Source organism: Gammaproteobacteria bacterium, assembly GCA_009845905.1.
Classification (GTDB): domain Bacteria; phylum Pseudomonadota; class Gammaproteobacteria; order Steroidobacterales; family Foliamicaceae; genus Foliamicus.
On the sequence record VXYS01000003.1, the window covers coordinates 217,788 to 275,458 of the forward strand.

The following is a 57,671-nucleotide window of genomic DNA, read 5'->3' on the forward strand; positions in this document are numbered from 1 at the left end:
TCGATGGGTTCCTCCGGCGGCTCGCAGGGTTCCATGGGTGGTTCGATGGGTTCTTCAGGGGGTTCTATGGGCTCCTCCAGAGGCTCCATGGGCGGTTCGATGGGCTCCATGGGCGGCTCCATGGGAACACCGGGCGGTTCTCGTGGTTCGATGGGATCGCAAGGCGGCGCACAGGGTTCGATGGGTTCCGTGGGTGGCGCCAGCGGTTCGGCTGGCGGAACCTCAGGCCGGCCGGGTGGTTCCGGAGGTCAACAGGCCGGTTCCACGGGAGTCGGCGGTGGTTTCGGAGGCGGGCAGGGCAGCGAGCCCGGCGGCAGAGGTGGTGCGGGCGGCACACAGGGCACGGGCGACCTTGAGGGCGTCCTGCGTGAATCCATGGAGGGCTACGACCGCGAAATTGCCCGTGAGCGCGGCGCCATGGCGTCGGCCGGACAGGGTTCCGCCGCCGGTTCCGGAGGGGCGGGCGGAATGATCGGCGAGCCCGGCGGCTCCGGCGGTGCAATGGTGACCATTCCCAACGCGACCGGCGGGGGGCTTGGCGGTGACGGCCAGGGGCCGGGCGGCCAACCGGCCGGCGGCAGCTCAGGCGACAGCAGCGCCGGAAGCAGTGCCGGAAACGGCGGCGGCTCGGGTGGAGGCTCAGGCGAAGGCGGGCCGCTTGAAGACGGGGCGCCGGGCGAGCAACCGGACACGAAGATTGAAATTCCGGAAGACATTGCGGAGGCTACCGGCAATGAAGACCAGGTGGCGCGGCAGATTCGCGAAGCGGCGGAGCAGGAAGAAGACCCCCGCATACGCGAGGCATTGTGGGACGAATATCGCAGGCACATGGGGCTGAAAACAAGATGAACCGGTTGATCAAGACTTTCGGCCTGGCTGCCTGCGTCATTGTGCTGGGCGCCTGCACGTCCGCGCGCGAGGTCCAGTACACACAGGTGGGGCTGCAGCGGGCGGAAGCCGAAATAGCACCGGAATCCCTGCTGAACGTCGGCATCCTGGTTTTTGATCCGGGGCTGCCCGAAGGCGCGAGCGACCAGGAACTCAACGACCGGTTCATCTTTCCGGAGATTCGCCGCGCCGAGGCGCGTTACATGCCCTACCACCTCAAGAACACGCTTGAGACCACCGGCTATTGGGGGGCCGTAAGCGTGCTGCCCGAATACAGCCCGGTGGCGGATGTCGTGATTTCGGGCAGGATCGATCAATCGGACGGTTACAGCGCGCAACTTCGTGTCGGCGCCTGGGACTCTGCCGGCCGCCAGTGGTTCGAAAAGAACTATGAGATGCTGGTTGCTGAGCAGGCATACATTCGCAACACCGGTCCCGGCCAGGACCCTTACCAGAATCTCTATAACCAGATCGCCAATGACCTGCTGCAGGCGCGCGCGCAGTTGAGCTCCGGCGAACTGCAGCGCGTGCGCGAGATCAGCGACCTGCGCTACGGACAGAGCCTGGTTCCGCAGGCTTTCAGCGGTTACCTGGAAGAGACCGGCAAGGGGCAGTACGAGGTCAGGCGCCTGCCGGCCGCGGACGAGCCCATGGTCAGCCGCATGCGCGAGGTGCGCGAGCGGGAGTACGCGCTGATCGACGCCGTCAACGAGCATTACGCCAACCTCTATTACGGTCTGGACCGGCCCTACACGGACTGGCGGCGGATGGCCCGTGAAGGCCGCCTGAGTTACGAAGAGATGCGCAGGTCGGCGAACACGCGCATGCTGCTCGGTGTTCTCGGGATCCTCGGCGCGGTTGCGTACGAAGCCAGCGGCGGCGATAACATGGGCGTTACCGGCACGATGATCCAGGGCGGCTTCATGGGAATACAGGGAAGCCTGAGCCGGCGCGAGGAGGCCAGGATGCACGCGGAGGCGTTGCGCGAGGTGGGCGAGTCCTTCGATGCCGAAGCCGAGCCCATGGTGGTGGAACTCGAAGGCCAGACGCGCCGCCTGACCGGCTCCGCCGAGGAGAGGTTTCGTGAATGGCGCCGCCTGTTGCGGGAAATCTACGCCCGTGAGACCGGCGACCTTGCAACACCGGGTGTGCAGGAGCCTGAGGTCACGTCCCAGCCGCGCTCCTGAACCGGACTCGAGAACGCCCCGTGTCCGGCGACTCGATGACCCAAAGAAGACAAGGCGAGATGCTGGCAGCGCGGTTCCGCCTGCTGCGCCCCCTGGGTTCCGGCGGACTGGGTGAGGTCTGGCTTGCGGAAGATGCGCGGGAGGGCCGTGAACGGGCCCTGAAGTTGCTGGCGGATGACCTTGCGCGGCATCCGGCCCATGTCGATCGCTTCCGGCGCGAATTTTCGGTCGCCCAGTCGCTGGTCCATCCGGCCATCGTGCGCCCGGAGGAGTTCGTTTCCGACGGCAACAGCCATTTTTTCACGATGCCCGTCCTGCCGGGCGGTCATGTCGGAGAACGGTCCGGCGAATCCTGGAGCGCCGTCGCAAGGCGCCTGCTGCCGGTATGCGACGCGCTGGCGTATGCGCACCGCAAGGGCGTGGTACACGGCGATATCAAACCGCAGAACATCCTGCTGGACGAGTCGGGCGCGGCCTGCCTGACGGACTTCGGCGCCGCCGTGCTGCCGGATGCAGCCGAAGACGGACGGGTCCGGCGCCCGGGAGGCTCGCTGGCCTATATGAGTCCGCAACGGCTCGAGGGCCGCTCCGCCCGGACCAGCGATGACGTGTATGGGCTGGGCTGCGTCATCCATGAGTTGCTGTGCGGCTTTCCGCCGTTCTCGCCGGACATAAGCGAAGAAGCCATACGCGGCGGCAAACTGGCTGCCCCCGCTGCTCCCGAAGGGCGCCCGCAACTTCCCGATGAGCTGGCCGAACTGGTTACCGCGATGCTCGCGCGCGACGAGGACTCAAGGCCGGTAACCATCCAGGCCGTACGGGCCGCACTGGACGAAATTCTGGCGGAATCCGCCACCACCGAAACGCCGTCAGAGGCCGCCGCCATCGTCGCGAGGGCTCGCGCCGGCGCCCACACCGATGCCGCCGACGGGCCGCCGGCGCCGGCGCTGCAACGCAGCTCCGGAGTGCCCATATGGGTGGCTTACGCGTTGGGAGGTGTCCTGCTGGCGGGGGCAGCGGTCCTGTTCTTCGTGTTGCCGAGGTTCGCCGAGGAACGCGCAAGCCGGCGCCCACCGCCGGAGCGCATTATTCAGGAGACCGAGGCGCCCCGCCAGGACATGCAGCTGTTGAGAATCCAGCGCGAAGCGGCCGACGCCGCCATGGGCGACATGTTGCAGGACCGGAACTATCTCGCGACACTGCAGCCTTCCCTGTGGTCGGGCGGCGCCTGGGAACAGGCCATTGCCGAGGAAGAGAAAGGGGACGGCTTCTATCGCCGACGCGAGTATCCGGACGCGCAGGGCGCATACGGTACAGCGGGTGCGATGCTGAGCGAGCTGCGCGAACAGGCGCCGGATATTGGCCGCGCGGCCCTGGAAGAAGCGCTGCAGGCTATCGAATCAGGCGATCAGGCCACCGCCCTGGCGGAACTCGAAAAGGCCGGAATTCTTCTCGGGGCAACCGATCCGGAAGTGCAGTCCGCATCCCGGCGGGCGGCCCGGGTGCCGGAAACCATGCAGGCCGTGGCCGAAGCGCGGGCCAGCGGGCGTGAAGGCAGCCTGGAGGAGCAGCGGACCGCCTGGCAGGCGGTGCTCGGGATCGACCCCGAGCGGCAGTCGGCCCGCAGGGAGCTGTCGGCGGTGAACGCGCGGATCAATCAGCAACTGTTCAACTCGCGAATGTCGCGCGGCCATGCGGCGCTGGGAGAGGGCGATGTCGAAGCGGCCCGGACCGCGTTCGAGGCCGCCGCGAAACAGCGCCCGAACGACCCGGGGCCGGTCGAAGCCCTTGCCGCGCTGGAGCTTGAGGAACGCGGTCAGCGGCTGGCTCAACTCCAGGCGGCCGCAATGGCGGGCAGATTCGCGGAAGACTGGCCCAGGGCGGCTGAAAATTACCGCGGCATGCTCGAGATCGACTCGAATATCGTCGCAGCGCAGCGCGGACTGGCCGAGGCCGAGAGGCGCGCGCGCCTGGACGAGGCACTGGAAAACACCATCGCCAATGCCCGGTTGCTGAACCGGGACGACTCCTGGCAACGCGGCAAGCGCCTGCTGGACGAAGCCGCGGCGATTCCCGCTCCCGGCTCGCGCCTTGACGGGCAGCTCAACCGCCTGGAGCAGGCCTTGGCCGTGGCGGCCACCCCGGCGCCGGTGTGGCTGCGTTCGGACGGCCTTACCGAGGTGACCATTTTTCACGTCGGCCGCCTGGGAAGTTTCGACAGCCGCATGCTTGAACTTCGCCCCGGTGCATACACCGCTGTCGGAACCCGTGACGGCTTTCGTGACGTGCGCCGCGAGTTCATCGTGGCGCCGGAAGGACTGCCGGAACCGCTGGTTCTGATCTGCACGGATCCCATCTGACGCCGGGGGCGTGAAACATGGGGCGTGACGTGATTCTCGTGCTGCCCGAAGGGGAGCGCAGACTGGCTCTGGAGGAGCTGCCTGTTCTGCTGGGCAGCGGCGAGGGCGCGCACATCCGCCTCCCCGGCCCGGTCGGCGCGCCTCCGGCGGCCAGCATCAATCTCCTCGACGACCGTGCCCTGGTGCAGTGCTATCCGGGCATTTCCGGCCTTCTGCTGAACGGCGGGCCGATCAGCGGCGCGCAGTGGCTGGAGGAAGGCGACCGTCTCGCCATTGCCGGAGTCGAGGTAAGGCTGGATTCGGTTTCTCCGGAAACAATGCGCCTGAACGTCAGCTATCTGGCAAGGGCCTGGGACACCAGGCCGCCCGAATTGGTGGGCGAAGACGACGCCCCGGCGGCAATAGCGGCTCGCAGGCCCGCCGGGGAATCGCGTTCCGCGCCTGCGCACAAGGGCCGCCTGTGGCTGCGCCTGGCGGCAGGCGTGCTTCTGGCGCTCCTGGGCGGCAGCGCCGTGTTCGTGTTCACCGCCGAAGGCGTGCTGATCGAAGTCGAGCCCGCCGACGTCGCCGTTGAGGTTGAGGCGCTGCTTCCCGCTCCGCACGTGGGATCCCGCTATCTTCTCTGGCAAGGCAGGTACCGGGTCCGGGCGGAACGGGAACGATATTTCCCGCTGAACGAAGAGATCGAGGTGCGGGGCGAGGGCGGTCAGGAATTTCGCTTCGCGATGCGGCTGTTGCCCGGACGGGTGGTCGTGAATACCGTCGCCGGCGCGGAGATCCGCATCGAGGGAATGGACGGGGTGTTTTCGCCCGGCGAGGAAATTTCTCTGGATTCGGGCACCTACGCCCTCACCGTAAGCGCGCCCCGCTACAAGGACCTGGAGGTTCCGTTGGCCGTGGCGGGCGGCGGCGGCCTGGAGCCGTTTACGGCCGAACTGGAGCCGGATTGGGCGGAGATCACGGCGAACAGCGATCCGCCCGGGGCCGAGTTGCGTTCGGAAGGGCAGGCCCTGGGGACAACCCCGGCAACGGTGGAATTGCTGTCGGGCGAGCGCGTGCTGTCGTTCTCCCGTCCGGGATTCGCCACGCATCGCGAAAGGCTGACCGTGGTTGCGGGCTCGCCGCAGGCCCTGCCGACCATCCGCCTGCAGCCTGCCGCCGGCGTCCTTCGGGTGCTGACCGACCCGCCCGGCGCGAGCATTACCGTGGATGGGGATTTTCGCGGAGGATCGCCCGCAACCGTGGAGGTGAGCCCGGACCGGGCGCATCGGGTAGTGGTGTCGCGGGCGGGCTACGAGTCGCAGGAACGCACGGTAACGCTGGGGCGGGGCGCGGAGCGGGCCCTGAACATTCGCCTCGAGCCGCGACTGGGAACGGTCCGCGTACTGAGCCGCCCGGCCGGTGCGCAGGTGAGCGTCAACGGGCGGCCCGCGGGCCGGACCCCGCTGGACCTGCAGTTGCCTTCCACCGAACAGCAACTCGAATTCAGCCTTGAAGGCTACGTGGCGCAGGCGCGCGAGGTGGTGCCGCAGCCCGCCTATCCCCAGGAGGTGGAAGTCGAACTCCTGACGCCCCGGCAGCAGATGCTGGCCGCTCAGCCTACGGAAATCGAAACCTCGCAGGGCGCGACGATGGTCATGCTGTTCCCGGGCGAGTTCGAGATGGGGTCGCAGCGCGGGTCGCAGGGGTGGCGCAACAACGAAGTGCGCCGCAGGGTGAGACTCACGAAACGCTACTACCTTGGTGTGAAGGAAGTCACCAACCGGGAATTTCGCGCCTTCATTCCCAACCACACCTCCGGCGCGGAGCGCTTCCGGTCGCTGGCGGCCGACAGCAGCCCCGCGGTGAACGTCGACTGGCAGGCCGCCGCGGCCTTCTGCAACTGGCTGAGTTCGCAGGAAAACCTGCCGCTTCAGTATCAGAGCCGCTCCGGCCGGCTGATTCCGGTGGCCGATCCGGGGAGCGGCTACCGCCTGCCGACCGAGGCGGAGTGGGTCTGGGCGGCCCGCTATCGCGGCGGCGCGGGAAATTCGCGTTATCCCTGGGGCGAGCGTATGCCCCCCCCGGTGCGCTCGGGTAACTACGCCGACCAGTCGGCGAGCGGCCTCATACCCATCGTGCTGAACGCCTACAACGACAATTTCCCCTTTACGGCCCCGGTCGGTACGTTTCCAGCCAACCCGCTGGGCTTCTACGATCTCGGCGGCAATGCGGCCGAGTGGACGGCCGACTACTACGGCGCGGATACGCTATATCCCGACTTCGAGGTGGACCCGCGCGGTCCGCAGGAAGGGCGTTTTTACGTGATCCGCGGTTCGAGTTGGCAGCATGGCACGCTCCGCGAACTTCGCTGGGCATATCGCGATCGTGGCGATGAAGCAAGGCTCGATGTAGGATTTCGACTGGCGCGCTACGCCGAATTGCAGGAACCGGAATGAAGAAGGTCATCGCAGTCGCCGCCGTCATCGGCCTGGCCGTGGGCCTGACCTGGGCCGCCGAGCAGGTGGGCGGCTGGCTGGGTTTCGCTCAGCAGGACAGGACCGTCGAGGACGCCGCTCCCGGCAGCGAGAGCGCCGCCGGGAGCGAGGCCGTCCCGCCTGGGAGGGAGGGCGTCTCGCCCTCTACTGAAACTTCCGCCGGTGCGCCGGCCCAGGGAGATGACGACACTGCCGCACAGACGGAATTGTCCACAGAGGTCACCTCGATCGAAGAGGACCTGGCCCGCATCGAGGAAGCGCTGGGCAGCGATGAGGTGCTTGAGGAGTTCACGCCGTCGGAGCCCCTTTCGGCGGACAACCCGGTAGTCTGGCCCACCGACATCTGAGCGGGCGATTGCCCGGTCAGGCTCGCAGACGGATCCGGTAGTCCAGGTCCAGCTTTTCCGCCAGGACGCGCAGGCGCCGCTGGACGGTGTTCCCGACCAGGATATGTGCGCCTTCGGGCGCCGTCAGCACGAGTTCTTCCGGTTCCCGCTGCAGTCGGAATTGCTCGAGAACGCTGACGGCTCCGCCGGAAATCGTGTAGGCAAGCCGCATGGCCAGGCCGATGCAGACTGCCTGGCGTTTCTCCTTCTTGTCGACGAGTTCGCCGAGACCCAGGCGTTTCAAGGACGGGGTAATGGCGGCGTGACGCGAAGCGACGGCCAGGCCGAGCATGATCCGCTCGCGGTGATCGGCGCCGGTCAGCGGCATGCGCAGTATCCGCAGGAATACCTGCTCGGCCCGGTAGTCGGGATGTTCGGACCATCCGATGTCGGACAGGTGGCAGGCGGCCAGTCTGAGCTTGTCCGGCACGAGCCCTTCCAGCGCCGGCGCGATCCAGCCGGCCAGCAAGTCGCCGCCGGAACCCCCGCGGCCCATGCGCCGGGCGGCGCTTTCGCACAGCCACAGCAGGGGGTCTATCTGCTGCTCAAGCGGCGTAAGGGCTTCGTACAGACAGCCTTCCCGCAGGCCGTTGGCGGAAAACACGGCGTGCTCGGCCCCGCTTTGCCGCAACAGGCATTCCAGAGCGACCGCAGCAAAAGGCAGGGACTCCAGCCGGTCGGTCCGCAGTCCCTTGGCCGTTTCCAGGCGCGGGCGCGGCCAGCCGGCCAGCCTCGCACAGAATTCCGAAGTGTCGCCGGCCTCCAGCGCGTAGTGATGGATGACATGCAGGGGATAGCCGGATTCGTCCATGTGGATACGAGCCAGTGCCCGCCAGGAGCCTCCTACCAGGTACAGGGACTGTCCGCGCGCCCGCGGCAGCCATTCCAGTCCGTCAAGCTGGGCCCGAATGGCCGCCCGGCTCTCCCCGATGGACTCCTCTCCGTTTCTGCGCACCGTGCCCAGCGGCAGCGAAACGCGCTCCACCACGCTCCCCTTGTCCAGAAGCGTCAGTTCCAGGCTGGCGCCGCCGAGATCGGCCGCGATGCCGCTCGCCCTCGGCATTGCGCTCAGGACTCCGCCGGCCGAGACTTCGGCTTCCCGGTCGCCGGTAAGCAAGCGGACATCGAGGCCGCACTCGCTGCGCACGGTCTCAAGGAACTCCTGACCGTTACTCGCCTCCCGGACCGCCGCGGTCGCCACCGCCTGCACTTCCAGAACGCCCATTTGCGGGCACAGGCGGGCGAATCGATGCAGGCTCTCCAGAGCCATGCGGACCCCGTCTTCGGGCATTTTTCCGGTCCGGTCCAGTCCGCGGCCCAGCCCGCAAAGGACCTTTTCGTTGAATATCGGCAAGGGCGCCCGTCCGCCGTTCTCATAGACGACCAGGCGCACGGAGTTCGAGCCTATGTCGATCACGGCTACCGGCGCCTCGCTTGGGGTCGCGGGGCTGGTTCGCAATACGCCCGGCACTAGTGTGCTGTCCCGCGAATACGTTAGACGGCGGCTTTGACCAGCTTCGGGCGGGGTTTGTCTTCCGCGTCGGCGGCGTCCCCGGTCTCGGGAAACAGTTCGCCGGGCATGGCCGGCCGCGACTCCCGCAGGGCGCTGCCCCGGCCGGAAAGGCTGGGGTTGGTCATGAACCAGGTGTGGGCGCTGAAATCGCCGGTTTGATGGTCAAGGCGGCGGTACGCGCCGTCGGGTCCAAGTTGCCAGCTCTGCATCACGTCGAAGCGGTTCGCCATCAGGACCTGCTCCACGAGCTGCCGCTTGACCGTCTCGTTCTCGATCGGCACCAGCGTTTCCACGCGATGGTGCAGGTTGCGGGGCATCCAGTCGGCGGACGACACGAAAACCTTGCTTTCGGTTGAAGGAAGCTGGTGGCCGGCGCCGAAACACATGACGCGGGAGTGCTCCAGGAACCTGCCGACCATGCTGCGCACCTGGATGTTCTCCGACATGCCGGGCACGCCGGGGCGCAGGCAGCAGATGCCCCGGACGTAGAGTTCGATCCGCACGCCGGCCTGGCTCGCGCGGTAGAGACAGTCGATGATCTCGGGATCCACGAGCGAGTTGAGTTTGGCCCAGATTTCCGCTGGACGCCCGGCGCGGGCATGGCCGAATTCGTCCTCGATCAGTTCCACCAGCGTGTTCTTCAGCTGGGCGGGCGCGTACACAAGCTTTTCCATGTCCTCGGGCGTCGCGTAGCCGGTCATGTAGTTGAACAGACGCGCGGTATCGCGCCCCAGGGCCGCGTCGCAGGTGAAGAAGCTCAGGTCCGAATACACGCGCGCGTTGACGGGATGGTAGTTGCCGGTGCCGAAATGGGTGTAGGTCCGCAGCTCTCCCGCTTCCCTGCGCACCACCAGCGAGACCTTGGCGTGGGTCTTGAGTTCCATGAAGCCGTATACGACCTGCACGCCGGCGCGCTCCATCTCGCGCGCCCAGCGGATGTTCGCCGCTTCGTCGAAACGCGCCCGGAGCTCGACCATGGCGGTGACCAGCTTGCCGGCCTCGGCGGCGGCGATCAGCGCCTCGACGATCGGCGAGTCCTCGGAAGTGCGGTACAGCGTCTGCTTGATCGCCACGACCGCCGGGTCTTCGGTGGCGCGGCGCAGGAACTGCACCACCACGTCGAAACTCTCGTACGGATGCTGCACGACGAAGTCCTTGGCGCGTATGGCGGCGAGGATGTCACCGCCGTATTCGCGGACCCGTTCGGGGAAGCGCACGTTGAGCGGTTCGTGCTGCAGGTCGCGGCGCTGGGCGGTGATGATCTGATTAATGTCCGCCAGCCCCAGCATGCCGTCGATATTGAAGACATGCGCGTGCGAGGCATCGAACGCCCTGAGCACGAACCGGCGGAAGTTCTTCGGCATGCCGGCCGCCACTTCCACCCGGATGACGTTGCCCCTGCGCCGGCGCAGCAGGGCGGTCTCGAAAGTCCGCACCAGGTCCTCGGCTTCCTCGTCGATTTCAAGGTCGCTGTCACGGCTGATGCGGAAGATGCCGTGGTCCAGGATCTTCATCCCGGGGAACAGCAACCTGAAGTTCTCGGCAATGATTTCCTCGACGGCGACGAAACGCAGGGCCTTGCCGGGGACCCGCACAAACCGCTCGATCTGGGGCGGGACCAGCACCAGGCCGTTGATCTCGTGCTTGTCCGTGGGCCGCATCAGCCGCAGCACGTAAACCAGGCAGCCGGTCTGTATGAAGGGGAAGGGGTGCGCCGTGTCGACTGCCTGGGGCGTCAGTACCGGAAACAACTGGTTTTCGAACCAGCGCGACAGCCACTCGCGGGCCCGCTCGCCCAGTTCCTCCGGTTTTACGACCGCCACTCCGGCTTCGCGGCATTCGGTCAGCAATTGCGCGCTGCGCCTGGATTGGGCCTTGAGGAGCTTCTTTACCTGTTCGCGTATGGCCTCGAGCTGTTCGCCGGGGGTCAGTCCGTCGTCGCTGGTCTTTGCGACTCCCGCCGCTTCCTGGGCCATGAGGCCGGCCGCCCGCACCATGTAGAACTCGTCCAGGTTGCTGGCCGAAATGGACAGAAACCGCACGCGCTCCAGCAGCGGGTGGTTCCCGTTGCCTGCTTCCTCCAGTACCCGCGTGTTGAATTCCAGCCAGGACAGTTCGCGGTTGATCAGGCGGCCTGCGGCGCGCTCAGCCTCGCTCAGCGCCCGTGGTTTGCCGGACGCAGGCGTCATTCGGGCGTTCCGGGATGGCGTGGAATGTGTCCCATGATGGGGTTAGCATACAGGAGTCATGAGCAATTCCCGGGAGCGAGGTGGTCCGGCATGAAGCGCCTGTGGCTGCTGCGGCATGCCAAGGCCGGGCCGTATTCCGCCGACGATTTCGGTCGGACTCTGGCCCCCAGAGGCCGGAAAAACGCGCCCGCGATGGGCGAGAAACTGGCGGCCGTGGGATGCGCTCCGGGAAGGATTCTCTGTTCCGCCGGACGCCGGGCGGTGGAGACGATGTGCGGTGTCCTGCCCAATCTTCCCGCCGATCTCCACATCGACGTGATGCGGAGGCTCTACACATTCAGTCCGGGGACCGTGCTGCAGTGCCTGCAAGCGCTGCCGGAGGACGCCGGCGACGTCATGGTGGTCGGACATAATCCTGCCTTGCAGGAACTGGCGCTGTATCTGGCCGGCCGGGGCGAAGAGGAGGCTTTCGACGTGCTCCACGGAAAGTTTCCCACCTGCGCGGTGGCCGAGCTGGAATTTCCGGAGTCGCCGCACGCGACGGACTGGGACGAGGGCAGCGCGTTTCTCCGGCGTGTCCTGACGCCCCGCCCCCCGCGACACTTGCGGGCTCCCCTGGTCGACTAGTGAGCAATCGATGAGAAGACAATTACCGGTCGAATTCGTTTTTCAGCTTTTCTCGCTGTTCCTGTCGGTCATCCTGGTGCATGCCATGTACGTGGCCTGGATCCGCCCGCAGGCGAACGCGGTCATGGAAGAGCAACGGATAATGCTGGAGCAGGACGCCGACTACGTGCCCGAACGCTCGCTGTACGTGATCGTGCGCGATTTCGAGCAGGAGGCCTGCCTGATCCTGGCGCTATGGGCGCTTGCGATCATGGGCTACAAGGCCCGGGGGGCGCTGCGCGAGCGCTCGCTGCTGCAGCGCGACCTGCTGCCGCTGGCGGAAGGAGTGCGCATCCTGCCCGAGGACACGCGCGAACACGCGCGCCAATTGCGTGCGCTGCCCGAATCGCAACAGCGCCTGCTGCTGCCGCGGGTATTGCTCAGCGCACTGCAGCGGTTCGGCGCAACGGGCAATGTTCAGGACGTCTCTTCGGCCACCCAGACGCTGGTCAACGCCGAGGCCGAGCGGCTGGAATCGGAACTGTCCATGATCCGGTATATCGCCTGGGCGATTCCCTCGATCGGTTTCATCGGAACCGTGCGCGGGATCGGCCAGGCCCTGACGCTGGCCTACCGCGCGGTGGAAGGCGACATCAGCGGCGTGACCGAGAGCCTTGGCGTGGCCTTCAATTCCACCTTCTTTGCACTGCTGGTCAGCATTTTCATCATGTTCCTGGTCCACCAGCTTCAATTGTTGCAGGAGCGGCTGGTTTTCGAGACCTCGGATTACTGCGACGAACGGCTGATCCGCCGCCTGCAGGGCGACTGAGCCGAGGCTAGCCGGCATGGCGCTGGTCGCCCTGGAAGTCAATGGAGCGGCGCTGGCAGGCGCTACCGCCGCCGGAGTGCTGTTCAACGAGCCCGGTGTGGCGCTGGTGCAAGGGCGCCGGGTGGCGTTTGGACGCGAAGCGGCCGAAGAGGCGCGACGTGACCCCGCAAGCAGTTACCGGAATTACTGGGAATTGCTGTCGGACGAGCCCCTGCCGAGGCCGGCGCGGGGATTTCGCAGCTATGCCGACCTTGCTCATGGACAAATGCAGGGGTTGTGGAAGCGCTTCCGGGATTCGGTGGGAGACATAAGCGGTGTGGTTTTGGTCATTCCTGCCGGCGTTGCGGAAGACCGCCTTGCGCTGCTGCTGGGGATCGCCGAGGAAGCCGGGCTGCCCGTGGCCGGGTTGGTGGAAAGCGGAGTGGCAGCGGTGCGGAGCGTTCCGGAAGGCCGCGCCTGCCTGCACATTGAAGCAACCGCCGAACGTTTGGCGGTTTCCCGGCTCATCGCGGGCGACGGGCGAGTCCGGCGCGAGGAAATTCTGTTCGACGGCCGTCCGGGCTTGCGCCACCTGCGGGCCGCCATGACCGGCTACGTTGCCGGTCGGTTCGTGGCGGGTTCCCGCTTTGATCCGCTGGATCTGCCCGCAACCGAACATGAGCTGTCCGGGCAACTGGATACGTGGCTGCAGGCGGTCCTGTCCGGCGGTGACCTCAGGATCGAACTTGAGGCGGCGCCTGTGACCGCTACCGCGGTCCTGGGCCGCGATGAATTCCTTGCTTCGATCGAGCGGTTGCTGGGGGCCGCGGGGAATCGTTTGCGATCCTGGTGCACGGGCCCCGGGGCCGCGGACATATACCTGTCAGGCGCCCTTGCGGATGTCCCCGGCTGCGCCGAGGCGTTTGCCCGCCTGCTCGCCACCGGGGTCCAGGTGCTGCCGGCGGGCGCCGCGGCGCTGGGCGCGCTGGAGCGTTTCAGTCCGGTGGCGGGCGCGAGGGACCGATACGTGCTGCTCAAGTCCCTGCCGGCCGTGGACACGGCGGGCGGGCCGGATACGGCGAGCACTGCCGGGCCCGATGCCGGCGCTCCGTCGACCATCGGAGGCGGGGAAAGGGGCGAACGGACACCGACGCATGTCGTGTTCGGTGGCCGGGCCTGGCGCATCGGCGCCGAAGGCCTGCATCTCGGCTCGGCGCCGCAAGCCGGGGGCCTGTCGATCGTGCTGTCGCCGGAAGGCGGGGTTTCGCGAAACCACTGCACCGTGGTGCTGGAGAATGGACAGGTGGTGTTGCATGACCACAGCCGTTACGGAACCAGCCTGAACGGCGCGCCGGTGGCCGATTCGGCGCCGTTGCGCGGGGGCGACGTGGTGGGCGTGGGACCGCTGGAGTTCCTGATCGCGCGCGAGGTGGGGGACGATGGCTCGTAGGCGTTTCCACGTATTCAGCATGTCGTTTCTGGACATCATTTCCTGCGGTTTCGGCGCGGTCGTGCTGTTCTTCGTGATCATCAATGCCCAGGTGCGCCTGCGGGCCGACGCCGAGCGGATCGATCTGCTCAGCGAATCCACACGGCTGGAAGAGGAGGTCCTGGAAGGCCGAAAGGACCTGCTGCAGTTGCGCGGAGAGCGCGAAACGCTCGACGAGCGCCGCGCAACGGCAATAGAGGAGCTGAGAAAGCTGCGCGAACGGCTGGCCGCGCTGCTGGCGGAGCTGGCCGAATACGAACGCCTGGGGACGCAGAGCCAGGAGTCGGTCGAGAGGCTGCGGGCCGATGTGGACCGGCTCAGGGAAATGCAGTCGGAACTGGAGGCGCGGGTCGCCGAGGCGGAGGAAGGAACGGGGCAGCGAGTGCGTGGCTTTGAAGGCGAGGGCGCGCGGCAATACCTAACGGGCATGCAGATGGGCGGCGACCGCGTAATGATCCTGGTGGACGCGTCCGCCAGCATGCTGGGGCGCACCTATATCGACGTCTTGCGTTTTCGCCTGATGGACGAGGAACTCAAACCCCGCGCGCCCAAGTGGGTCCAGGTCGTGAATTCGGTCGACTGGATCACCACGCGGCTGGAGCCGCAGCAGAGATTTCAGGTCTACGTCTTCGGGGTGGAACACAGGAGCATCCTCGAAGGCACGGACGGAGAGTGGCTGAGCGTGGCCGACGGGGCGCGGGTCAGCGAAGCGATCGAGGCCCTGCGCAAGTTTGCGCCCAAGGGCGGGACCAGCCTGCATGCCGCGATGCGCGCGATACGCGCCATGCAGCCGTTACCGGACAACGTCTACCTGCTGACCGACGGGCTGCCGACGCAGGGCGCGAGTCCTCCGTCGCGCGTCGGATGGGTGGATACGCGGGCGCGGGAACGGTTCTTTACCCGCGCGGTGCGCGACCTTCCCTCGGGGATTCCGGTCAATGTGCTGTTTTACCCGATGGACGGGGACCCGGCCGCGACCGGCTACTACTGGCTGATGGCTTCGCAGTCCCGTGGATCGTTCGTCAGTGTTTCCCGCGACTGGCCCTGAATCCCAACTGGCGCGCTGGCGCTGCTGTACGGCCCTTCCGGGAGACGCATGAATCCATCCATGGAGCTTGGTTCCGCCATCCCTGGCTCACACACTCCCAGAAGGGCCGTACAGCAGCGCCAGCGAACATTGCATGTTGTTCCATGCCGGACCGGCGTAGCGAAAACTGCGGGATAATGCGGGCCGGTATGGACTTGCAGTTGAACGGTAAGGTTGCGCTGATTACCGGGGCCACCGGCGGCCTGGGCGCGGCCTGCGCGCATGAACTGGCTCGCGAGGGCGCCACATTGTTTCTCTGCGCCCGCACGGAGAGCGATCTTGCGGAACTGGCGGCGGAGCTGGTCAAGTCCGATTGCGAAAACGTGCGCTGCCAGGCAGTGGACCTGACGTCCCCCGAGGCGGCAATCCACGTTGCGGCTTCTGCGGAAAAGGCCTTCGGCAGGGTGGATGTGCTGGTGAACTGCGCCGGAGCGTCGGCCGGCGGTCTTTTCTGGGAAATACCGGATTCGGTCTGGGAAGACAGCCTGGGGCTCAAGTTCATGGCCACCATCCGGATGATCCGCGCGGTCCTGCCCGGCATGATCGAGCGGCGCTACGGACGGATCGTGACCCTGGTGGGCAATTCGGGCCGCGAACCGGACTCGCGGATGCTGCCCGGCGCCGCGGCCAATGCGGGTTTGCTCGCGGTCACCGCCGGACTGGCGCGCGAAGTGGCCGAACACGGCGTGGTCATCAATGCCGTCAATCCCGGCCCCACGCGGACGGGCCGCTGGGAAGGCATGATGGAATCCTTCGCCGCCCGCAGCGGGAAAACGCCCGAACAGGAGGAACAGGGTTTTCTGGACGCAATCCCACAGAAGAGGTTGGGAACGACCGGCGAAATCGCCCGGCTGGTTGCATTTCTGGCGAGCGATGCCGCCCCGCACGTTACCGGCCGATCGATTACGGCCGACGGCGGCGCATCCCGCGCAATTCTTTGACTTCCAGCGGAATCGAAGCTCGTGGACAAGGAACAGCTGAACGACATCCGGGAGGCGGTGCAAGCGGTGTGCGCCGACTTTCCGGGGGAGTACTGGCGCGAGCTGGACCGGGAGCGGGCCTATCCCACGGAGTTCACGAAGGCCATGACGGAGAGCGGCTTTCTGGGCGCGCTGATCCCCGAGGAGTATGGCGGCAGCGGCCTGGGCCTGGTGGCGGCCACGGCGATTCTGGAGGAAATTCACCGTTCCGGCTGCAACGCCGGCGCCTGCCACGCGCAGATGTACACGATGGGCACGGTGCTTCGTTACGGCAGCAGGGAACAGAAGCAGCGCTGGCTTCCGGGCATAGCCTCGGGCGACCTGCGCCTGCAGGCCTTCGGCGTCACGGAACCGGGCAGCGGCACCGACACGCTGGCATTGCGCACAAGCGCCCGTCTGGAGAACGGCGAGTATGTCGTGAACGGCCAGAAGATCTGGACGTCGCGGGCGGAACACTCCGACCTGATGATCCTGCTCGCCAGGACCACCCCGCGTGAAGAGGTAAAGCGCCGAACGGAGGGCCTTTCCGTTCTGATGGTGGACATGCGCGAGGCGCCGGGCCTGAGCATCACCCCGATCCGCACGATGATGAATCACGCCACCACGCAGGTTTTCATGGATGACGTGCGCGTGTCGGCGGAGAACCTGATCGGCGAGGAGGGGAAGGGCTTTCGCTACATCCTGGACGGAATGAATGCCGAACGCACGCTGATCGCGGCGGAATGCATCGGCGACGGACGCTGGTTCATCGACAGGGCCGCCGCGTACGCCGGCGAGCGGGAAGTGTTCGGCCGGCCGATCGGCCGCAATCAGGGGGTGCAGTTTCCGATCGCCCGGGCCTACGCCTCGGTTGAAGCGGCGGCGCTGATGGTCACTGACGCGGCGGAGAAATTCGACCAGGGACTGTCCGCCGGCAAGGAAGCCAACATGGCCAAGCTTCTGGCTTCCGAAGCCGCCTGGGAAGCGGCGGAGGCCTGCGTTCAGACCTTCGGCGGATTCGGATTCGCGGAGGAATACGACGTGGAACGCAAGTTCCGCGAGACGCGCCTCTACCAGGTCGCGCCGGTGTCCACCAACATGATCCTGAGCTACATCGGCCAGCACGTCCTCGGCATGCCGCGCTCCTATTAGCGGCAGGCCCCTGATGGTAGAATTGACCCTGTAGAAGCCGTACTGCGCCGCGTCTGAAGCGGCGCGTTTTGTGCATGGCCGGGCCAGCCCCTGAAATCGTACCGGTAAAGCTCGAAGAGGAGATGCGCCGGTCCTATCTGGACTATGCGATGTCCGTCATCGTGGGCCGGGCCCTCCCCGACGTTCGCGACGGCCTCAAGCCCGTTCATCGGCGCATCCTGCACGCCATGCGCGAGCTGGGGAACCTGCATGACCGGCCGTACAAGAAGTCGGCCAGGATCGTCGGCGACGTCATAGGCCGCTACCATCCGCACGGAGACACCGCCGTGTACGACGCGATCGTTCGCATGGCGCAGGATTTCTCGCTGCGCTACCCGCTGGTGGACGGCCAGGGCAACTTCGGTTCCATGGACGGCGACGCGCCTGCGGCGATGCGCTACACCGAGATCCGGATGGCGCCGATCGCCGCGCTGATGCTCACCGACATCGACCGCGAGACGGTGGACTTCGCCGACAACTACGACGGGGCGGAACAGGAGCCCACGGTGCTGCCGGCACGGCTTCCCAACCTGCTGGTCAACGGCGCGTCGGGGATTGCCGTGGGCATGGCCACCAATATCCCACCCCACAACCTGCGGGAAGTAATCGACGCCGCTTTGGCCTTGAGCCGCGAACCCGATATCGGCATTGCCGAATTGATGGAACACGTGCCGGGACCGGATTTTCCGACCGCGGCCCAGATCGTGGGAGAAACCGGCATGGCCATGGCCTACCGGACCGGCCGCGGGACGATTCAGCTCCGGGCCCGGGCGGAGATCGAGGAGGGGAAGACGCGCGATTCGATCGTGATCACGGAGCTTCCGTATCGCGTGAACAAGGCCCGCTGTGTGGAGAAAATCGCGCTGCTGGCCCGCAAGAAGGAGATCGCCGGTATCCAGGAAGTCCGGGACGAGTCCGACAAGGACGGAACCCGGGTGGTTGTGGAGTTGCGCCGCGACGTCAGCGCCGAGATCGTCCTCAACAACCTGTATCGCCGCACGCCGCTGGAGTCAAGCTTTGGCATCAACATGGTGGCGCTGTGCGGAGGACGCCCGCAGCTGCTGAACCTCAAGCAGATGCTCGAGCATTTTCTCGACCATCGCCGCGATGTGGTCACGCGGCGCAGCGTCCACGATCTGCGCCGGGCCAAGGCGCGCGCGCATGTCCTGGAAGGCCTGACGGTGGCGCTGGCCAACATCGACGAGGTCGTCGCGCTGATCAGGGCTTCGAGCAACGCGCAGGAGGCGCGCGAAGCGCTCACCGCGAGAATCTGGGCGCCTGGGGCGGTGCGGGGACTGCTGGAGAGGGCGCAGGCTGCGCTGACGGAACTTCCCAATCTCAGCGACCGGGGTTACCGCCTCAGCAACCGCCAGGCGCGCGCGATACTGGAACTTCGCCTGCAGCGTCTGACCGGACTTGAGCAGGAAGCGATCCTCGACGAATACGCCGAACTGTTGCGGAAGATGGAGAAGCTGACGGATATCCTGCGCGATCCGGATCGGCTGCTCGAAGTGGTGCGCAACGAACTCATCGAATTGCGCGGCGAGTACGGTGACGAACGCCGCACCGAAATCATCGCCGACTACACGCGCACGGCGGATGAAGACCTGATTCCACGGCGCGAGGTGCTCGTCACCCTGTCCTGGCGCGGCTATGTGAAGACGCAGGAACTGGAGACTTTCCGTACCCAGGGACGGGGCGGACGAGGCAAGCGCGGCGCCTCGGTCGGTCAGGAGGACTTCATCGACCAGTTGTTCGTGACCAATTCGCACTCGACGCTGCTTTGCTTTACCGACCGCGCGCGGGTGTTTCAGCTTCGGCCCTTCCAGATACCCACGCAAAGCCGCGCAACGCGGGGGCTGCCGATCGCCAACCTGCTGCCGGGGCTCGAGGAAGGCGAGCAGGTAAATTCGGTCCTGCCCGTCGATTCCTTCGATCCCGGTCGCTTCGTGTTCATGGCTACCCGCAAGGGTCGGGTGAAAAAGACCCGGCTGGACGCGTTTGCGAAGATCCGCCGCACCGGTATCTATGGGTTGAGCCTGAAGAAGAAGGACCGCCTGGTGGAGGCGGCGATCACCGATGGCGACAGTGATGTCATCCTGCTGGCCAGCAACGGGCGCGCCGCGCGCTTCTCCGAGTCCACGGTGCGGCCGATGGGGCGTACCGCAGCGGGCGTGATCGGCCAGCGGCTCAAGAAGAAGCAGCGGGTCGTGGCGGCCCTTATCGTGAACGGCGAGGCCGACGATGCCTGGGTACTGCAGGCCACGACCAAGGGTTTCGGCAAGCGAACGGCCGTGAGCGAGTTCCCGCGCAAGGGCAGGGCGGCGCAGGGCGTGATTTCGATCCGCACCGAAGGGCGCAACGGCAAGCTGATCGGCGCCGCCCTGGTTCGCGAGGGCGACGAGGCCATGCTGATGACCGCCGGAGGCACCCTGCTGCGCACGGCGGTCGGCGACGTTTCCGTACAGGGGCGCTATTCGCACGGCGTGCGGCTGATGCGGCCCGACAAGGACGACCGCGTCGCCGGGTTCTGCACCCTGACGGGGGATCAGGAAGAACCTGTCTCAACGCAATAGGCATGGACCGGATCTTCAACTTCAGCGCCGGGCCGGCGAATCTTCCGCTTGCCGTGCTGGAGCAGGCCCGCGAGGAGTTGCTGAGCTGGCAGGGCCGCGGACTGTCGGTGATGGAGGACAGCCACCGGGGGCGTCAGTTCATCGAACTCGCCGAGCAGTCCGAACGGGACCTGCGCGAACTGCTGGGGATTCCGGATGAATATGCCGTGCTGTTCATGCAGGGCGGCGCCACGCTTCAGTTCGCAACGGTCCCGATGACACTGGCCGGTGAAGGGCAGGGCGTCGACTACCTGATAACCGGGCACTGGGGCCGCAAGGCCTCGTCCGAGGCGGCCAAACTCCGGCCGCTTCGCGTCGTTGCCGATGGGGAAGCGCTGCAGTATCGCTCGGTCCCGGCGCGCGACGATTGGGCGACGGGGGGAGACGCAGCCTATTTCCATTACACCGCGAACGAAACGCTGCATGGACTGGAAATCGACCCGCCGCCGGACGTGGACCATGCCCCGCTGGTTTGCGACATGTCCTCCACCCTGCTATCGCGGCCAATACCGGTGGAGCGCTTCGGACTGATCTATGCCTGTGCGCAGAAGAACCTCGGTCCGGCCGGCGTGACCGTGGTCATCGTTCGCCGCGACCTGCTGGAGCGCGTGCCCGAGAACACGCCGCTGGCCTTCAATTACCGGAAAATCGCCGCCGCCGGGTCCATGCTGAACACGCCGGCGACGTTTTCCTGGTACGTGGCCTCGCTGGTGTTTCGCTGGGTTGCCGGACAGGGCGGAGTGGCCGGGATGGCGCAGCGCAACCGGCGCAAGGCAATGCGCTTGTACGACTATATCGACGGCTCCGATTTCTACGCCAATCACGTCGCTCGGGACTGGCGCTCGTGGATGAACGTGCCGTTTACGCTCGCCGAACCGGAGTTGAACGGATCCTTCCTGAAAGACTCGGAGGCCGAGGGCCTGTATGGACTGAAGGGCCACCGCGCGGTGGGAGGCATGCGCGCCTCGATCTACAACGCCATGCCGGAAGAAGGCGTCGAGGCGCTGGTCGGCTTCATGGAGGAGTTCGAACGCAGGGCCTGAGGCGGACCCCCATGGGCCTCGCCTCCACTGGAAAAAAGCAATGTTCAACATCCGGATTTACAACAACATCGCCAACGAGGGGCTCGCGCGCCTGCCCGGGGACCGCTTCAAGGCCCCGTCCGGGGACGATTCCCCCGACGGAATCCTGCTGCGCTCGCACGACCTGCACTCGGAAACGATCCCCGACAGCGTCGAGGTCGTGGCGCGCGCGGGCGCCGGCGTCAACAATATCCCGGTGGACGCCCTGGCAAAGCGGGGCATTCCGGTGCTGAACGCGCCCGGCGCCAACGCCAACGCCGTCAAGGAACTGGTCGTGGCCGGCATGCTGATGGCGGCCCGCAACCTGTTGTCGGCCTGGGACCACCTGCGGGCCATGGACCTGCCCGCAGAGGATCTGCACAAGACCGTGGAGGCGCACAAGAAACGATTCGCGGGCCGCGAACTGGCCGGACGGGTCATGGGCGTGGTCGGCCTGGGCGCGGTAGGCGTGAAAGTGGCCAACGCCGCAATCGGGATGGGGATGAAGGTGTTCGGCTATGACCGCGCCCTGGCGCTGGACCGGGCCTGGGAACTGTCCTCGCAGGTCGGCAAGGGGCAGAGCCTGGAACACGTGTTTGCCGGTGCGGATTTCGTCAGCGTCCACGTTCCGCTGATGGACGAGACCCGCGGGCTGGTGGGAGAAAAGCTGATCAGCAGCATGCGCAAGGGAGGAGTCCTGCTGAATTTCGCCCGCGGCGGCATCGTGAACAGCGGCGCCGTTCTCGAGGCCCTGAATTCGGGCTGGCTGTCATGCTATGTCTGCGATTTTCCCGAGCCCGAACTGATGGGTCATCCGGGCGCGATCCTGCTCCCGCACCTGGGCGCTTCCACTTCCGAAGCGGAGGTAAACTGCGCCGTGATTGCCGCGGAGAACCTCCGGGCCTACCTGGAAGACGGCAATGTTCGCGGATCGGTGAACTTCCCGGTGATCGATCAGCCGCGCGGGGGCGGCTTCCGGCTGACGATCGCCAATGAAAACGTGCCGTGGATCGTGGCAAGAGTCTCCGCCGTGCTGGCGCAGGAGAATCTCAACATCGAGTCGATGATGAACATGTCGCGCGGCCGGCTTGCCTACACGATGCTGGACCTCAACGACCAAGCCCCCGACCCGGTCCTCAATCGCCTGCGCGGCATGGAGGGAATCCTGCGGGTACGGGACCTGGGGATGAATTCGTGAAAGGAGTACGCTTCTGAGGTCCTGGCGCGTCAGCCGCACTCCCGCCGCGCCGTCGCCCGAACCGTTAACGGTACCGGGAGACAAGTCGATCTCCCACCGCGCCGTAATGCTCGCGGCGCTCGCGGAGGGCGAGAGCGAGATCGTCAATTTCCTTCCGGGGCATGACTGCGTCGCAACGGCAGAGGCACTGGCGGCGCTGGGTGTGCGGATTTCCCGGCTGGCCCCGGACCGCTTGCTCGTGCGCGGCGGAGCGAGCCTGAAGCCGACCGGACGACCGCTGGATTGCGGCAACTCCGGGACTTCGATGCGGTTGCTCGCCGGCCTGCTGGCCGGTCAGGGCGTGGCCGCCGAATTGCACGGCGACGCCTCGCTCAGCCGCCGGCCCATGCGCCGGATCATCGAACCGCTGGCGCGGATGGGCGCGCGCATCGAAGCGTTGGGCAAGGACGGACGCCCACCGCTGCGCATCGCGGAGAACTCCGGGATCACGGGTGTTTCCTACACGCTCCCGGTAGCAAGCGCGCAGGTGAAGTCCGCGATATTGCTGGCGGGTCTGGGCGCGCGGGGCGAGACCTGTGTGGGCGAGGCCGTGCCGACGCGCGACCACACGGAACGGATGCTTCCCAGCTTCGGGGTGTCGATCGAGCGGACCAACGGCCGTGCCTGCCTGACCGGAAGGCAGCCGCTACGGGCTGCGCGGATCGACGTTCCGGGAGATTTTTCCTCGGCGGCGTTCCTGTTGTTGGCGGGACTGATCGGCCCGCGGGAGATTGAGGTCGCCACCGTGGGCGTGAACTCCACCCGCACGGGCTTTCTTCGGATGGTGGACGCCATGGGAGGCACACTGCAGATCGCTGCGCGGCGCACTTCGGGGTCCGAACCGGTGGCGGACGTCATGGCCAGGCCCGGGATGCTACAGGGCGCGCTGCTTCCCGCTTCTCTGGTTCCTTCGGCGATCGATGAGATGCCGGTGGTGTTTGCGGCTGCGGCCTGCGCGATGGGGGAAACCGTGATCGAGGGCGCCGGGGAACTGCGGCTCAAGGAAAGTGATCGGATCGCGGCCATGGTGGCTGGGCTGAGGAAACTGGGAGTGGATTGCGAGGAGGCTGCGGACGGTGCGCGGATACGCGGCGGTCGCGTTCAGGGCGGGGAAATCGACTGCGAGGGCGACCATCGCGTGGCGATGGCCTTTGCGGTCCTGGGGCTGGTGGCGAAGGGCCCGATCGTCATTCGTGACGTGGATTGCGTTGATACCTCGTTTCCGGGATTCGCCGATACCGCATTGCAGTTGGGCCTGAATCTTGAGCCGATCGACTGATTCCAGGGCGGGACGCCCTCCCACCCAGGCGCCGGTCGTTGCCATTGACGGACCTGCCGCTGCGGGAAAGGGAGTGATCGCACGTTATCTTGCGAAGAGACTGGGTTGGCGGAGGCTGGACAGCGGCGCCCTGTACCGGGCCGTATCGCTGTCCCTGCTGCGCGCCGGGCTGGTCCACGCGGGGGAGGCCAGGATCGCCGCGCACCTGGCGGATTCGCCTCCCGAGCTGGAAGCCGCCCGCGACGGTGAGGTGATCTACCTCAACGGCGAAGACGTCAGCAGCGCCATCCGTGAAGAGGAAACGGGCGTGGCGGCGTCGGTCGTCGCCCCGTTGCCGGCGGTTCGGAACTTTCTGCTCAAGCGGCAGCGCGCCTTTCGCAGGGAGCCCGGACTGGTGGCCGAGGGCCGCGATATGGCGTCGGTGGTTTTTCCGGATGCCGAGCTGCGGATCTACCTCACGGCGACCCCCGAAGAACGCGCCAGGCGTCGCCATAACCAATTGAAGCAAAAGGGAATCAATGCTAATATGCGCGACTTGATCCGCGATCTGACCGATCGTGATCATCGCGATTCGGCCCGTACGCTGGCGCCACTGAAGGTAGTGCCTCATGCGGTGGTGCTGGACACAACGAAGCTGGATATCCGGCAGACCAGGAAAGCGGCTTGGCGTCTTGTAACGGAAGTCTGGCCGGAGAAGGCGGTCCGATAGCGGAATTGGCGCCGGCCAGGACGGCAGGCGCGTGGAATGGCAACCGCGAGCGTAGCTGGATTGCACGCCCGCACTGAATTGAGGCCCTTAATGGCAGAAAGTTTCGCAGAGTTGGTGGAAGCCAATCTCGCTGACAAGAATTTCCGGCCGGGAGAGATACTCTCGGCGCAGGTGATCGACATATCACCGGAGATCGTAACCGTGAGCGCCGGACTCAAGTCCGAGGCGCTGATCCCCGCCAGCCAGTTCACCGACGAGACCGGCGAACTGGAAGTGGACATAGGAGACGAGGTCGAAGTCGCCCTGGATTCGATGGAAGACGGGTTCGGCGAGACCCGCCTATCGCGCGAGCGCGCCAAGCGAACGCGGGTCTGGGAGAGCCTGGAGTCGGCGTTCGAGCAGGAGGAGATCGTGCAGGGCGCCATAAGCGGGCGCGTCAAGGGCGGATTCACGGTCGATGTCTCCAGCGTTCGGGCGTTCCTGCCCGGCTCCCTGGTGGACATGCATCCGATCCGCGACACGACCTACCTGGAAGGCCGCAAACTGGACTTCAAGGTCATCAAGCTGGACCGGCGGCGCAACAACGTGGTGGTTTCGCGCCGCGCGGTCATCGAGGAACTGCACAGCGCCGAACGCGCGGCGCTGCTGGCCAGCCTGGAGGAAGGCCAGGTGGTCAAGGGCGTGGTCAAGAACCTTACCGAATATGGCGCTTTCGTTGATCTCGGAGGCATCGACGGCTTGCTGCACGTCACCGACATGGCCTGGCGACGCGTCAAGCATCCGTCGGAAGTGGTTCACGTGGGAGAGGAACTGGAAGTCAAGATCCTTCGCTTCGACAGCGAACGCAATCGTGTCTCGCTTGGGCTCAAGCAACTGGGCGACGATCCCTGGGTGGACATCGGGCGCCGCTATCCGCCACACACGCGGCTGTTCGGCAAGGTCACCAACGTGGCGGACTACGGCTGCTTCGTGCAGATCGAGGAAGGCGTGGAAGGGCTGGTTCACGTATCGGAGATGGACTGGACCAGCAAGAACGTGAATCCGGGCAAGATCGTTCACGTCGGCCAGGAGGTCGAGGTGATGGTGCTGGACATCAATGAAGAGCGGCGCCGGGTTTCCCTGGGGCTGAAGCAATGCCTGGAGAATCCCTGGCAGGACTTCGCCAACAATTACAAGCGGGACGACCGCGTGACCGGCAAGGTCCGTTCGATGACGGATTTCGGAATATTCATCGGGCTCGAGGGCAATATCGACGGGCTGGTGCATTTGTCGGACCTCTCCTGGGACCTGCCCGGCGACGAGGCGGTGCGGAATTACAGCAAGGGCCAGGAGGTCGAGGCCGTCGTGCTTTCGGTTGACGCCGACCGGGAACGGATTTCGCTGGGCATCAAGCAGTTGCAGGGCGACCCGCTGGCCAGCTTCCTCAAGGACCATCCCAAGGGCAGTATCGCGACCGCCGTCGTTACCAACGTCGAGCAGCGCATGGTCGAACTGGAGGTAGGCGAAGGAGTGAAGGGACGCATGCGGGTCGCGGAGCTGTCGCGCGAGCATGTCGACGACGCGCGCATGGTGGTCAAGCCCGGGCAGTCCATCGAGGCGCGCATCGTGGGTGTGGACCGCAAGTCCAGGACGGTGTCGATGTCCGTTCGGGCGATGGAGGAACAGGCCGAGGCTCAGGCCCTGCGGGACTACGAGGCCGAAGTGGGAGACCGGATCAAGGGTGCGACGCTCGGTGAACTCCTGCGCAGCCAGCAGCAAGAGAACGCCGAAGATACATGAGCGCCTCCGCCGCCAGCAAGGCAATAACGCGCTCGGAGCTGGTGCGGATCGTCACGCGCAGATTGCTCGAGGATGAACGCTTCAGCTATTTCTCGTCCTCTGACCTGGAAGCGTCCGTCAAGCACGTCATAGACCTCATGGGGCAGACGCTCGCTTCCGGAGGGGGCATTGAGATCCGGGGATTCGGCAGTTTCGGCCTCAGCTATCGGCGGGCGCGCATCGGACGCAATCCCCGCACGGGGGAGGCAGTGGCGCTGCCGAGCAAATACGTCCCCAAGTTCCGTCCGGGAAAGCGGCTCCGCGAACGAGTCAATGCCGCGCGCCGGTAGTGTTGTGTCATGAAAGCCGGACGCTGGCTGAAACGCGGCATATACATTCTGCTGCTGGCCGGCGTCGTATCCCTCGCCGGCATCCTCGCGCTGCTTAACCGGGGCATGGTGGAACTGGATCTCGCTTTTGCCGAGGTCAGCCTGTCCAAGCCGCTTGCGTTCACCGTCGCTTTCGGCCTGGGTTGGCTCTTCGGATTGCTGTGCGCCGGCGGCGCCGTGCTCAAGCGGCGCGCTGCCGGGAGGAAATCGCGCCAGGACGCCAAAGGAACCGCCCCGGCCGAAACCTGAGGTCCGCCATGCCACCCGATTTTCTTGTGTCGATGGCAGGCGGTCTGATTCTTGCAGCCGCCCTGGGCTACTGGTATGCGCGCTCCGGCGATTCCGGGCGGGGTCTGCACCGGCGGTTCAGGGAATATGCGCAGCAATTGCCGCGGCGCTCGGAAAAGGCCGTAAGCGCCTACCTGGCGCAGGCGGAAGAGGAGAGCAGCGAACCCGGCGCGGCGTTTGAACTGGCCGCCTATTTCCGGTCCGGCGGGGACTGGCGGAGGGCCCTGCAGATTCACGAATCGCTGGCTGCGCGGGAGGATCTCGATGCCGCCACGCGGGCACACGCCGGACTGGAAATCGGCGATGACTACCGGGCAGCAGGAATGCTGGATCGGGCCGAGGAGGCCTACGTCCGCACGGCCGAATACCTGCCCTTGCGCCTGAACGCCCTGGAGCGGCAACTGGGGGTTTGCGAGCAATTGGCCGACTGGGAGCGGGCCGTCGGCGTGGCCGAACAGGTGCGCAGCGAGGACAGCTCGCTGGGATCCAGATTACGTTCCCACTACCTGTGCGAACTGGCGGCGCAGGCCGCGGGGGCAGGGGACATGCGGAGGGCCCGCAGTTATTGGCGCAAAGCGTCGCGGGGGGCCGACGGAAGCGCAAGGCTGCTGGTTGACCCGGCCGTTCTGGACCCGCGCGATCCTCAGCGAAGCCTGGTTCTTGCAGCTTGCAATCCCGAAGCCGCCGTACTGATCCTTCTGGGTCTGGCGGGGCATCATGGATTTGCCGGGCCGCAGATCGACGAACTGCTCGAGGAGCTGGCGGCGGAGCATCCGTCACTGTGTACGGCCGTCGGCTGCGCCCTTCTGATGGAGCCGGAACTCCTGTGCCCCGCCTCGGCCCGGTGCCTGTTTGCCGCACTGGAGGAAAGGTTGCCCGCTTTCGCCGGAATGTATGGAGCGGGCGAGCCCGCGGAGTTCTCGAAGGAATCGCTCAATGCCTTGATCGACGAGTTGGGCGCGGCAAGCGGCGGGCCGCCGCGCTGGCGCTGCACCATCTGCGGACATCAGGATGAAGCGCATGGGTGGCGATGCAATGAATGTGGCGCCTGGGAATCGGCCCGCCTAATCTCGGTTCTTGCGCCCTGATCACCCGAGTACGGCCTAATTCGGCAAACGCGGCCATTTTCCTGCTTTCCCTGCAGCCCCGCGCAAAACAAACTCCTCCGCCGTCTGCGCTCCCCGTTGGAGCGGAGCCTGGCTTAAGAGGAGACGCAAGCATGAACAAATGGATCGTAATGATCGTCGCGGCCCTGGCGCCGGTCTGGGTATTCGGCGGACCGGTGAACGTCAACGAGGCCGATGCCGACACGATAGCCCGCGAGCTGCGGGGCATCGGACCCGCCAAGGCCCGTGCCATCGTCACCTACCGTGAGGAAAATGGCCCATTCGAAACCGTCGAGGACCTGTTAAAAGTTCAAGGTATCGGTCCTAAAGTATTGGAGGATAACAGGAAAGATATTCTCCTGAATGACAAGATAGAAACCGACTCCGGTGATCCTTCGTGATTGCCCGATGATCGCCACCTGACTCTATCCCCCCTCCCTGGTAAAGGGCTTGCGGCAGGTTCATCCTGCCGCTTTTTTTTGGGTCTCGTCGCTCTTGATATGCAAATCGCGCTGCGGATATGGAATCTTGATCCCGTGGTCCCTGTATAGCTGCCAGACTTCCAGTATGACGGCGCTCTTGATGTTCGATACTCCGCTGTCGGCGTCCTGGATCCAGAACCGGATCTCCAGATCGATCGCCGACTCGCCGAAGCCCTTCACCAGACAGCGCGGCTCCGGGTCCTTGAGCACCCGCGGCTGGCTCTTTGCCGCTTCCACGCCCAGCCTTGTGGCTTCTTCGAGGTCGGTGTCGTAGTGCACGCCAATGGGTATGCGCAGGCGTGTATTGGCATCCGAATGCGTCCAGTTGGACACCGGCTCGGTGATCATCGTCTCGTTGGGTATCAGGTGCTCGATCCCGTCGCGCGTAATGATCGATACATAGCGGGCGCCCAGCTTGTTGACCCAGCCGTACGTGTTCTCGACGGTAATCACGTCGCCGGGCTTGATCGATTTGTCCGTCAACAGGATCACACCGCTGATCAGGTTGGAGAAGACCTTCTGCAGTCCGAAACCGATTCCGAAGCCCACCGCGCCGCCGACTACCGCCAGCGCCGTGAGGTCGATGCCCACCGACCCGATGGTGATCAGGATGGCAAATACAAAGAGCGCTATGCGGAGCGACTTGTTGAGCAGTACGCGGCCCGCCGGAGTCAACCAGTCTGCCTCCCGCAACCGCCGCTCCGTAACCCGGGAAGTAAATCCAGCAAGGCTCAGCAGTACCGCCAACAGCAGGGCGGTAGCCAGTACCTGGTAGACGCTGAGGCTGAACTCGCCCAGCGCTAGCGTGAAATTCGGCCCGTCCAGGATCTCGATCGTGGTGCCGAGCAGGTCCCAGATGCTGAGCACCGCCATTCCATAGGCGATGACCGCGGTGATGCGCGAGAGCATGGGATTGCGGATCGCCCTGGACACCAGGCGAACCACGATCCATGCCACGAGCAGGCTGTTAAGGATTTCAAGCAGCCAGGTATCCTGCTGCGCCGCGACGTACAGGCCCAGCAGCAGGCTCAGGAACACCAGCCAGGTCAGGGGCCAGATCAGCGGCTCCAGTATTCGCCGCGCACTTTCCCAGCGCGGGCGGGTTTCGCACCAATCCACGATTGCGGGGTGCATGCGCCGTCTGATCAGCCACGCGCCCAGGCACAGCACAGCCGCAAGCGCAAGCTGCAGCAGACTTTCCTGCAGCGTTACGGCGCTCGGGACAACCGACAGCACAGTGTCCAGGACGGTTTGCAGGAGTCCGTTGAGTTCTTCCACGGAATAGAGCGAGTGCGGCGGCGAGTGCCCGCTATCCTAGCGCGAATTTGGCTCCTTCGGACAAGCTGCCGAAAGATCTGCAAGGATGTGCCACTCTGCGGGAGACTTGAACAGGAGAGATGGATTCTCTCTCTCCAACTCCTCGCGCGAGCCGTAACCCCAGAGTACTCCCGCGGACGCAAGCCCACTGGTATGCGCGGCCGCCAGGTCCACGGACCTGTCGCCGATCATCAATGCATTCCCGGTGATTTTTCCGTCGGCCAGCATCCTCGCAATCTGATGCTCCTTGCGGATCCCGACATCTCCACCGTTGACAAATCGAAACAGACTGTCGAGTTCAAACATCTGCAGTATTCGCTGTGCATAGTCGGCGCGCTTGGAAGTGCAAACGGCCAGGTGCAGGTTCTTCTCGTGCAGGTCAATCAAAGCCTCGCACACTCCCGGATACAGCGCGTTCTCCGAGTATCCGACGGCGGAAAATCGCTCCCTGTACTTGATGACGAGTTGATTGACGAGCTTGCCCGACTCGGTTTCACACAAGGCCGCAAGCGTTTCATCGAGCGGAATGCCGATGAACTTCGCTATCCTGTTCTCGGAGACTTCCTCAAAGCCCAGCGTCTTCAGCGCATGGTTGATCGACCTGGCAATGCCGGTGATCGGATCACTGATAGTTCCATCCAGATCGAACAGGATCAAGGACGGCCGTTCGAAGATGGCTCCCCGGGCCGGACTCGAACCAGCGACCAATTGGTTAACAGCCAACCGCTCTACCTACTGAGCTACCGGGGAAGCGTGGCGCGATTTTAGCCGGATCGGGCGTTTCAGGCGAGTAATCGCCCGATACGGCTGATGGCTTCCTCGAGGTCGTCCATGCCGCAGGCGAAGGAGAACCGCAGATGGCCTTCGGCGCCGAAGGCCGCGCCGGGCACCAATGCGACCTCGGCCTCGGAAAGAATCAGTTCGGCCATCTGCGTGTCGTTCTCCAGGCCCTTGGACTGAATTGCCTCGCGTGCGTCGGCAAAGACGTAGAAGGCGCCCTGCGCCGGAGCGCAGCGCATTCCCGGCAGCGCATTGACGGCCTCGTACATGTACTCGTAGCGCTCCTTGAAGGCGTTGCGCATGGTCGAAAGAATGGACTGGTCGCCTTCCAGCGCCGCGGCGGCGGCCGCCTGCGAGATGCTGCAGGGATTGGAGGTGCTCTGGCTGCACAGTTTGCGCATCGCGTTGACCAGGTCCACGTGGGCCGCCGCGTAGCCGATGCGCCAGCCCGTCATCGCGAAGGCCTTGGATACGCCGTTGATCGTGACGATGCGGTCCTGCATGCCGGTCCAGACCTGGGCCGGCGTCAGCCAAGGTTCGTCACCCCAGTAGATGTGCTCGTAGATATCGTCAGAAACTGCCAGTACCTGCTCATGCGCGGCGAGTACCTCGCCCAATGCTTCGAGCTCGGACCGGGTGAAACTGACGCCCGTTGGATTGTTCGGCGTATTGAAGAAGATCAGCCGGGTACGCTCGGTGATCGCCTCTTCGATCTGCTCCGGCGTCACCTTGTAGCCCGCTTCCAGTCCGGCGGACACGACAATCGGCTCGCCGTCGCACAGCTTGACGATGTCGGGATAGGAGACCCAGTAGGGCGCCAGCACGATGGCCTCGTCGCCGGGGTTCAGCACCGCCGCGCACACGTTGTAGAGGACCTGTTTGGCGCCGGCCCCCACGCTGATCTGGCCGGGTTCGAAGCCGAGCCCGTTATCGCGCTCGAACTTGTTGCAGATGGCCTGCTTCAGGGCCGGAGTGCCGTCGGCCGCGGTGTAGCGCGTGTCGCCGGATTCCATCGCCTGAACCGCCGCGGCGCAAACGTTCTCCGGCGTAGCGAAATCGGGCTCGCCCGCACTCAGGCTGAGCACGTCCCGCCCCGCCGCGCGCATTTCGCGGGCGAGGGACGATACGGCAATGGTGGCTGACGGCTTGACGCGTTGAATACGCTCGGAAAGCTGGACGGTAGTCATGATCGGACTCGCTTGTTTCTGCGGGCCGTATTTTATCGGCGCGCGCCGGCGAAAATGCTACAGTGCCGGCATGAATACGGACCGCTTCGAACTGCAGGCCGATTTCCAACTGGCCGGGGACCAGCCGCAGGCCGTTGAAGGGCTTTGCGAGGGGCTCGATGCGGGCCTGGCGCGCCAGACGCTGCTGGGCGTGACCGGCTCCGGCAAGACCTACACGCTGGCCAGCGTCGTGGACCGCCAGCAGCGCCCTGCGCTGGTGCTGGCGCCCAACAAGACGCTGGCCGCCCAGCTCTACGGCGAGTTCCGGGATTTTTTCCCGAAAAACCGGGTCGAGTACTTCGTTTCGTACTACGACTACTACCAACCCGAAGCGTACGTGCCGTCCACGGACACCTATATCGAGAAGGACGCATCGATCAACCAGCACATCGAGCAGATGCGGCTGTCGGCGACCAAAGCGCTGATGGAGCGCAAGGACACCATCGTGGTGGCCACCGTTTCGGCGATTTACGGCCTGGGCGATCCGGATACCTACTTCCAGATGATCCTGCACCTGGTGCGCGGCGACCGGGTCAATCAACGGGAGTTGCTGCGACGCCTGGCGGACCTGCAGTACACCCGCAACGAGGCGGAGTTGAGGCAGGGCACGTTCCGGGTGCGCGGCGACATTCTCGACGTCTTTCCGGCCGAATCGGAGCGCGAGGCGGTCCGCGTGCAGCTCTTCGACGACGAAGTCGAGGACATCCGCTACTTCGATCCTCTTACGGGCGAAATGGGCCGACGCGTCCCGCGCGTCACCATCTATCCGAAGACGCACTACGTGACGCCGCGTGAGACCCTGGAGGGCGCGGTGGACAAGATCCGGAGGGAGCTCAGGGAGCGCCTGACGATCCTGCGCTCGGAACAGCGGCTTGTGGAGGCGCAAAGGCTGGAGCAGCGCACCCTGTTCGACATCGAAATGATGCTTGAGGTCGGCTATTGCACCGGGATCGAGAACTACAGCCGCTACCTGTCGGGCAGAAACGCCGGCGAACCGCCGCCCTGCCTGTTCGACTACGTGCCGGCCAATTCGCTGCTGTTCGTGGACGAGAGCCACGTGACCCTGCCGCAACTGGGAGGCATGTTCCGCGGCGACCGTTCGCGCAAGGAGACGCTCGTGCAATACGGCTTCCGGCTGCCGTCGGCGCTCGACAACCGCCCTCTTCGGTTCAGGGAATTCGAACGAATCTCGCCGCAGACCATCTACGTTTCGGCGACGCCCGGTCCGTTCGAACACGAACATTCGGACGCGCTGGTAGAGCAGGTCGTGCGCCCGACCGGGCTGATCGACCCGGGTGTGGAGGTTCGCCCCGCGTCACGCCAGGTGGACGACGTGCTGTCCGAGATCGCGCTGCGCGTCGAGCGCAACGAGCGAGTGCTGATCACCACGCTGACCAAGCGCATGGCGGAGGACCTGACGGAGTTCCTCGAGGAGCACGGCGTGCGGGTCCGCTACCTGCATTCCGACATCGATACCGTGGAACGGGTCGAGATCATCCGCGACCTGCGCCTGGGCGCCTTCGACGTGCTGGTGGGCATCAACCTGCTGCGCGAGGGCCTGGACATGCCAGAGGTTTCGCTGGTCGCGATCTTCGATGCCGACAAGGAGGGCTTTCTGCGCTCCGAACGCTCGCTGATCCAGACGATCGGACGTGCGGCCCGCAACCTGAACGGCATGGCCATTCTGTATGCGGACAAGCGCACCGGGGCCATCCGGGGGGCGCTGGACGAAACCAACCGCCGGCGCGGCAGGCAGCTTGCGTTCAACGAGGAGCGGGGCATAGAACCGCGCGGCATCCAGAAGGACGTGCCCGACATCATGGAGGGAGCGGTGGTTCGGGGCCGCAGACGCCGCGGACCCGCGCGCAGGGTGGCGGAACGGGTGTCCGAATATCGGGCCCTGACGCCGGAGCAGGTGATGAAGAAGATCAAGCAGCTCGAAAAACGCATGTATCGGCATGCCCAGGACCTCGAATTCGAGGAGGCGGCGAACCTGCGAGACGAAATCCTGCAGCTGCGGCGCGACGGCCTCGGCATTCCCGATTCGGACCAGGCCCTGGCGTCCTGAGCCTTTCCGGGCCGCAGGCCAAACTATAATTTCGGCTTAGACCATAGAGTGAGGAACATGAAGACGAACCTTCTCAGGCGCATCGCACCGCTGATGCTGCTGCTCGCGCCCATTGGTCTGTACTCCAGCGATTCCGCCGACACCGATGCCGATATCGCTTACCTCAAGGAGAAGTATGCGAACGTGGACGATGTGCGCCCGACGCCGGTGCCGGGCCTGTACGAATTGCAGTTCGGCTACCGAATTGCCTATGTCGATGCAACAGGGCAGTTCGGCTTCCTGGGGTCGGGCGATCTGCAGAACGTGTCCAACGGCGAGAACCTGACCGAATCGCGCCGCGCCGACATGCGCCGCGAGCTGCTCGCGAGTCTGGACGAGTGGGACACGCTGGACTTTCTGCCGGACAGGACCGAGCACGAATTACTCGTCTTCACCGACGTGGATTGCGGCTATTGCCGAAGGCTGCACCAGCAGATGGCCGAATATCACGAACTGGGCATCGGGGTGCGCTACGTGGCTTTCCCCCGCTCGGGACCGGACACCGACAGCTGGACCACGATGCAGTCGATCTGGTGCTCCGACGACCGCCCGGCAGCCCTGACCGTGGCGAAAGCCGGTGGATTCGTGCCCGAGCGGCAGTGCGATTCCGTTTCCGTGGAGCGGCACTTCGAACTGGGACGGGAAATCGGATTGAGCGGCACGCCGGCGCTCCTGACCCCCGGCGGCGAACTGATTCCCGGCTACGTACCGCCCGTTCGCCTGGCCGCGATTCTCAACGAAACCGACGACTGAAGCCCAGGCTAACGCGGTGGGCACAAGGTTTGAGGACGATGCCTAGGGAGCCCGCCTGACCAATAGCGCCTGGCGCTCCGAATCGCCCGAGTCGTCGGTGGCAATCACGTAGTGCGCCTGAGAGGACGAGCTGGCGAAGACGAAGTCCGCGAACCAGCGCCGTTCTCCGGCCGCATCGACCAGCGGCAGATTGAAACGTTCGGCCCGCCGGCCGAATTCGATGTCGTACGTCTGAACGTGATCGGGGGCCCACCCGTCGCGCTCCGCCACCACGTACCATAATCTGCCGTCGGCGCTCGATGATGCCGCGTCGCGAATACGGTCGGTGGCGCTGAAACCTTCAAGCCGCATGGCGAAGATCATGTCCGTTGCGCGATCATCGGTGGCGCGCACGACCACGCCGCACGGCGAGAGGATGAGCTCGCCGTCCGGATCGAACCAGACATTGCCGCAGAACGGGTGATCGCCGTGATAGGGCGAATCGTAGTTGCCGTCGATTGCGCCGGCGACGATCGAATAGCGCTCGAGATCGCTCGGTGAGAGGTCGGTGTTCGCACCGTAGATCTTGGCGCCGGACGGATGCAACCTTGCCCGCATCCGATGGCGCACAAAGTCCTCTACACCCAGTCTGACTGCGCCGGACACCAGGTCCACGCTGTAAATCGAGACCCACTGGCCCGTGTCGGGGAATCCGTGGGCATATCCGTACTCGTCGAGAACGACGTCGCCCAGGCTGGTTGCCACGCTGTGGGTTTCCAGCAGCCGCATTTCGTTCAGGTCGACATGCGATACCGACCCATCGTGGCCCACTGCGGCATACGCTCCATCCGGCGAGACCGAAACCGCCTTGCCGGCTGCCGGCAGTTCGACCGCCGCCCGGTTTCCGTCGGGACGGATCGTCAGGAGTTCTTCTTCGGTCAGCGCGACAATCCGCTCGCCGACGGGATCGAACTCCGCGTCGATGATCGATTCGTCCAGCACAATCACGGTATAGACCGTGACGTCGAAGGACTCGAGCGTCAGGAGCGCGGGCTCGTAACCATCGTCGACTTCCAGTTCGAATACGTAGGTGCCTTGGCTGTCAAAGCGAATCGTCTGCACCGGGCCGTCGTAGACAGTCTGCATGCCGGATTCCGCCGGCAGCTCGACGATTCGCCAGGTGAAACTCAATTCGTGGCCATCCGGGTCGCTCGATCCCTGCGCATCGAGAGATACGTCGGCGCCGACAAGGGCAATCCGGTCGACACTCGCTACATCGACTACGGGCGGTTCGTTGGTGAGGGTTACGGTAACTGTATCGGTGCTTGAGAGCCCGTCCGGGTCGCTCACCTCAAGTTCGAAAACGTATTCCCCGGTCAGCGCGGCGGCGAAGGACGGTTGCGCGCTTGCGGGGTCATCGAGCTCGATAGCGGAAGATTCCGGCTGCGAGCTGACTTCCCACCGATACGTCAGTGTGTCGGCATCCGGATCGCTGCTGCCGGTGGCGTCCAGGGCAACAGGGGAAGACTGGATGACTTGCATGATGTCGTTGCCCGCGTCGGCGACCGGCGCGCGATTGGGCGGAGCGGGAGGTGGCGGGGACGGGGAAGAACCGCCGCCGCAGGCGGACAACAGCAGTGTACCTGTCAGTGCGACGATCCAGGTGAACGGAATGAATGCGGCGCGGGCTACCCGGGCACGGCGCATTCAGCGTTCCAGGTACTGGAGTTTGTCGGGAGTCTCGCGCCAGTCGTCGGCGTCGGGCGGCGGTTCGCCGGCCTCCGTGATGACCGGCCATTCCTGCGACAGTTCGGCGTTCAGCTCCAGGAACTGCTCCTGGCCGGCCGGAATCTCGTCTTCGGAAACGATCGCGTCCACCGGGCATTCCGGCTCGCACAGCGTGCAGTCGATGCATTCCTCCGGATCGATCACGAGCATGTTGGGGCCCTCGTGGAAGCAGTCCACGGGGCAGACTTCCACGCAGTCCATCAGTTTGCACTTGATGCAGCTTTCCAGTACCAGGAAGGTCATTGATCAGTTATTCCGAAGGTTTCCGGCGCCAACCCCTAATGATATTCAATCCGGAGCGCCGGGACGAACCGCATCGAGGACCAGGCCCTTCTCCGGACCTTCCAGGTAGCGGCGCAGGGCGATGATGCCGCTTCGAAAGGCAATGCTGTCGAAGGGAATTTCGTCAGGCGCGAACAGGCGGACGTCGAGCGACTCGACGCCGGGTTCGAATTGGCCGTTTATGACCTCCGCCCTGAAGAAGAAGTGGACCTGGCCCGCTCGCGGCACATCCACGATCGAAAAGAGTTCGCCCAGGCGGACCTCGGCGCAGGCCTCTTCCCGGGTTTCGCGCGACGCGGCTTCCTCCAGGGTCTCGTCGAGTTCCATGAACCCGGCCGGGACGGTCCAGTAGCCCAACCGGGGATCGATGGCCCGCCGGCACAACAGAATGCGCCCCTTGTATTCCGGCACGCAGCCCACCACCGGAATGGGATTGCGGTAATGGATGAAGTTGCATACCGGGCACACTTCCCGCTCCCGGTCTTCGCCTTCCGGGATACGGCGGGTCACGGGCGCGCCGCACTGGCCGCAGAACTTGTTGGGGGGCGCAGGCACAGGGTTTTCCGGAGAGCGTTGGATCGAATGAAGAATCTGAATTCGGGCGGTGCCGGGAGAGAGACTCGAACTCTCACGGGTTTCACCCCGCCGGATTTTGAGTCCGGTGCGTCTACCAATTCCGCCATCCCGGCGCCGGAACGGAAGGATACACTAGTGCGTTGCAACACAGCGCATTGCAACCATCCGTAAGGGAATCGCATCTATCCGAGCATGTCGGGGTTTGCCAACAGGACCATCGATCCGGCATTCGTGCGTGCCGCCCAGCGCGGCGACATGAAGGCGCACGAGATCATTTACCGCCAGTTTGCGGACCCGGTCTATACGCTCGCGCTGCGGATGACGGGGTCGCCGACGGTGGCGGACGACATTCTTCAGGAGAGTTTCGTGGAAGTGCTGCGGGGCATTGCAAAATTCCGGGGAGAGGCCTCTCTGGCCACCTGGATCCGGCGCATCGCCGTCTCGCGCTGCCTGATGCACATGCGCGCCGCCTGGAACCGCCGGCGCCTGCTCTTCTCCGAGATCGTCGGTGACGAAGGAACATACGAAATCCGGGCCAGGGAGGAAACGCCGGAGTTGGCCATGGACCTGGAGGCGGCCCTGGACAGTCTTTCGCCTACGGCCCGCGCGGTCGTATGGCTGCACGACGTGGAGGGATACACGCACAGGGAAATCGGCGACATGATGAATCGCACCAGCAGTTTTTCCAAATCGCAACTGGCGCGCGCCCACAAGCGCCTGCGGGAGCGGCTGGCTCCCGCGGCCGATGCGTCCGCGGCGCCGGTGCGGCAGGCGATGATCGCCTGAAGGAGATCCGATGACAAGCAGTCAAATCGAGAACAGTTCCGTCCAGGGCGGCGGCATTGCCGAGGCCTTGAGGGCACTGCCCCCGAAGAGGGCCCCCGAGGGCGGCTGGCAACGCGTGCTTGACCGGCATGAAGCCCGAACGCAGCTCGATTCCCGCCGTCGGCGCTATTGGGGCGGCGGAATGGCGGCCGCGGCGAGTATTGCGGTCGCCGTGATTGGATTGAGACTGGGCGCAGGCTTCCTTTCGGGGCCGGAGATTGAAACCGATGGCGTCAGCCCCGGCCCGGCAGCGGCGATGTTCGCGGAAGAAGGCGTCTCGCCTTCCTCGAGTGAGGCGCCTCCTGTCTCCCAGGTCGCAACCGGTACGATGGGCGGAATCACGGCGGAACTCGGGCGGCAGCTCGAGCAGATGGACATGGACGCGCTGGTCGCCATCTCGCAGTTTCAGGAGCAGCGCCTGAGATCGCTGCCGCTGTTCGAACCGGCCCGGCCGGGCCGGGTCGTGGAGGTGGGTTCCTTCGGACTCAAGACCGAGCTCGAGGACCAGATTGCGCTGCTGGACGAAGGACTGATCCCGGCTACGCTGAATGCCGGCGATCAGGCGGTTCCCCGCCGATTGCTGCAGGAGCGGGCCCTGCTGATGGAAGACCTTTTTGACCTGCGCCGCGCCGAGGCGGCGGAGGCCGGCTTCATTTACGCCGATTTCTAGCATGTCCGAAAGAGTGGACCGGAGTACCGAATCATGAAAATTCTTGCACTGACGCCAATGTTGATGTTGATGCTGTCCCCCGTCGGGCTCCAGGCGCACCCGCATGAGGGCGGATTACCCGAAGAGCAGTTCGCCGACATGCTCCGTCAGGAGGTCCTGGCCTTGCAGGAGCGCGCCAAGGGAGCACGTCTGGGCATAAGCCTGGGCAATTGGGCCGATGGCCCGGTCGAGGGACTGAACGTGCTGTCGGTATCGCCGGGAGGACCGGCCGATCAGGCGGGATTGCGGGCGGAAGACCTGATGACCTCGATCAATGGGGAATCCCTGGCCGGCCCAAGCGGTGAGCAGTCCTATGAGCACCTTCGCGACATGCTTGCCGAAACCGAGCCGGGCAGTGAAATCTCCATCGGATACCGGCGTGAAGGTGACGACCTTGAAGTTCAGGTCACGACCGACGCGTGGACGCAGATCGTTGCCGGCAGAGACCTCGTGGCGCCTCGCCGTTTCGCCTCGCGGGCCGAGAATTGGGCCCGGAGGCTGGCGAACAGTTTCAGCGGCGGCAACGTGGACGTGGAGGTCGACGTGGATGACGGCGGCGGCCGGGAGCGACGGGCGGTGCGGGTGCGCCGGGGTCCCGCCGAACTTCTGTCTTTCTCCGACATGGCGTGGCGACTGGGCGGTTTGCAGGTCGCCGAATTGACCCCCGCCCTGGGCGAGTATTTCGGCGTTGACGAGGGCCTTCTGGTGGTCCGCGCGCCCGAGAACGAGGACATCGGGCTGGAGGACGGCGACGTGATCCGCAAGATCGGCGGCCGGACGTTCAGGGACGCGCGCCAGGCCACGCGCATACTGCGCTCGTATGAGCCGGGCGAGGAAGTCGAGCTGGAAGTGATGCGGCACAAGCGAAGCCGCACGATCCGTTTCGAGTTGCCGGAGCGCTCCGGCCGGATCACGCGCGGCAATCTGCTCCGCCCACCGGCGCCCGCGGTTCCATAAAATGCGCGCGTGGCGGCTGAAGATTTTTCCTACCACGCGCCCGAGGAACTGATTGCGCAACGGCCTCCTGAGAACAGGGGCGCCAGCCGACTGTTGCACCTTCCGGCCGACGGCGAACCGCGGGACCGGCAGTTCGCGGATCTTCCCCGGTTGCTTGAGCCCGGGGACCTGCTGGTCGTAAACGATACCGCCGTCATTCCGGCGCGCCTGTTCGGGACCAAGAAAAGCGGGGGCAGGGTGGAGATGCTGCTCGAGCGCTTTCTCGATCGGAACCGGGCGCTGGCGCAGTTGCGGGCCAATCGCTCGCCGCGCGCCGGACAGGAACTGGTCTTTGAAGGTGGGGCCACGGCCCGGGTCGCGGGGCGCGAGGACGCCTTCTTCGTGCTCGAATTCGACCGCGACCTCGACGCGCACCTGCACCGCCACGGGCACGTGCCGCTTCCGCCGTATATCCACCGCCCCGACCGGTCGGCGGACCGCGCGGCCTACCAGACGGTGTTCGCCAGGCACGCCGGAGCGGTTGCCGCCCCCACGGCCGGCCTGCACTTCGACGACGCGATGCTGGGCGAACTGGCCGGCCGCGGGGTGGACACCGCGCGAATCACGTTGCACGTCGGCGCGGGGACGTTCAAGCCGGTCACCGCCAGCCAGATACGCGACGGGAAACTGCACCAGGAACGCATGCAGGTGTCCGGAGAAGCATGCCGGAGGATCAGGGCGTGCCGGCGCCGGGGCGGGCGAGTCTGTGCGGTCGGCACCACCGTGACGCGCGCGCTGGAGACGGCGGCCTCGAGCGGCGAAATCGAGCCGTTTCACGGTGAGACGCGGCTGTTCATCATGCCCGGGTTCGAGTTTCGCGTGGTGGACATGCTGGTCACGAACTTTCACTTGCCGGGGTCCTCGCTGCTGATGCTGGTGTGCGCGTTTGCTGGCCGGCAACGCATGCTCGACGCATACGGGCATGCCGTAGACGAGCGTTACCGCCTGTTCAGTTACGGCGATGCAATGCTTCTGGAGAAGTCGGGGCGGGGCACATGAAGTTCTCGGTGATCGCTACTTCCGGCGGTGCCCGGCGGGGCCGGCTCGAACTGGCCCGCGGCACGGTCGGCACGCCTGCGTTCATGCCGGTAGGGACCTACGGCGCGGTGCGCGCCGTGTCGGTGGAAGACCTGCAAGACCTGGGCGCGGACATCATCCTCGCCAACGCCTTTCACCTGATGCTGCGCCCCGGCGCGGAGCTGGTCGAAGAACTTGGCGGCCTGCACGAGTTCGGCCGCTGGCAGGGACCGATACTGACCGATTCCGGTGGCTTTCAGGCATTCAGCCTCGCCGGGGGCAAGGGGATCAGCGAGGACGGACTGAAACTGCGCTCGCCGATCGACGGCGCGGAGGTGCACCTGGACCCCGAGACCTGCATGCGGGTCCAGGCGCAGCTCGGCAGCGATATTCAGATGGTCCTGGATGAGTGCACGCAGTATCCCGCCGGCCACTCCGAGGCGCGCGCATCGATGTTGCGTTCGATGCGATGGGCGGCGCGAAGCAAGACGGCTTTCAGCACGGCCGACGGCGCAGCCGTCTTCGGGATCGTTCAGGGGGGCATGCACCACGATCTCCGGCGTGAGTCGCTTGAGCGGCTCGAGGAACTGGATTTCCCCGGCCTGGCCATCGGCGGATTGTCGGTAGGGGAAAGCGCCAGTCTTCGCAATGCCGTGCTCGCGGAACTGGTCCGGCGCATGCCCGAGGGCAAGCCGCGCTACCTGATGGGGGTGGGCAAACCGGAAGACATCGTCGATTCCGTGCGCCTGGGCGTGGACATGTTCGATTGCGTCATGCCCACGCGCAATGCGCGCAACGGCCAGCTCTTCACCCGCAAGGGGCCGATACGCATCCGCAACCGGCAATACCGCAAAGACTCCCGGCCGATCGATCCCGGATGCGAGTGCCTTACATGCCGCAACTACAGCCGCGCCTACCTGCGGCACCTGGACGCCTGCGGCGAGACCCTGGGACTGCGCCTGAACTCGCTGCACAACCTGCACTTCTACCTGGACCTGATGCGCCGCCTGCGCGAAGCCATAGACGCCGGCACCCTCGACACCTTCTCCCCCTACGACTCGTGATCGAAGCGCGCGCTGTGCGATAATTTACGGTCAGGAATGAGCCACAAACGGACCCACCCGTCATGCTTCTCGACATACTGATTTCTCCCGCCTGGGCCCAGCAGGGCGGCGAAGGCCCGAGCATGCTGCCGATGATCTTCACGATGGTGCTGATCTTCGCGGTCATGTATTTCATGGTGATTCGCCCGCAGAGCAAGCGCAACAAGGCCCACCGCGCGCTGGTGGCCGGGCTGTCGGAAGGCGACGAGGTGCTGGCCTCGGGCGGCATCGTAGGCCGAATTACCGGCCTCGCCGAGCAGTTCGTTACGCTGGAGGTGGCCAGCGACGTGCAGGTCAAGGTGCAACGGCAAAGCGTGAGCGCGGTATTGCCCAAGGGCACGATCAAGGGCATTTGAACCACGAAAGCGGCGCGCCGGCGCCGTTGCGCGCATGAATCGCTATCCTCTATGGAAGAACCTGCTGGTGCTGATCGCCGTGGTCGGCGGCGGGCTGGTTGCGCTGCCGAATATTTACGGCGACGACCCCGCGGTGCTGATCTCGCGCGAAGACCAGGGGGCGATCAGCGAAATGGAGGCCGACTCCGCCCGCCGGGCGCTGGCCGTGGCCGGCTTTGAAATCCTTGGCGCAAGGACGCGCGGCAACTCGCTGCTGATCCGGTTCGATTCGGTGGAAGCGCAGTTGAGCGCAAGGGACCTGCTGGTGGAGCAGCTCGGGCCGGGTTATATCCTTGCGCTGGACCTCGTGCCCCGAACGCCGGACTGGATTGCGGCGCTGGGTCTGAGGCCGATGAGCCTCGGGCTGGATCTGCAGGGCGGCGTCCACTTCCTGTTCGAGGTGGACACCGATTCGGTCGTGACCAAGCGTGTCGAGGGCTACGCCGACGATTTCAGCCGCCGGCTGCGCGAAGATGGAATCCGGCGCACGGTGCAGCCCCTGGATGGCGTCGTGCGGGTCGAATTGCGCCGCCGCGAGGACCTGGAACGGTCGGAAGACCTGCTCACGGAGATTGAACCCGATCTCGAATACGATTCGGGCTTTGACGGTGAAGGGGCCTGGATCACCGCCACGCTGGGCGAGGCGCGTCTGAGGGAGCTGCGCGACAACGCCGTCAGCAAGAACATCACGATACTGCGCAACCGCGTGAACGAACTGGGGGTGGCGGAACCGCTGGTACAGCGCCAGGGCCTGGGACGCATCGTCGTGCAGCTGCCGGGCGTGCAGGATCCGGCGCAGGCTTCGCGGATTCTGGGGTCCACCGCCACCGTGGAGTTCCGGATCACCTGCTACGAAGAGAACGCACTGGAGGCCGACCGGCTGGGGCGCGCGCCTCTGGGCTGCGAGTTGCAGTATCACACGGACGGGCGGCCGATCCTCCTGCGACGCGCCGTGATCGCCGATGGCGGTCAGCTGGTGGATGCGCGGCAGGGGTTCGACGAAAACGGCCAGCCCGCCGTGCACGTCAACCTGGCGGCGCGCGGAGCGGACGCGATGCTGGAAGCCACCCAGGAAAACCTGAACCGTCCGATGGGCGTACTGTTCATCGAGACCAAGCGCGAATGGGACGACCGGGGCGAACCCGTAACGCGGGAAGAGAAAACGGTGATCAGCGACGCCATTATCCGGGGCGTGTTCTCCAGCCGCTTCCAGATCACCGGGCTGAACGTCGTGGAGGCGCGCGACCTGGCGCTGCTGTTGCGCGCCGGCGCGCTTGAGGCGCCTATCTTCAAGGTCGAGGAGCGAACCGTGGGGCCATCACTCGGCCAGGACAACATCGACCAGGGCCTGCGCGCCATTCTCGTGGGCCTGATGCTGGTGGTGCTGTTTATCAGCGTCTATTACCGCGTGTTCGGCATGATCGCGACGATGGCGCTGGCCGCCAACATGGTTCTGATCGTGGCGTTGCTGTCGTTGCTGCAGGCCTCGCTGACGCTCCCCGGGATTGCCGGCATCGTTCTGACGGTGGGCATGGCGGTGGACGCCAACGTGCTGATCTTCGAGCGCATCCGCGAGGAGCTGCGCAATGGCAATTCGCCGCAGGCCAGCATCCGGGCCGGCTACGAGAAGGCCCTGGTGACGATCGCCGACGCCAACATCACCACGCTCATCGCGGCGATCGTGCTGTTTACCTTCGGCACCGGACCGATCAAGGGTTTCGCGATCACGCTGTCGCTGGGCATCCTGATGTCCATGTTTACCGCCATCGTGGGAACCCGGGCGGTGGTCAATCTCGTTTACGGCAGGCGGCGCCTGAGCAGGCTGGCGGTGTAGCGATGGAAATGCTGCGTCTGCGCCGCGAAATCGACTTCTTCGGCCAACGCCGGATCGCCACGATTCTGTCCGTGATACTGGTGCTCGTTTCCCTGGGTTCGCTGGCGACGCGGCAGCTCAACCTGGGCATCGATTTCACCGGCGGCGTCCTGCTGGAAGCCGGCTACCAGGCGGACGCCGACCTCGGAGCCATTCGATCGGACCTGGAGGGCGCCGGTTACGCCGACGCGCAGGTGCAGAACTTCGGCGCGGCCCGCGACGTGCTGATTCGGATTCCGCCGCGCGAGGACATCGATGCGGAGGGAGTGGGCGAGGAGTTGCTGAGCGTCCTGCGCGCCGGCGGCGAACAGGTGGAACTGCGCCGCGTCGAGTTCGTGGGGCCGCAGGTGGGCCAGGAACTGACCGAGCGCGGCGGCCTGGCGGTTCTTTTCGCCTTGCTGATGATCCTGCTTTACGTCATGTTCCGTTTCCAGTGGAAATTCGCCGTCGGTTCGGTGGCGGCGCTGGCGCATGACGTGATCATCATCCTCGGCATCTTCTCGGTATTCCGGTTGCCGTTCGATCTGACCATTCTTGCGGCGGCGCTGGCCGTGATCGGCTATTCCCTCAACGACACGATCGTCGTGTTCGACCGCATACGCGAGAATTTCCGAAGAATCCGCACGAGCGACGCGCAAGCGGTGATGAACACGTCCGTGAACCAGATGCTCGGCCGCACCGTCATCACCAGCCTGACCACGCTGCTGGTCCTGATTGCGTTGTTCCTGTTCGGAGGCGAGGCCCTGAAGGGGTTCTCGTCGGCCCTGATCATCGGCGTCGTGGTAGGAACCTACTCCTCCATTTACGTCGCCGGGAATACCGCGCTGGCGCTCAATGTGACCACGGTGGACCTGCTGCCGCCGAAGAAGGAAACCGCCAACGACGGGGCCGTGACCTGAGCGTTATCCGAAGGACTTGTCGAACAGCTTTCTGAGCTCCGCATACACCTTGGGCGTGCCCGCCAGCACATGGCCCGTCTCCATGCAGTCGGTGTCCGGTTCCAGTCCCGAAATCCAGCCTCCCGCCTCCTCGATCAGCAGGGCCCCGGCCGCGATGTCCCAGGGCTTGAGTCCGAATTCCCAGAAGCCGTCCAGGCGCCCCGCCGCGACGTAGGCCAGGTCCAGCGCCGCCGCGCCGGGACGCCGCACTCCGGAGGTGTGGCGCATCACCTGGCGCAGCATGCGCATATAGACGTCCACCCATTGCAGGTTGCGGCGATAGGGGAATCCGGTTCCGATCAGGCTTCCGGCAAGGGTCTCCTGGCGGCTGGCCCGTATGCGCCGCTCGTTCATCCGCGCTCCTCCTCCGCGCGTGCAGGTGAACATTTCCTGCCGCATCGGGTCGTAGACCACGCCGAGCTGCAGTTCGCCCCTTCGCCGCAATGCCAGGGACACGCAGAAAACCGGAAAGCGATGGATGTAGTTGGTGGTGCCGTCGAGCGGGTCGATGATCCACTCGTACTCGCTGGCGCCGCTGGCGCCCCCCTCCTCGCCGAGAAACGCGTGGTCGGGGTAGCCGGTGCGAATGTGCTCGACGATGATCCGTTCGGCAGCCTCGTCGACTTCCGTCACGAGTTCGTTGGGACTCTTGCTGCGCACCGTCAGCTGCTCGATACGGTCGGCGTAGCGCAGGGCCATGTCGCCGGCCCGCCGGGCGGCGGCGGTCGCGGTATTGAGCAGGGGCATCATCGTGCGGAACCGGGAATTACGAGGGAGGGATCGCTGCTGAGGGATACGCGCCCATACCGGCCGGAGCCGGCGGGGCGGTGGAACGGCGTTCTCAGGGTATCAGGCGGAGGCGGCAAGCGGCGGGCCGGCCAGGGGAGCGTGCAAGTCGTTTGAGGCAATAACCGACAATTCCTGGTAGTGGCCAATCTTCATGGGGAATTCCTCAAGCGTATGCGGATGCCACATGCGCCGAGGAAGGTAGTCCAGATCGCCGCCATAGACGTGCAGCGCGATGGCCGGCTCGTCGGTCGCGCATTCCGCCACGTGGATCGTATCGTCGTTCATCCGGAAGATCGAACCGGGCTTGAGCATCACTTCCCCCGTCCTGGCCAGCCCGTGCCGGCCGCAGCGCCGGTACAGGACGTTTCGTTCGCTGCCGCTGAGCATCAGGATCGCCGCCCAGGTTGCATGATCATGCGGCGGGGTGCGCAGGCCGGGGCAGAAGCAGACGCGCATCATCAACAGGTTGGGTGACCGGTAGAAGATCTGGCGGTCGGGAGTGTCCGTTTCCTCGCCGCAGCCGCAGAAATCCAGCGCTTCGTGAACGTCGTCGAGCCGCTCGCGCAACCCGCTCAGCATGCCGTGCATGGCGGCGCCGGGGTTCGGTTCGTTCGCGGCCCTGGCTCCCCGCTCTACGAGATCGAAAACCTGCAAGCTGGTTCTCCGCTGGTTGTCCTGTCCCGGAACCCTATTCTAATCCGATCCAGTTGGTATCCTAAAGCCTCGTTTGCCGATATTGCGCCGTGATTGACTGATGCCTCCCGCCGCGCCGATATACATGGACTACGCCGCCTCCGCGCCGGTGGATCCTCGCGTGGCCGAAGGCATGAGCGTACTGCTCGCGGCCGGGCCTCACGCAAACCCTTCCGCGCAGCACGCAGGCGGGATCGAGGCCGGGAAACTGATCGCGGAATCGGCGGCGCAGGTGGGCGCCCTGGTGGGGCTTTCGGGCGAGGAGGTCATCTTTACCTCCGGCGCGACCGAGTCCATCGGGCTGGGAGTGATCGGCGCAGCCCGCTATCGATCGCGGCACGGGCGCCACGTCATAACCGGCCTGAGCGAGCATCCGGCGGGGCTCAAGTCCTGCATGGCATTGCGGAACGAGGGCTTTGACGTGACCTGCCTCGAACCGGATTCGCGTGGCGTAGTCACGGGCGAGGCCCTGCGCTCCGCCCTGCGCCCCGACACCGTGCTCGTGTCGCTGATGCACGTGAACAACGAAATCGGCGTCGTGCAGGATGTCGCGGAATTCGGCAGTCTCTGCGCGGAGCATGGTGCCTGGCTGCATGTCGATGCGGCGCAGAGCGCAGGCAAGCTTCCGCTGGACATGCGCCGGCAGCGCATCGACCTGCTGTCCCTTACGGCGCACAAGATATGCGGCCCGAAGGGAGCAGGGGCCTTGTGCATCAATCGCGAGCGAATCCCGCGCATCGAACCGCTGTTTTTCGGCGGAGGACAGCAACGCTCGCTGCGTCCCGGGACCCTGCCGACCCACCAGGTCGCCGGGTTGGGGACCGCCTGCGAGATAGCCGGCAAGGCCATGGAGTCGGAGGGTTTGCGGGTAGGCGCGCTGCGCGAGCGGTTATGGCGGGGCTTAAGTAAAGCCGGGGGCGTTGTACGGAACGGAGCGGGCGCGGAGCTGGCGCCCGGGATCCTCAGCGTCAGCGTGGAAGACGTCGAAGGCAGCAGCCTGGCGAATGCGCTTGAAGGGGTTGTTTTCTCGCTGGGGTCGGCCTGTTCCAGGGCGCAGGACGAGCCGTCCGCCATTCTGCGTTGCCTTGGGCGATCCCTGCTTCTGGCCGGGAGCACGATCCGGTTCAGCGTGGGGCGCTTCAGCACCGAGCGGGAGGTCGACCAGGTCAGCGCGATATTCGAAAGAGCAGTTGCCGGTTTGCGCGCTCTGTCGGACGAACGGCCGGCTTTGGGGGACGGCCCGGGATACGTCACCCGGGGTGAAGCGGGGCGGCGCAACGTCGGCGACTGGATACGCCTGGAGGCGCGCTGGGATCGGAACGAGGCGATCGAGACGGCATTTCGCGTGTTGGGGCCGCCGATACTGGCAGCCGCCGCCCGCGACGGCGCGACGGCGCTGAAATCGGCAGGCCGGCAATTGGCGGTGGACGAATGGAACAAGCGGCTGAACGACGACCTCAAGCCGCCGCCGGAGGCGCGCTCGCTGCTGCTCCGCGCGCGTGACGCCTTGCAAGCCTGCCTGCGGGGCGGGGATAATTGATTGCCTGGAATGACTGTGAGGTAGAACCATGAGCTTGCGCCTTACATCTCGCGCCGAAGCCAGGGTGCTGGAATACCTGCAGCGCCGCGGCAGCGGCGTCGGCTTGCGGGTGGGCGTTACGGAGACCGGGTGCTCCGGGTATTCGTACGTGCTGGATTACGCCGACGAGGTGGGACGGGACGACGTGGTGATGCGTCAGAACGAACTGAACATCGTCGTGGCGCGCGAGAGCCTGCCGCTGCTGGAAGGGACCGAAGTGGACTTCGTGCAGAAGGACCTGAACGAGCAGTTCGTCTTCACCAATCCTAACGCGACCGGCGAATGCGGATGCGGCGAAAGCTTCACCGTATGAGTCAGCGCACCCTTTCGATCATCAAGCCGGACGGCGTTGCGCGCGGCCTGATCGGAGAAATATACAAGCGGTTCGCGGACGCGGGACTCAAGATCATTGCCGCCCGAATGCTGCACCTTGACGACCAGCAGGCCCGGGATTTCTACCGGGTGCATTGCGAACGCCCGTTCTACGACGACCTTGTGACCTACATGACCTCCGGCCCCATCATGGTCCAGGTCCTGGAAGGCGAAGATGCGATTGACCGCAATCGCGAGTTGATGGGCGCCACGAATCCGGCCGATGCCGCCGGGGGAACGGTACGCGCGGACTTCGGCGAGAGCGTGGAGCGCAATGTGGTTCACGGGTCGGACGGCCCCGGGACGGCCGGAGAAGAAATCGACTTTTTCTTCCGGGGCGCCGAACTGCATCCGCACTAAGTGTTGTGAGAAACAACACCTGGCCCGGCCTGCGGGCGTGACGCGACTCCAGTGAACAGGGAAGCGGGCGCCGTTTCACTGTTGGGTTTGCCGCGCGGCGAACTGGAGGAGTGGTTCGTGTCGCGGGGCGAGGCGGCGTTCCGCGCCCGCCAACTCATGCGGTGGCTCTACCACCGCGGCGAACTGGAGCCGCGCAGGATGACGGACATGACGCTGACGCTGCGCGAATCGCTGGGGCGGACGGCCGGCCTGGTCCTTCCGGACGTGCTGAAGCTTGAGCGCTCGGCGGACGGTACGCGCAAGTGGCTGCTGGACGCGGGCGGCGGGCAGGTCATCGAGACGGTCTTCATTCCCGAACGCACACGCGGCTCTCTCTGCGTATCCTCGCAGGTCGGCTGTGCGGTCAACTGCCCGTTCTGCGCAACCGGCCAGATGGGATTCAACCGGAACCTGAGCGCCGCCGAAATCGTTGCCCAGGTCCTGGTCGCGCGTCGGGAACTCGACGACGGGGAGAACGCCATCACCAATATCGTGTTCATGGGGATGGGGGAGCCGTTGGCGAATTTCCGCGAGGTCGTGCGCGCCGCGTCGGTGTTTGTCGATCACCTGGGCCTGGGACTCTCTCGGCGACGCGTAACCCTGAGCACCAGCGGCATTACGCCGCGTATCCGCAAGCTCGCGGCGGTGTCCCGCGTCGCCCTGGCCCTGTCGCTGCATGCGCCGGACGACGAACTGCGCAACTTCCTGGTCCCGCTCAACAAGCGCTACCCCATTGGACCATTGCTCGATGCCTGCTGGAACTATGCGCGGGAGACGGAGAGCCGTGAAATCACGTTCGAGTACGTGATGCTGGACGGCGTCAATGACCAGCCCCACCAGGCCAGGGCGTTGGCAAAACTGCTTCGGGACCGGCCGGCCAAGCTGAATCTCATACCCTACAATCGGGTCGAAGGCGCCCCGTTCAAGTGTTCGCCACGCGACGCGATCGACCGCTTCCGCCAGGTTCTGCTCGACGCCGGCATCATGACCATCACGCGCAAGACCCGCGGCGACGACATCGACGCTGCCTGTGGCCAGTTGCGGGGGACGGTGCTGAACGGCAGGAGCGTTCCGGCCGGAATGAGCGCGCGGGCATGAGGCTGCTGTGGTTCATGGCCGCCGCCCTGCTGACGGCCGGATGCCAGGCGGGCCTGAATGCCGGTCCGGACGCGTCGGCATTGAACCTCGAACTGGGCGCGGCGTACCTTGCCCAGGGCCGACTGGAACTGGCTCGCGACAAGCTCCTGCGGGCCACGCGGCAGGATCCCGATTCATCGGAGGCCCACCGCGTTCTTGGAATGGCCTATGAGCGCCTTGAAGATCAGGAACGGGCCGGGCTGCATTACCGGCACGCGGTCCGGTTGGCGCCGCGCGATGTCGAGGCGCTCAACAGCCTGGGCGTTTTCCAGTGCCGCCGGGCCGGAATGCCGCGGGAGGGCCTAAAGTTGCTTGAACGGGCTGCCCGGGAAGCTGTCGGAATTCGCCGCGCGGCCGTCTACGTGAACTCTGGCATGTGCGAACTGCCGCTGAACAGGGAGGGCGCGGAGGATTGGTTTCGGCGCGCGCTGGCGATCGATCCCCTTCATGTCGAGGCACAATTGCTGCTGGAGCGGCTAGTAGCGCAGAATTGATCAGGAGAATTGTTGAGATGGCAGAAACGACCCAGAATCCGACCGGTTCCTACGGCGAGCGGCTGCAATCCGCCCGCCGGGCTCAGATGATCACGGTTGAGGATGTCGCCCAGGAGCTTCGGCTGTCGACCGATGCCGTGAGCGCACTGGAGGCAGGTCAGATCGAGATGTTCGGCGCCCATGCTCACGTTGTGGGTCATTTGCGCTGTTACTGCAAGCTTCTCAAGATCAACGCGGAAGAGCTGATATCCGACTACCGGCGCAAGTACCCGGATTGGGACCGCCTTCCCGCCAAAGTCGGCCTGGCGCCTTCCCGGGTCCAGCGCTGGGGTCGGCTGAAGCTGGTTACGTGGATCCTGGTCGCTACGGCGTTGTGCCTGATCGCCTATCAATTCTGGGGCGACATGGTGCTTGGCTGGTTCTCGGACTGATTCCGGACCGGCGCCAACAGGTCCAAAGTCAGACTGGAGGCGGCGCGTGCCGGGAAAGTCCGTTCAATCGGTTCGGGGCGTTCGCGATCTTCTTCCCGAGGACGCCGCTCTTTGGCGCAGCGCCGAGGGAATCGTCATCGGAACGTTGGAGGAGCACGGATACCGCGAGCTCCGCGTTCCGCTCCTGGAGCACGCCGAACTTTACCTTCGCTCGGTGGGTGAGGACACCGACATCGTGCAGAAGGAAATGTATACCACCCGGGGAAGCAAGGGCCGGACCATCAGCCTGCGTCCGGAAGCGACCGCCGGCATCGTGCGGGCGGCACTGGAACATGGTCTGCACCGAGGCCGCCATCGCGTCTGGTGCGCGGGGCCGATGTTCCGCCGGGAACGGCCGCAGCGCGGGCGTCTCAGGCAGTTCCACCAGTTCGACGTGGAAGCCATCGGGTTCGCGGGGCCCGACATCGACGCGGAGCTCATCGCGCTGGCCGCGCGCATCTTCGCCAGGCTGGGAGTGGACGGAATCACGCTGGAACTCAACAGCCTTGGCGGGCCCAGCTGCCGTGCGGCGTACCGGGACCGCCTGAGGGAGTACTTCGGAGATCATATGCAGTCGCTGGACGCGGACAGTCGCGCCCGGCTGGACAGGAATCCCCTGCGCATTCTCGACAGCCGCAACCCGGACATGGCCGACCTGATCGGCGGCGCCCCGGAAGTTTCCGAGTTTCTCGAGCCGGAATCCGCCGATCACTTCGCCGAGCTGCAAGCTCTGCTGATCGCAATCGGGCTGGATTTCCGCGTCAATTCCCGCCTGGTCAGGGGTCTGGACTACTACAGCAGGACCGTGTTCGAGTTTCTGACCGACCGGCTGGGAGCGCAGAACGCCGTGTGCGCCGGGGGCCGCTATGACGGCTTGGTCGAGCAGCTTGGAGGACCGCCCACGCCCGCTATCGGATGGGCGATGGGAGTCGAACGCGTGCTTGAACTCGCGCGCCTTCCGGACTCGGCCGAAGCCGAGGGTGTTTACCTGGTCCTGCTGGGCGGGGGCGCCGTGCGCAAGGCCGGCCTGAAGCTGGCCGAGAAGCTAAGGAACGAGTGCCCCGGCCTGCCCGTGCAGATGCACTGCGGCGGGGGCAAGGTCAAGGCCCAGATGCGCCAAGCAAGCCGTTCGGGGGCGCGCTACGCGCTGGTCATCGGAGAGAGGGAGCTGGACGGAGGAACCGTTGGCATGAAGGACCTGCGCGAGGAAGGCGAACAAAAGGATGTCCCGATCGAGGAACTTTCGCGCGTGTTGCGGGGGCGCTCCGACCGTACAATTCGGGATCATGGATGATTTTCTTACCGATCAACAGCAGGCGGCGCGCGTGCAGGGCTGGGTGCGCGAGTACGCGCCGACCGCTATTCTGGCCGTCGCGATAGGAATCGGCGGCTACTTCGGGTATACCCAATGGCAGGTGCGGCAGGACCGGCAGGCCGCCGAAGCATCCGAACTCTATGAGGATTTCCGGGCCGCTATCGAATCCGGCGACCGGGATTCCGCCGCGACGCTGCTGGAAAGCCTGATTGCGAACCACGAAGGCAGCGGCTATGAGGATCACGCCCGGCTGCTCATGGCAAAGCAATATGTTGATACGACGCAGCCTTCCCTGGCGGAGCAGGAGTTGCAGGCCGTCATCACAACGACTTCAAACGGCGACCTGCGGCAATTGGCGCGCTTGCGGCTGGCGCGGGTCTACCTCTACATGGATCGGCCCGAAGATGGTCTGGAAACGCTGAATTCGGACGTATATTCGCCCGCCTGGCGGCAGTTGACGGAGGACATGCGGGGCGACCTGCACCAGGCGCTGGGGCAGACGGAGGCGGCGCGCGCCGCTTACCAGGCGGCGCTGGAACATAGCGGGCAGATCGATGCAGCCTGGATTCGTCTGAAACTGGACCACCTGTCGGGGACCGGCGCCGCCGAAGCTGAGCCGCCTCAGCCGGACACGGTGGACGAAAGCGCACCTGCAGGCAAGGAATAACCATGAAGGCTCTTACTCTGCTAATCCTCGTCGCGGGTTCGCTGGCGGTCGGTGGTTGCGGAATTTTCGGCGGCGACGAGGAGAGCGAGGCGCGCCAGCCCCGCGAACTCATGGAATTCAGCGAACAGTTCCGGATTCGGCGTGTCTGGTCCGCAAGGGTCGGCGATGGCGGCGATGAATTGCGCCTCGCATTGCGGCTGGACGGCGACGGCGCCAGGATCTACGCGGCCAACGTGGACGGCGTGGTTCATGCCTTCGACGCCGCCAACGGCAGGCAGCGCTGGCGACGCGACACGGACCTCAGCCTATCCGCCGGCCCGGTTGTCGGAGACGGCGTAGTCGCCGTGGGTTCCTCCGGCGGCTGGGTCGTGGTGCTGGATGCGGACAGCGGCATCGAGGAATGGCGCGCCTATGTCAGCGGCGAAGTGCTGGCGGCGCCGGCCATCGGCGGCGGCCGGTTGTTCGTGCGCACGGTGCACGGTTTTCTCTACGCGTTCAGTCTGTCTACAGGCCAGGAACTCTGGTCGGTTTCCCAGAGCGTTCCCCGGCTCAGCCTGCGGGGTACGTCCGCACCTGTGGTGCAGGCGCAGATGGTGATCTGCGGGTTCGACAACGGGCGGCTGACCGCCTATCAGCAATCCGACGGCGCCAAGGCGTGGGACGTACCGCTCGCCGCGCCGGCGGGCCGCAACGAGCTGGAACGTCTGGTGGACCTCAACGGCGACGTGCAGGTGGTGGGCAACGACGTTTACGTCGCAGGCTACAACGGACTGCTGACCTCGGTAGCGGCGGAGTCGGGCGAGTTGCTTTGGTCGCGGGAATTTTCCGGCTACAACGGCCTGGTGGTGGACGCGAACAATGTGTATTCGGTCAGCGAAGACGGGCAGATAAGCGCCCACGCCCGCACCGGAGGCACCCCGCTGTGGAGCTCCGATTCGCTCGGCTATCGGGACCTTTCCCGTCCGTCGCTGTACGCCGCCCACGTGATGGTCGGTGACCTCGAGGGGTATCTGCACGGATTCAACGTTTTCACCGGAAGGCTGGAGGCGCGCACCCGAGCGGGGAACAGCCGCATCGGTTCGCAGCCGCTTGTGATGGGAGACAGGCTGTTCGCGCTCACCGTATCCGGCGAACTGACCGCCTGGCGCTCCGCGGCCGGCTCGTGACCCTGGTGGGGCAGGTCCATGTTGCCGGTCGTGGCCATTACCGGGCGGCCCAACGTAGGCAAGTCCACGCTCTTCAATCGGCTTGCCGGTAAACGCGAAGCCCTGGTCGCCGATTATCCCGGGCTGACGCGCGACCGCCGCCACTGCCTGGCCAGGCTGGCCGGCCGCCGCGTAATCCTGGTTGATACGCCGGGCGTCGGCGAGGGCGGCGATTGGGACGAGGCGCTTCGCGGGCAATTCGAACGGGCGCTGGCCGAGAGCGATCTCGCCGTCCTGCTGACTGACTCCCGCCAAGGACTTTGCCCGGCCGATGAAGCGGCGGCGGGCTGGATGCGCGAGGCCGGCTGTGCCGTAATCCTGGCCGTCAACAAGAGCGAAGGGCAGCCGCGGGAAATCAGCGTGGCGGAGTTTCACGCCCTCGGCATCCCCGATCCTCATGCGATATCGGCACTTCGCGGCGACGGTGTGACGTTGCTCGCGGAAGCGGTAGCGGGGGCCCTGCCGGCGGGCGCCGCAACCCTGGATGCAGACCAGGGACGCACCCGGATAGCGATCATCGGCCGCCCGAACGTCGGCAAATCGACCCTGGTGAACCGCTACCTGGGCGAGGAGCGCATGCTGGTGCGGGACCAGGCCGGCACCACCCGCGACAGCGTGCCGCTGGACTTCGAGTACGGCGGCGAGCCCTGCACGCTGGTGGATACGGCCGGCATCCGGCGCCGCGCGCGTGTCGATCCAGGGCCCGAGAGGTTATCGGTAACGCAGGCGTTGCAGGCGATAGAACAGGCGGACGCCGTCATCGTTCTCCTCGACGCCCGGGAAGGCGCAACGGAGCAGGACCTGAGGCTGATCTCGCTGGCGCTGGACCGGGGCAGAGCGCTGGTCATCGGCGCCAATCAATGGGACCGGGTTCCGGCTTCCGACCGGGCCCGCGTGAACGACGAATTAGCGCGGCAACTGAAATTCCTGGACTTCGCCGATCTGCACCGTGTGTCCGCCCTGCGTGGATGGAGCGTTACGAAGCTGCTCGACAGCGCGCTTGCGGGTGTGGAGTCGGCCAGCCGGGACCTGCCCACCGGGCAACTCAATGCAGTGCTTAGAAGGGCCGTGGAAGAACACGCGACGCCCAGACGAGGCGGACGCCGGATTCGGCTCAATTACGCACATCAGGGAGGCAAACGGCCGCCGCTGATCGTCATTCACGGGCGGCAGACGAAACACCTGCCGGACAGTTTCCGGCGCTACCTGGCGCGCCGGGTACGAACCACTTTCGGTTTACGGGGCACGCCGGTGCGCATCGAATTGCGCACGGGGTCCAATCCCTACAAGGAATCGTGACGCCAAGCCTGGGAGACACGTCGTCCCGACCTCCGCGAAGGTGGAACACCGCGAGTGACACGCCCTCGCTCCCGGGGTTTACTTTCGCACCCGGGCGTGCAATGTTCCGCGGGCAAGTCGCGCCCGTATGTCGCTCCCCGGAGCCGCCTGAGAAGCATCGGTGAGAACCCGGCCTTCGGGACCGGTCACGATGGCGTAACCCCGGTTCAGCGTGTTCTGGGGACCCAGCCCGCGCAGCGCTGAACGCGCCACGTCCAACCGCCGGTACGAGGAGGCAAGCAGGCTATGCGCGGCTGCGCCGAGACGAGGGACCAGCCACTCAAGCCGGGTCTGGTGGCGGCCGGCCACGGTCAGGGGCGAACCGGCAAGAAGCCGGGCCCGCAGCGTCGTCAACGATTGCGCGCCGGAATCCGGCAGCCGCACTGCCGTGCTGCGCATTCGGTCGTGCAGTTCGTCGAGGCGCTGACCGCATTGCATCAGCCGCGCGGGGGGTCCGGCGCGGGTCAGCCTGCCCGACAGTTGATTCAGCGATCGGCCCCGCCACGACAGCACCGATCCGGCCGCCTCCCCGATACTGCTCCGGGCGCGTTCCACCCGCCGAAGCCAGTCGGCCGCATCCGGCGTGGCGATCTCGGCCGCCTGAGACGGGGTTGCCGCCCGTCGGTCGGCAACGAAGTCCGCGATCGTGTAGTCCGTTTCGTGCCCGATTCCACTGATCAGGGGAATGGGATAGGCCGCAATGAAACGCGCCAGGTGTTCGTCGTTGAACGTGGCCAGGTCTTCCAGGTCGCCACCGCCGCGCGCCAGAATCACCAGGTCGCAGGTCTTTTGCTCCGCCGCGGCTCGCAAGGCCCCGACAACCTGTTCGCTGGCTCCCGCGCCTTGCACCTGGGTGTGGTACAGCGCCACGGGCAATGCCGGAAAGCGGTTGCGCAACACCGTGACCACATCGCGCGCCGCCGCGCTCTCCCGCGAACTGACCAGCCCGATTCGGTTCGGCAGCAGGGGAATCGACCGCTTGCGCTCTTCGTCGAACAGCCCCTCTTCCCTGAGCTGGCGCTTGAGCGCCTCGAACTGCTGCAACAGTTTGCCGACGCCGGTCTCGCGCATGCCCGAGACTATGATCTGATATCTGCTGCGAGGCGTATAGGCCTGCACCTGGCCGGTGACTATGACGCGCTGACCGTCGGCCGGCTTGAAGTTGAGGCGGCGATTGGCGGTGGCAAACATCGCGCAATCGATCAGCGCATCCTCGTCCTTCAGCTTGAAATACATGTGAAGCCCGCGGACATGCCGGAAATCGGCGATCTCGCCTTCCACCCTCACTGCCGCAAACTCGTCCCTGAGGCGGGCCGCAATGAGCCGGACCAACTGGCCGACTTGAAGCAATGGCGCGTCTTCGGTCCGCTCGCCTGCGCCGAGGTTTACCACTTCGCCACGCATTTGTAAGATAATAGCTTGTTACGCGATTGGTTCGGTCCATGCGAATCATTCAGGAAGCCCTGACTTTCGATGATGTCCTTCTGGCGCCCGCCTATTCGGAGGTCCTGCCCAGGGAAGTAAGCTTGGCAACGGCGGCGGCGCGGGACATCGAACTCAATATTCCCGTGATGTCCGCGGCGATGGACACGGTCACGGAATCGGCGCTCGCGATCGCGCTGGCGAAGGAAGGGGGCCTGGGCGTCATACACAAGAACATGACGCCGGAACTCCAGGCGCGCCACGTGGCTGCGGTCAAGAAATACGCGTCTGGCGTCGTTTCCGACCCGATTACCGTCAATCCGGAAGAAAGCGTGCGCGAGGTGCTGGAAATCACGCGCCGGAACAATATTTCGGGTCTGCCGGTGGAGGACAACGGCCGCCTGGCGGGGATCGTAACGAACCGCGACCTGCGCTTCGAAACCCACCTGGACCGCCCGGTGCGCGAAGTCATGACGCCGGAAGACCGCCTGGTCACGGTTCAGGAAAATCCCGACGAGGATGAGGTCCTGTCGCTGCTTCACAAGCACCGCATCGAGAAGGTGCTGGTGGTGGACGAAAACTTTCAGCTCAAGGGACTGATTACCGCCAAGGACTTCCAGAAGGCCAGCGATTTTCCGAACGCCTGCAAGGACGCCCGGGGCGCACTCAGGGTCGGCGCCGCGGTGGGCGCGGGGGCCGATACCGAGGAGCGGGCGGCGCTGCTGAGTGAAGCGGGCGTTGATGTCCTTGTGGTGGATACCGCGCACGGTCACAGTCGCGGGGTCATCGAACGGGTCGAATGGCTGCGCGCCAACTACCCGGACATGCGCCTCATCGCCGGCAACGTGATCAGCGGCGAAGGCGCGGAAGCGCTGATCAAGGCCGGCGTGGACGGGGTGAAGGCCGGCGTCGGACCGGGGTCGATCTGCACGACCCGCATCGTGGCCGGCGTGGGCGTCCCGCAGATCACGGCGGTGGCCGAGGTATCGGCGGCGGCGGCGAAGTACGATGTTCCGGTGATCGCCGACGGCGGCGTTCGCTATTCCGGCGACATTGCCAAGGC

At 65.5% G+C, this 57,671-nt stretch carries 53 protein-coding genes and 2 tRNA genes (1 of these 55 only partly in view); 42 read left to right on the forward strand and 13 right to left on the reverse strand.

What is annotated here, in order from left to right; translation table 11 throughout:
* Positions 1–150 precede the first annotated feature (150 nt).
* The 5 genes from F4036_01090 to F4036_01110 are packed head-to-tail and all read left to right on the forward strand — an operon-like array spanning position 151 to position 7,259.
* Positions 151–849 (forward strand): hypothetical protein, encoded by a 699-nt coding sequence (locus F4036_01090; GenBank protein ID MYK36338.1) that lies wholly within the window; start codon positions 151–153, stop codon positions 847–849.
* Entirely contained in the window at positions 846–2,075 is a 1,230-nt protein-coding gene (locus F4036_01095) for a hypothetical protein (GenBank protein MYK36339.1), read from the forward strand. The genes F4036_01090 and F4036_01095 overlap by 4 nt, the downstream gene beginning before the upstream one ends.
* Positions 2,076–2,110: 35 nt before the next feature.
* Complete coding sequence (locus tag F4036_01100) at positions 2,111–4,435, forward strand: serine/threonine protein kinase (protein MYK36340.1); 2,325 nt, start codon at positions 2,111–2,113, stop codon at positions 4,433–4,435.
* Positions 4,436–4,452: 17 nt separating this feature from the next.
* Positions 4,453–6,873, forward strand: coding sequence for an SUMF1/EgtB/PvdO family nonheme iron enzyme (locus tag F4036_01105; protein ID MYK36341.1), 2,421 nt, complete (start codon positions 4,453–4,455; stop codon positions 6,871–6,873).
* Complete coding sequence (locus F4036_01110; protein ID MYK36342.1) at positions 6,870–7,259, forward strand: hypothetical protein; 390 nt, start codon at positions 6,870–6,872, stop codon at positions 7,257–7,259. Before F4036_01105 ends, F4036_01110 begins: the two co-directional genes overlap by 4 nt.
* A 16-nt stretch (positions 7,260–7,275) precedes the next feature.
* Here the strand turns inward: F4036_01110 and F4036_01115 are convergent, their stop codons facing one another.
* Positions 7,276–8,943 (reverse strand): Ppx/GppA family phosphatase, encoded by a 1,668-nt coding sequence (locus F4036_01115; GenBank protein MYK36343.1) that lies wholly within the window; start codon positions 8,941–8,943, stop codon positions 7,276–7,278.
* Entirely contained in the window at positions 8,793–11,000 is a 2,208-nt protein-coding gene (locus tag F4036_01120; protein MYK36344.1) for an RNA degradosome polyphosphate kinase, read from the reverse strand. The genes F4036_01115 and F4036_01120 overlap by 151 nt, the downstream gene beginning before the upstream one ends.
* A 90-nt stretch (positions 11,001–11,090) precedes the next feature.
* Here F4036_01120 and F4036_01125 point away from each other — a divergent pair, with 90 nt between their 5' ends.
* The 16 genes from F4036_01125 to F4036_01200 all read left to right on the forward strand — a co-directional run bounded on the left by F4036_01125 (position 11,091) and on the right by F4036_01200 (position 27,983).
* Positions 11,091–11,627 carry a histidine phosphatase family protein gene (locus F4036_01125; GenBank protein MYK36345.1) on the forward strand — a complete coding sequence of 179 codons (537 nt, stop codon included), beginning with the start codon at positions 11,091–11,093 and terminating at the stop codon, positions 11,625–11,627.
* 10 nt (positions 11,628–11,637) lie between these two features.
* Positions 11,638–12,435 carry a MotA/TolQ/ExbB proton channel family protein gene (locus F4036_01130; protein MYK36346.1) on the forward strand — a complete coding sequence of 266 codons (798 nt, stop codon included), beginning with the start codon at positions 11,638–11,640 and terminating at the stop codon, positions 12,433–12,435.
* A gap of 16 nt (positions 12,436–12,451) precedes the next feature.
* On the forward strand, positions 12,452–13,864 hold the full coding sequence (locus F4036_01135) for an FHA domain-containing protein (protein ID MYK36347.1): 1,413 nt from the start codon (positions 12,452–12,454) through the stop codon (positions 13,862–13,864).
* Entirely contained in the window at positions 13,854–14,951 is a 1,098-nt protein-coding gene (locus F4036_01140) for a VWA domain-containing protein (protein ID MYK36348.1), read from the forward strand. Before F4036_01135 ends, F4036_01140 begins: the two co-directional genes overlap by 11 nt.
* Complete coding sequence (locus F4036_01145; GenBank protein MYK36349.1) at positions 14,768–15,931, forward strand: SDR family NAD(P)-dependent oxidoreductase; 1,164 nt, start codon at positions 14,768–14,770, stop codon at positions 15,929–15,931. Before F4036_01140 ends, F4036_01145 begins: the two co-directional genes overlap by 184 nt.
* A 21-nt stretch (positions 15,932–15,952) precedes the next feature.
* On the forward strand, positions 15,953–17,101 hold the full coding sequence (locus F4036_01150; protein MYK36350.1) for an acyl-CoA dehydrogenase: 1,149 nt from the start codon (positions 15,953–15,955) through the stop codon (positions 17,099–17,101).
* Positions 17,102–17,175: 74 nt separating this feature from the next.
* The gene (gyrA, locus tag F4036_01155; protein MYK36351.1) at positions 17,176–19,716 is read left to right on the forward strand and encodes a DNA gyrase subunit A; all 2,541 of its coding nucleotides are present in this window, start codon (positions 17,176–17,178) and stop codon (positions 19,714–19,716) included.
* Positions 19,717–19,718: 2 nt separating this feature from the next.
* A complete protein-coding gene (gene serC / locus F4036_01160) occupies positions 19,719–20,798 on the forward strand; it encodes a 3-phosphoserine/phosphohydroxythreonine transaminase (GenBank protein MYK36352.1) in 1,080 nt (359 codons plus the stop codon).
* A 40-nt stretch (positions 20,799–20,838) separates the two neighbouring features.
* Entirely contained in the window at positions 20,839–22,014 is a 1,176-nt protein-coding gene (locus F4036_01165; GenBank protein ID MYK36353.1) for a phosphoglycerate dehydrogenase, read from the forward strand.
* Between the two features lie 106 nt (positions 22,015–22,120).
* Positions 22,121–23,332 carry a 3-phosphoshikimate 1-carboxyvinyltransferase gene (gene aroA / locus F4036_01170; protein MYK36354.1) on the forward strand — a complete coding sequence of 404 codons (1,212 nt, stop codon included), beginning with the start codon at positions 22,121–22,123 and terminating at the stop codon, positions 23,330–23,332.
* Positions 23,316–24,041, forward strand: a complete 726-nt coding sequence (locus tag F4036_01175; protein MYK36355.1) for a (d)CMP kinase — start codon at positions 23,316–23,318, stop codon at positions 24,039–24,041. The genes aroA and F4036_01175 overlap by 17 nt, the downstream gene beginning before the upstream one ends.
* Positions 24,042–24,131: 90 nt before the next feature.
* Positions 24,132–25,820, forward strand: a complete 1,689-nt coding sequence (locus F4036_01180; GenBank protein MYK36356.1) for a 30S ribosomal protein S1 — start codon at positions 24,132–24,134, stop codon at positions 25,818–25,820.
* A gap of 23 nt (positions 25,821–25,843) precedes the next feature.
* Positions 25,844–26,149 carry an integration host factor subunit beta gene (locus F4036_01185; protein ID MYK36357.1) on the forward strand — a complete coding sequence of 102 codons (306 nt, stop codon included), beginning with the start codon at positions 25,844–25,846 and terminating at the stop codon, positions 26,147–26,149.
* A gap of 9 nt (positions 26,150–26,158) precedes the next feature.
* Positions 26,159–26,437, forward strand: a complete 279-nt coding sequence (locus tag F4036_01190; GenBank protein MYK36358.1) for a DUF1049 domain-containing protein — start codon at positions 26,159–26,161, stop codon at positions 26,435–26,437.
* Positions 26,438–26,445: 8 nt separating this feature from the next.
* Positions 26,446–27,564 carry a hypothetical protein gene (locus F4036_01195; protein MYK36359.1) on the forward strand — a complete coding sequence of 373 codons (1,119 nt, stop codon included), beginning with the start codon at positions 26,446–26,448 and terminating at the stop codon, positions 27,562–27,564.
* A gap of 131 nt (positions 27,565–27,695) precedes the next feature.
* On the forward strand, positions 27,696–27,983 hold the full coding sequence (locus tag F4036_01200; GenBank protein MYK36360.1) for a helix-hairpin-helix domain-containing protein: 288 nt from the start codon (positions 27,696–27,698) through the stop codon (positions 27,981–27,983).
* Between the two features lie 60 nt (positions 27,984–28,043).
* Here F4036_01200 and F4036_01205 read toward each other — a convergent pair whose 3' ends face one another.
* From F4036_01205 to F4036_01220, 4 genes are all read right to left on the reverse strand, one after another.
* Positions 28,044–29,342, reverse strand: a complete 1,299-nt coding sequence (locus tag F4036_01205; protein MYK36361.1) for a mechanosensitive ion channel — start codon at positions 29,340–29,342, stop codon at positions 28,044–28,046.
* A 36-nt stretch (positions 29,343–29,378) separates the two neighbouring features.
* Complete coding sequence (locus F4036_01210; protein MYK36362.1) at positions 29,379–30,056, reverse strand: HAD hydrolase-like protein; 678 nt, start codon at positions 30,054–30,056, stop codon at positions 29,379–29,381.
* Positions 30,056–30,131, reverse strand: a tRNA-Asn gene (locus tag F4036_01215). The genes F4036_01210 and F4036_01215 overlap by 1 nt, the downstream gene beginning before the upstream one ends.
* Before the next feature lie 32 nt (positions 30,132–30,163).
* Positions 30,164–31,348, reverse strand: coding sequence for a pyridoxal phosphate-dependent aminotransferase (locus tag F4036_01220; protein MYK36363.1), 1,185 nt, complete (start codon positions 31,346–31,348; stop codon positions 30,164–30,166).
* 70 nt (positions 31,349–31,418) lie between these two features.
* Here F4036_01220 and uvrB point away from each other — a divergent pair, with 70 nt between their 5' ends.
* The gene (gene uvrB, locus F4036_01225) at positions 31,419–33,455 is read left to right on the forward strand and encodes an excinuclease ABC subunit UvrB (GenBank protein MYK36364.1); all 2,037 of its coding nucleotides are present in this window, start codon (positions 31,419–31,421) and stop codon (positions 33,453–33,455) included.
* Positions 33,456–33,512: 57 nt separating this feature from the next.
* Positions 33,513–34,247 (forward strand): DsbC family protein, encoded by a 735-nt coding sequence (locus F4036_01230; protein ID MYK36365.1) that lies wholly within the window; start codon positions 33,513–33,515, stop codon positions 34,245–34,247.
* Positions 34,248–34,289: 42 nt separating this feature from the next.
* On the opposite strand, the gene F4036_01235 is transcribed toward F4036_01230, so the two are convergent.
* From F4036_01235 to F4036_01250, 4 genes are all read right to left on the reverse strand, one after another.
* A complete protein-coding gene (locus tag F4036_01235; GenBank protein MYK36366.1) occupies positions 34,290–35,933 on the reverse strand; it encodes a hypothetical protein in 1,644 nt (547 codons plus the stop codon).
* Complete coding sequence (locus tag F4036_01240; GenBank protein ID MYK36367.1) at positions 35,934–36,257, reverse strand: ferredoxin family protein; 324 nt, start codon at positions 36,255–36,257, stop codon at positions 35,934–35,936.
* A 45-nt stretch (positions 36,258–36,302) separates the two neighbouring features.
* Positions 36,303–36,887, reverse strand: coding sequence for an NUDIX hydrolase (locus F4036_01245; protein MYK36368.1), 585 nt, complete (start codon positions 36,885–36,887; stop codon positions 36,303–36,305).
* A gap of 14 nt (positions 36,888–36,901) precedes the next feature.
* Positions 36,902–36,985 (reverse strand) — tRNA-Leu (locus F4036_01250).
* Between the two features lie 79 nt (positions 36,986–37,064).
* On the opposite strand from F4036_01250, the gene F4036_01255 reads away from it, so the two are divergent.
* The 8 genes from F4036_01255 to secF all read left to right on the forward strand — a co-directional run bounded on the left by F4036_01255 (position 37,065) and on the right by secF (position 44,689).
* Complete coding sequence (locus tag F4036_01255; protein ID MYK36369.1) at positions 37,065–37,658, forward strand: sigma-70 family RNA polymerase sigma factor; 594 nt, start codon at positions 37,065–37,067, stop codon at positions 37,656–37,658.
* Between the two features lie 10 nt (positions 37,659–37,668).
* Positions 37,669–38,367, forward strand: a complete 699-nt coding sequence (locus tag F4036_01260) for a hypothetical protein (protein MYK36370.1) — start codon at positions 37,669–37,671, stop codon at positions 38,365–38,367.
* Positions 38,368–38,400: 33 nt separating this feature from the next.
* A complete protein-coding gene (locus F4036_01265; protein ID MYK36371.1) occupies positions 38,401–39,363 on the forward strand; it encodes a PDZ domain-containing protein in 963 nt (320 codons plus the stop codon).
* A 9-nt stretch (positions 39,364–39,372) separates the two neighbouring features.
* On the forward strand, positions 39,373–40,401 hold the full coding sequence (queA, locus tag F4036_01270) for a tRNA preQ1(34) S-adenosylmethionine ribosyltransferase-isomerase QueA (GenBank protein MYK36372.1): 1,029 nt from the start codon (positions 39,373–39,375) through the stop codon (positions 40,399–40,401).
* A complete protein-coding gene (tgt, locus tag F4036_01275; GenBank protein ID MYK36373.1) occupies positions 40,398–41,483 on the forward strand; it encodes a tRNA guanosine(34) transglycosylase Tgt in 1,086 nt (361 codons plus the stop codon). The genes queA and tgt overlap by 4 nt, the downstream gene beginning before the upstream one ends.
* Before the next feature lie 62 nt (positions 41,484–41,545).
* Positions 41,546–41,878, forward strand: a complete 333-nt coding sequence (yajC, locus tag F4036_01280) for a preprotein translocase subunit YajC (GenBank protein ID MYK36374.1) — start codon at positions 41,546–41,548, stop codon at positions 41,876–41,878.
* A 34-nt stretch (positions 41,879–41,912) separates the two neighbouring features.
* Positions 41,913–43,751: a protein translocase subunit SecD gene (secD, locus tag F4036_01285; protein ID MYK36375.1), complete on the forward strand. Its 1,839-nt coding sequence runs from the start codon at positions 41,913–41,915 to the stop codon at positions 43,749–43,751.
* A 2-nt stretch (positions 43,752–43,753) separates the two neighbouring features.
* Positions 43,754–44,689, forward strand: a complete 936-nt coding sequence (gene secF / locus F4036_01290) for a protein translocase subunit SecF (protein ID MYK36376.1) — start codon at positions 43,754–43,756, stop codon at positions 44,687–44,689.
* Between the two features lie 3 nt (positions 44,690–44,692).
* Here the strand turns inward: secF and F4036_01295 are convergent, their stop codons facing one another.
* The gene (locus F4036_01295) at positions 44,693–45,478 is read right to left on the reverse strand and encodes an inositol monophosphatase (GenBank protein MYK36377.1); all 786 of its coding nucleotides are present in this window, start codon (positions 45,476–45,478) and stop codon (positions 44,693–44,695) included.
* A gap of 99 nt (positions 45,479–45,577) precedes the next feature.
* Positions 45,578–46,171 carry a hypothetical protein gene (locus F4036_01300; GenBank protein ID MYK36378.1) on the reverse strand — a complete coding sequence of 198 codons (594 nt, stop codon included), beginning with the start codon at positions 46,169–46,171 and terminating at the stop codon, positions 45,578–45,580.
* Positions 46,172–46,271: 100 nt separating this feature from the next.
* Here F4036_01300 and F4036_01305 point away from each other — a divergent pair, with 100 nt between their 5' ends.
* Genes F4036_01305 through der form a run of 10 tightly spaced genes read left to right on the forward strand, consistent with a single transcriptional unit; the run spans position 46,272 to position 55,147 of the window.
* The gene (locus F4036_01305) at positions 46,272–47,750 is read left to right on the forward strand and encodes a cysteine desulfurase (protein ID MYK36379.1); all 1,479 of its coding nucleotides are present in this window, start codon (positions 46,272–46,274) and stop codon (positions 47,748–47,750) included.
* A 28-nt stretch (positions 47,751–47,778) separates the two neighbouring features.
* Positions 47,779–48,102: an iron-sulfur cluster assembly accessory protein gene (locus tag F4036_01310; GenBank protein ID MYK36380.1), complete on the forward strand. Its 324-nt coding sequence runs from the start codon at positions 47,779–47,781 to the stop codon at positions 48,100–48,102.
* Entirely contained in the window at positions 48,099–48,521 is a 423-nt protein-coding gene (locus F4036_01315) for a nucleoside-diphosphate kinase (protein MYK36381.1), read from the forward strand. The genes F4036_01310 and F4036_01315 overlap by 4 nt, the downstream gene beginning before the upstream one ends.
* Positions 48,522–48,572: 51 nt before the next feature.
* Positions 48,573–49,658 carry a 23S rRNA (adenine(2503)-C(2))-methyltransferase RlmN gene (gene rlmN / locus F4036_01320; protein MYK36382.1) on the forward strand — a complete coding sequence of 362 codons (1,086 nt, stop codon included), beginning with the start codon at positions 48,573–48,575 and terminating at the stop codon, positions 49,656–49,658.
* Positions 49,655–50,191 carry a tetratricopeptide repeat protein gene (locus F4036_01325; protein MYK36383.1) on the forward strand — a complete coding sequence of 179 codons (537 nt, stop codon included), beginning with the start codon at positions 49,655–49,657 and terminating at the stop codon, positions 50,189–50,191. Before rlmN ends, F4036_01325 begins: the two co-directional genes overlap by 4 nt.
* Before the next feature lie 17 nt (positions 50,192–50,208).
* A complete protein-coding gene (locus tag F4036_01330; GenBank protein ID MYK36384.1) occupies positions 50,209–50,622 on the forward strand; it encodes a helix-turn-helix domain-containing protein in 414 nt (137 codons plus the stop codon).
* Positions 50,623–50,668: 46 nt separating this feature from the next.
* Positions 50,669–51,955 carry a histidine--tRNA ligase gene (hisS, locus tag F4036_01335; protein MYK36385.1) on the forward strand — a complete coding sequence of 429 codons (1,287 nt, stop codon included), beginning with the start codon at positions 50,669–50,671 and terminating at the stop codon, positions 51,953–51,955.
* On the forward strand, positions 51,885–52,643 hold the full coding sequence (locus F4036_01340) for a tetratricopeptide repeat protein (protein MYK36386.1): 759 nt from the start codon (positions 51,885–51,887) through the stop codon (positions 52,641–52,643). Before hisS ends, F4036_01340 begins: the two co-directional genes overlap by 71 nt.
* 2 nt (positions 52,644–52,645) lie before the next feature.
* Positions 52,646–53,809: an outer membrane protein assembly factor BamB gene (gene bamB, locus F4036_01345; protein ID MYK36387.1), complete on the forward strand. Its 1,164-nt coding sequence runs from the start codon at positions 52,646–52,648 to the stop codon at positions 53,807–53,809.
* 18 nt (positions 53,810–53,827) lie between these two features.
* A complete protein-coding gene (gene der / locus F4036_01350) occupies positions 53,828–55,147 on the forward strand; it encodes a ribosome biogenesis GTPase Der (protein ID MYK36388.1) in 1,320 nt (439 codons plus the stop codon).
* A gap of 78 nt (positions 55,148–55,225) precedes the next feature.
* Here der and xseA read toward each other — a convergent pair whose 3' ends face one another.
* Positions 55,226–56,590 (reverse strand): exodeoxyribonuclease VII large subunit, encoded by a 1,365-nt coding sequence (gene xseA / locus F4036_01355; GenBank protein ID MYK36389.1) that lies wholly within the window; start codon positions 56,588–56,590, stop codon positions 55,226–55,228.
* 38 nt (positions 56,591–56,628) lie between these two features.
* Between xseA and guaB the strand changes: the two genes are divergently transcribed.
* On the forward strand, positions 56,629–57,671 hold the 5' portion of the coding sequence (guaB, locus tag F4036_01360) for an IMP dehydrogenase (protein MYK36390.1). 427 nt of this gene lie beyond the right edge of the window; only the first 1,043 of its 1,470 coding nucleotides appear in the window; the start codon lies at positions 56,629–56,631; its stop codon lies beyond the right edge, outside the window.

Excerpts from the sequence above, each read along its gene's own strand:
- F4036_01090 (MYK36338.1), top strand. The coding sequence starts at position 151 with ATGGGATCGCAAGGCGGCGCACAGGGTTCGATGGGTTCCGTGGGTGGC.
- F4036_01095 (MYK36339.1), top strand. The coding sequence starts at position 846 with ATGAACCGGTTGATCAAGACTTTCGGCCTGGCTGCCTGCGTCATTGTG.
- F4036_01100 (MYK36340.1), top strand. The coding sequence starts at position 2,111 with ATGACCCAAAGAAGACAAGGCGAGATGCTGGCAGCGCGGTTCCGCCTG.
- F4036_01105 (MYK36341.1), top strand. The coding sequence starts at position 4,453 with ATGGGGCGTGACGTGATTCTCGTGCTGCCCGAAGGGGAGCGCAGACTG.
- F4036_01110 (MYK36342.1), top strand. The coding sequence starts at position 6,870 with ATGAAGAAGGTCATCGCAGTCGCCGCCGTCATCGGCCTGGCCGTGGGC.
- F4036_01120 (MYK36344.1), bottom strand. The coding sequence starts at position 11,000 with ATGACGCCTGCGTCCGGCAAACCACGGGCGCTGAGCGAGGCTGAGCGC.
- F4036_01125 (MYK36345.1), top strand. The coding sequence starts at position 11,091 with ATGAAGCGCCTGTGGCTGCTGCGGCATGCCAAGGCCGGGCCGTATTCC.
- F4036_01130 (MYK36346.1), top strand. The coding sequence starts at position 11,638 with ATGAGAAGACAATTACCGGTCGAATTCGTTTTTCAGCTTTTCTCGCTG.
- F4036_01135 (MYK36347.1), top strand. The coding sequence starts at position 12,452 with ATGGCGCTGGTCGCCCTGGAAGTCAATGGAGCGGCGCTGGCAGGCGCT.
- F4036_01140 (MYK36348.1), top strand. The coding sequence starts at position 13,854 with ATGGCTCGTAGGCGTTTCCACGTATTCAGCATGTCGTTTCTGGACATC.
- F4036_01145 (MYK36349.1), top strand. The coding sequence starts at position 14,768 with ATGGGTGGATACGCGGGCGCGGGAACGGTTCTTTACCCGCGCGGTGCG.
- gyrA (MYK36351.1), top strand. The coding sequence starts at position 17,176 with ATGGCCGGGCCAGCCCCTGAAATCGTACCGGTAAAGCTCGAAGAGGAG.
- serC (MYK36352.1), top strand. The coding sequence starts at position 19,719 with ATGGACCGGATCTTCAACTTCAGCGCCGGGCCGGCGAATCTTCCGCTT.
- F4036_01165 (MYK36353.1), top strand. The coding sequence starts at position 20,839 with ATGTTCAACATCCGGATTTACAACAACATCGCCAACGAGGGGCTCGCG.
- aroA (MYK36354.1), top strand. The coding sequence starts at position 22,121 with ATGCTCGCGGCGCTCGCGGAGGGCGAGAGCGAGATCGTCAATTTCCTT.
- F4036_01180 (MYK36356.1), top strand. The coding sequence starts at position 24,132 with ATGGCAGAAAGTTTCGCAGAGTTGGTGGAAGCCAATCTCGCTGACAAG.
- F4036_01190 (MYK36358.1), top strand. The coding sequence starts at position 26,159 with ATGAAAGCCGGACGCTGGCTGAAACGCGGCATATACATTCTGCTGCTG.
- F4036_01195 (MYK36359.1), top strand. The coding sequence starts at position 26,446 with ATGCCACCCGATTTTCTTGTGTCGATGGCAGGCGGTCTGATTCTTGCA.
- F4036_01200 (MYK36360.1), top strand. The coding sequence starts at position 27,696 with ATGAACAAATGGATCGTAATGATCGTCGCGGCCCTGGCGCCGGTCTGG.
- F4036_01220 (MYK36363.1), bottom strand. The coding sequence starts at position 31,348 with ATGACTACCGTCCAGCTTTCCGAGCGTATTCAACGCGTCAAGCCGTCA.
- uvrB (MYK36364.1), top strand. The coding sequence starts at position 31,419 with ATGAATACGGACCGCTTCGAACTGCAGGCCGATTTCCAACTGGCCGGG.
- F4036_01230 (MYK36365.1), top strand. The coding sequence starts at position 33,513 with ATGAAGACGAACCTTCTCAGGCGCATCGCACCGCTGATGCTGCTGCTC.
- F4036_01235 (MYK36366.1), bottom strand. The coding sequence starts at position 35,933 with ATGCGCCGTGCCCGGGTAGCCCGCGCCGCATTCATTCCGTTCACCTGG.
- F4036_01240 (MYK36367.1), bottom strand. The coding sequence starts at position 36,257 with ATGACCTTCCTGGTACTGGAAAGCTGCATCAAGTGCAAACTGATGGAC.
- F4036_01255 (MYK36369.1), top strand. The coding sequence starts at position 37,065 with ATGTCGGGGTTTGCCAACAGGACCATCGATCCGGCATTCGTGCGTGCC.
- F4036_01260 (MYK36370.1), top strand. The coding sequence starts at position 37,669 with ATGACAAGCAGTCAAATCGAGAACAGTTCCGTCCAGGGCGGCGGCATT.
- F4036_01265 (MYK36371.1), top strand. The coding sequence starts at position 38,401 with ATGAAAATTCTTGCACTGACGCCAATGTTGATGTTGATGCTGTCCCCC.
- tgt (MYK36373.1), top strand. The coding sequence starts at position 40,398 with ATGAAGTTCTCGGTGATCGCTACTTCCGGCGGTGCCCGGCGGGGCCGG.
- yajC (MYK36374.1), top strand. The coding sequence starts at position 41,546 with ATGCTTCTCGACATACTGATTTCTCCCGCCTGGGCCCAGCAGGGCGGC.
- secD (MYK36375.1), top strand. The coding sequence starts at position 41,913 with ATGAATCGCTATCCTCTATGGAAGAACCTGCTGGTGCTGATCGCCGTG.
- secF (MYK36376.1), top strand. The coding sequence starts at position 43,754 with ATGGAAATGCTGCGTCTGCGCCGCGAAATCGACTTCTTCGGCCAACGC.
- F4036_01295 (MYK36377.1), bottom strand. The coding sequence starts at position 45,478 with ATGATGCCCCTGCTCAATACCGCGACCGCCGCCGCCCGGCGGGCCGGC.
- F4036_01305 (MYK36379.1), top strand. The coding sequence starts at position 46,272 with ATGCCTCCCGCCGCGCCGATATACATGGACTACGCCGCCTCCGCGCCG.
- F4036_01310 (MYK36380.1), top strand. The coding sequence starts at position 47,779 with ATGAGCTTGCGCCTTACATCTCGCGCCGAAGCCAGGGTGCTGGAATAC.
- F4036_01315 (MYK36381.1), top strand. The coding sequence starts at position 48,099 with ATGAGTCAGCGCACCCTTTCGATCATCAAGCCGGACGGCGTTGCGCGC.
- F4036_01325 (MYK36383.1), top strand. The coding sequence starts at position 49,655 with ATGAGGCTGCTGTGGTTCATGGCCGCCGCCCTGCTGACGGCCGGATGC.
- F4036_01330 (MYK36384.1), top strand. The coding sequence starts at position 50,209 with ATGGCAGAAACGACCCAGAATCCGACCGGTTCCTACGGCGAGCGGCTG.
- F4036_01340 (MYK36386.1), top strand. The coding sequence starts at position 51,885 with ATGTCCCGATCGAGGAACTTTCGCGCGTGTTGCGGGGGCGCTCCGACC.
- bamB (MYK36387.1), top strand. The coding sequence starts at position 52,646 with ATGAAGGCTCTTACTCTGCTAATCCTCGTCGCGGGTTCGCTGGCGGTC.
- der (MYK36388.1), top strand. The coding sequence starts at position 53,828 with ATGTTGCCGGTCGTGGCCATTACCGGGCGGCCCAACGTAGGCAAGTCC.
- xseA (MYK36389.1), bottom strand. The coding sequence starts at position 56,590 with ATGCGTGGCGAAGTGGTAAACCTCGGCGCAGGCGAGCGGACCGAAGAC.